This is a genomic window from Microbispora sp. NPDC046933, assembly GCF_040644635.1.
Lineage (GTDB): Bacteria > Actinomycetota > Actinomycetes > Streptosporangiales > Streptosporangiaceae > Microbispora.
Map to the genome: position 1 here is coordinate 76,760 of NZ_JBEYWW010000017.1, position 57,306 is coordinate 134,065.

General features: G+C 74.9%; 49 protein-coding genes and 1 riboswitch (1 of these 50 running past the window's edge). Of the genes, 35 read left to right on the forward strand and 14 right to left on the reverse strand.

What is annotated here, in order from left to right; all coding sequences use genetic code 11:
* Positions 1–207 precede the first annotated feature (207 nt).
* The gene (locus ABZ857_RS23015; RefSeq protein ID WP_357046044.1) at positions 208–1,125 is read left to right on the forward strand and encodes a DMT family transporter; all 918 of its coding nucleotides are present in this window, start codon (positions 208–210) and stop codon (positions 1,123–1,125) included.
* Here the strand turns inward: ABZ857_RS23015 and ABZ857_RS23020 are convergent.
* Positions 1,037–2,224: a hypothetical protein gene (locus ABZ857_RS23020; protein ID WP_357046046.1), complete on the reverse strand. Its 1,188-nt coding sequence runs from the start codon at positions 2,222–2,224 to the stop codon at positions 1,037–1,039. The two genes, ABZ857_RS23015 and ABZ857_RS23020, sit on opposite strands and share 89 nt — an antisense overlap.
* Before the next feature lie 47 nt (positions 2,225–2,271).
* On the opposite strand from ABZ857_RS23020, the gene ABZ857_RS23025 reads away from it, so the two are divergent.
* The 7 genes from ABZ857_RS23025 to hpnH all read left to right on the forward strand — a co-directional run bounded on the left by ABZ857_RS23025 (position 2,272) and on the right by hpnH (position 10,891).
* A complete protein-coding gene (locus ABZ857_RS23025) occupies positions 2,272–3,054 on the forward strand; it encodes a polysaccharide deacetylase family protein (protein ID WP_357046048.1) in 783 nt (260 codons plus the stop codon).
* Positions 3,055–3,226: 172 nt separating this feature from the next.
* Positions 3,227–4,078: a squalene synthase HpnC gene (gene hpnC, locus ABZ857_RS23030; RefSeq protein WP_357046050.1), complete on the forward strand. Its 852-nt coding sequence runs from the start codon at positions 3,227–3,229 to the stop codon at positions 4,076–4,078.
* 145 nt (positions 4,079–4,223) lie between these two features.
* Positions 4,224–5,105, forward strand: coding sequence for a squalene/phytoene synthase family protein (locus ABZ857_RS23035; protein ID WP_357046052.1), 882 nt, complete (start codon positions 4,224–4,226; stop codon positions 5,103–5,105).
* On the forward strand, positions 5,102–6,460 hold the full coding sequence (gene hpnE / locus ABZ857_RS23040; RefSeq protein WP_357046054.1) for a hydroxysqualene dehydroxylase HpnE: 1,359 nt from the start codon (positions 5,102–5,104) through the stop codon (positions 6,458–6,460). Before ABZ857_RS23035 ends, hpnE begins: the two co-directional genes overlap by 4 nt.
* The gene (gene shc, locus ABZ857_RS23045) at positions 6,457–8,364 is read left to right on the forward strand and encodes a squalene--hopene cyclase (RefSeq protein ID WP_357046056.1); all 1,908 of its coding nucleotides are present in this window, start codon (positions 6,457–6,459) and stop codon (positions 8,362–8,364) included. The genes hpnE and shc overlap by 4 nt, the downstream gene beginning before the upstream one ends.
* Positions 8,361–9,887, forward strand: a complete 1,527-nt coding sequence (gene ispH / locus ABZ857_RS23050; RefSeq protein ID WP_357046058.1) for a 4-hydroxy-3-methylbut-2-enyl diphosphate reductase — start codon at positions 8,361–8,363, stop codon at positions 9,885–9,887. Before shc ends, ispH begins: the two co-directional genes overlap by 4 nt.
* Positions 9,887–10,891: an adenosyl-hopene transferase HpnH gene (gene hpnH / locus ABZ857_RS23055; protein WP_357046060.1), complete on the forward strand. Its 1,005-nt coding sequence runs from the start codon at positions 9,887–9,889 to the stop codon at positions 10,889–10,891. The genes ispH and hpnH overlap by 1 nt, the downstream gene beginning before the upstream one ends.
* Positions 10,892–10,962: 71 nt before the next feature.
* On the opposite strand, the gene ABZ857_RS23060 is transcribed toward hpnH, so the two are convergent.
* Positions 10,963–11,724: an SDR family NAD(P)-dependent oxidoreductase gene (locus tag ABZ857_RS23060; protein ID WP_357046063.1), complete on the reverse strand. Its 762-nt coding sequence runs from the start codon at positions 11,722–11,724 to the stop codon at positions 10,963–10,965.
* A gap of 269 nt (positions 11,725–11,993) precedes the next feature.
* Here ABZ857_RS23060 and ABZ857_RS23065 point away from each other — a divergent pair, with 269 nt between their 5' ends.
* Positions 11,994–12,227 carry a hypothetical protein gene (locus tag ABZ857_RS23065; protein WP_357046065.1) on the forward strand — a complete coding sequence of 78 codons (234 nt, stop codon included), beginning with the start codon at positions 11,994–11,996 and terminating at the stop codon, positions 12,225–12,227.
* Positions 12,224–12,673 carry a hypothetical protein gene (locus tag ABZ857_RS23070; protein WP_357046067.1) on the forward strand — a complete coding sequence of 150 codons (450 nt, stop codon included), beginning with the start codon at positions 12,224–12,226 and terminating at the stop codon, positions 12,671–12,673. Before ABZ857_RS23065 ends, ABZ857_RS23070 begins: the two co-directional genes overlap by 4 nt.
* Here the strand turns inward: ABZ857_RS23070 and ABZ857_RS23075 are convergent.
* From ABZ857_RS23075 to ABZ857_RS23090, 4 genes are read right to left on the reverse strand one after another with little or no spacing between them, the layout of a single operon-like run.
* Complete coding sequence (locus ABZ857_RS23075) at positions 12,670–13,266, reverse strand: response regulator transcription factor (protein WP_357046069.1); 597 nt, start codon at positions 13,264–13,266, stop codon at positions 12,670–12,672. The two genes, ABZ857_RS23070 and ABZ857_RS23075, sit on opposite strands and share 4 nt — an antisense overlap.
* Positions 13,266–14,363: a sensor histidine kinase gene (locus tag ABZ857_RS23080; RefSeq protein ID WP_357046071.1), complete on the reverse strand. Its 1,098-nt coding sequence runs from the start codon at positions 14,361–14,363 to the stop codon at positions 13,266–13,268. Before ABZ857_RS23080 ends, ABZ857_RS23075 begins: the two co-directional genes overlap by 1 nt.
* A 4-nt stretch (positions 14,364–14,367) precedes the next feature.
* The gene (locus ABZ857_RS23085; protein ID WP_357046073.1) at positions 14,368–15,057 is read right to left on the reverse strand and encodes an ABC transporter permease; all 690 of its coding nucleotides are present in this window, start codon (positions 15,055–15,057) and stop codon (positions 14,368–14,370) included.
* A complete protein-coding gene (locus ABZ857_RS23090; RefSeq protein ID WP_357046075.1) occupies positions 15,054–15,767 on the reverse strand; it encodes an ABC transporter ATP-binding protein in 714 nt (237 codons plus the stop codon). Before ABZ857_RS23090 ends, ABZ857_RS23085 begins: the two co-directional genes overlap by 4 nt.
* Positions 15,768–15,901: 134 nt before the next feature.
* On the opposite strand from ABZ857_RS23090, the gene ligD reads away from it, so the two are divergent.
* Entirely contained in the window at positions 15,902–16,882 is a 981-nt protein-coding gene (gene ligD, locus ABZ857_RS23095) for a non-homologous end-joining DNA ligase (protein ID WP_357046077.1), read from the forward strand.
* 10 nt (positions 16,883–16,892) lie between these two features.
* Here the strand turns inward: ligD and ABZ857_RS23100 are convergent, their stop codons facing one another.
* Both ABZ857_RS23100 and ABZ857_RS23105 read right to left on the reverse strand, forming a co-directional pair.
* Complete coding sequence (locus ABZ857_RS23100) at positions 16,893–17,885, reverse strand: hypothetical protein (RefSeq protein ID WP_357046079.1); 993 nt, start codon at positions 17,883–17,885, stop codon at positions 16,893–16,895.
* Positions 17,872–18,105: a hypothetical protein gene (locus tag ABZ857_RS23105; RefSeq protein ID WP_357046081.1), complete on the reverse strand. Its 234-nt coding sequence runs from the start codon at positions 18,103–18,105 to the stop codon at positions 17,872–17,874. Before ABZ857_RS23105 ends, ABZ857_RS23100 begins: the two co-directional genes overlap by 14 nt.
* A gap of 181 nt (positions 18,106–18,286) precedes the next feature.
* Between ABZ857_RS23105 and ABZ857_RS23110 the strand changes: the two genes are divergently transcribed.
* The 3 genes from ABZ857_RS23110 (at position 18,287) to ABZ857_RS23120 (ending at position 21,132) form a co-directional block, all read left to right on the forward strand.
* Positions 18,287–19,465, forward strand: a complete 1,179-nt coding sequence (locus ABZ857_RS23110; protein ID WP_357046083.1) for a histidine kinase — start codon at positions 18,287–18,289, stop codon at positions 19,463–19,465.
* A complete protein-coding gene (locus tag ABZ857_RS23115; RefSeq protein ID WP_357046084.1) occupies positions 19,462–20,154 on the forward strand; it encodes a response regulator transcription factor in 693 nt (230 codons plus the stop codon). Before ABZ857_RS23110 ends, ABZ857_RS23115 begins: the two co-directional genes overlap by 4 nt.
* Before the next feature lie 261 nt (positions 20,155–20,415).
* The gene (locus tag ABZ857_RS23120) at positions 20,416–21,132 is read left to right on the forward strand and encodes a TNT domain-containing protein (RefSeq protein ID WP_357046086.1); all 717 of its coding nucleotides are present in this window, start codon (positions 20,416–20,418) and stop codon (positions 21,130–21,132) included.
* A 71-nt stretch (positions 21,133–21,203) separates the two neighbouring features.
* Here the strand turns inward: ABZ857_RS23120 and ABZ857_RS23125 are convergent, their stop codons facing one another.
* On the reverse strand, positions 21,204–22,292 hold the full coding sequence (locus ABZ857_RS23125; protein WP_357046088.1) for an enolase C-terminal domain-like protein: 1,089 nt from the start codon (positions 22,290–22,292) through the stop codon (positions 21,204–21,206).
* 102 nt (positions 22,293–22,394) lie between these two features.
* Here ABZ857_RS23125 and ABZ857_RS23130 point away from each other — a divergent pair, with 102 nt between their 5' ends.
* From ABZ857_RS23130 to ABZ857_RS23140, 3 genes are read left to right on the forward strand one after another with little or no spacing between them, the layout of a single operon-like run.
* Positions 22,395–24,161: a thiamine pyrophosphate-dependent enzyme gene (locus ABZ857_RS23130; protein WP_357046090.1), complete on the forward strand. Its 1,767-nt coding sequence runs from the start codon at positions 22,395–22,397 to the stop codon at positions 24,159–24,161.
* Between the two features lie 4 nt (positions 24,162–24,165).
* Complete coding sequence (locus tag ABZ857_RS23135) at positions 24,166–27,168, forward strand: FAD-binding and (Fe-S)-binding domain-containing protein (RefSeq protein WP_357046092.1); 3,003 nt, start codon at positions 24,166–24,168, stop codon at positions 27,166–27,168.
* Positions 27,165–27,641 (forward strand): MarR family transcriptional regulator, encoded by a 477-nt coding sequence (locus tag ABZ857_RS23140; RefSeq protein WP_357046094.1) that lies wholly within the window; start codon positions 27,165–27,167, stop codon positions 27,639–27,641. The genes ABZ857_RS23135 and ABZ857_RS23140 overlap by 4 nt, the downstream gene beginning before the upstream one ends.
* Here ABZ857_RS23140 and ABZ857_RS23145 read toward each other — a convergent pair.
* Positions 27,638–28,678 (reverse strand): family 2 encapsulin nanocompartment cargo protein polyprenyl transferase, encoded by a 1,041-nt coding sequence (locus tag ABZ857_RS23145; RefSeq protein WP_357046096.1) that lies wholly within the window; start codon positions 28,676–28,678, stop codon positions 27,638–27,640. The two genes, ABZ857_RS23140 and ABZ857_RS23145, sit on opposite strands and share 4 nt — an antisense overlap.
* A gap of 208 nt (positions 28,679–28,886) precedes the next feature.
* On the opposite strand from ABZ857_RS23145, the gene ABZ857_RS23150 reads away from it, so the two are divergent.
* The 3 genes from ABZ857_RS23150 (at position 28,887) to ABZ857_RS23160 (ending at position 31,722) form a co-directional block, all read left to right on the forward strand.
* On the forward strand, positions 28,887–29,471 hold the full coding sequence (locus ABZ857_RS23150) for a winged helix-turn-helix domain-containing protein (protein ID WP_357046098.1): 585 nt from the start codon (positions 28,887–28,889) through the stop codon (positions 29,469–29,471).
* Between the two features lies 1 nt (position 29,472).
* Positions 29,473–30,711, forward strand: a complete 1,239-nt coding sequence (locus ABZ857_RS23155; RefSeq protein ID WP_357046100.1) for an MFS transporter — start codon at positions 29,473–29,475, stop codon at positions 30,709–30,711.
* Positions 30,712–30,786: 75 nt separating this feature from the next.
* Positions 30,787–31,722, forward strand: coding sequence for an aldo/keto reductase (locus ABZ857_RS23160; RefSeq protein ID WP_357046102.1), 936 nt, complete (start codon positions 30,787–30,789; stop codon positions 31,720–31,722).
* Position 31,723: 1 nt separating this feature from the next.
* Here the strand turns inward: ABZ857_RS23160 and ABZ857_RS23165 are convergent, their stop codons facing one another.
* From ABZ857_RS23165 to ABZ857_RS23180, 4 genes are read right to left on the reverse strand one after another with little or no spacing between them, the layout of a single operon-like run.
* The gene (locus tag ABZ857_RS23165) at positions 31,724–32,392 is read right to left on the reverse strand and encodes an ABC transporter ATP-binding protein (protein ID WP_357046104.1); all 669 of its coding nucleotides are present in this window, start codon (positions 32,390–32,392) and stop codon (positions 31,724–31,726) included.
* Entirely contained in the window at positions 32,385–33,338 is a 954-nt protein-coding gene (locus tag ABZ857_RS23170) for an ABC transporter ATP-binding protein (protein WP_357046106.1), read from the reverse strand. The genes ABZ857_RS23165 and ABZ857_RS23170 overlap by 8 nt, the downstream gene beginning before the upstream one ends.
* Complete coding sequence (locus tag ABZ857_RS23175) at positions 33,322–35,814, reverse strand: FtsX-like permease family protein (RefSeq protein ID WP_357046108.1); 2,493 nt, start codon at positions 35,812–35,814, stop codon at positions 33,322–33,324. The genes ABZ857_RS23170 and ABZ857_RS23175 overlap by 17 nt, the downstream gene beginning before the upstream one ends.
* Positions 35,811–38,486 carry an FtsX-like permease family protein gene (locus ABZ857_RS23180; RefSeq protein ID WP_357046235.1) on the reverse strand — a complete coding sequence of 892 codons (2,676 nt, stop codon included), beginning with the start codon at positions 38,484–38,486 and terminating at the stop codon, positions 35,811–35,813. The genes ABZ857_RS23175 and ABZ857_RS23180 overlap by 4 nt, the downstream gene beginning before the upstream one ends.
* A gap of 112 nt (positions 38,487–38,598) precedes the next feature.
* Between ABZ857_RS23180 and ABZ857_RS23185 the strand changes: the two genes are divergently transcribed.
* From ABZ857_RS23185 to ABZ857_RS23255, 15 genes are all read left to right on the forward strand, one after another.
* Positions 38,599–40,065, forward strand: coding sequence for a serine/threonine-protein kinase (locus ABZ857_RS23185; RefSeq protein WP_357046110.1), 1,467 nt, complete (start codon positions 38,599–38,601; stop codon positions 40,063–40,065).
* Positions 40,066–40,127: 62 nt separating this feature from the next.
* Positions 40,128–40,251, forward strand: a riboswitch (cobalamin riboswitch).
* A 113-nt stretch (positions 40,252–40,364) separates the two neighbouring features.
* Positions 40,365–41,870 (forward strand): cobyric acid synthase, encoded by a 1,506-nt coding sequence (locus ABZ857_RS23190; protein WP_357046111.1) that lies wholly within the window; start codon positions 40,365–40,367, stop codon positions 41,868–41,870.
* Complete coding sequence (gene cobN / locus ABZ857_RS23195) at positions 41,867–45,418, forward strand: cobaltochelatase subunit CobN (RefSeq protein WP_357046113.1); 3,552 nt, start codon at positions 41,867–41,869, stop codon at positions 45,416–45,418. The genes ABZ857_RS23190 and cobN overlap by 4 nt, the downstream gene beginning before the upstream one ends.
* Complete coding sequence (locus ABZ857_RS23200) at positions 45,415–47,361, forward strand: putative cobaltochelatase (RefSeq protein ID WP_357046115.1); 1,947 nt, start codon at positions 45,415–45,417, stop codon at positions 47,359–47,361. Before cobN ends, ABZ857_RS23200 begins: the two co-directional genes overlap by 4 nt.
* Positions 47,362–47,976: a cob(I)yrinic acid a,c-diamide adenosyltransferase gene (gene cobO, locus ABZ857_RS23205; protein WP_357046117.1), complete on the forward strand. Its 615-nt coding sequence runs from the start codon at positions 47,362–47,364 to the stop codon at positions 47,974–47,976.
* A gap of 7 nt (positions 47,977–47,983) precedes the next feature.
* The gene (locus ABZ857_RS23210) at positions 47,984–49,300 is read left to right on the forward strand and encodes a cobyrinate a,c-diamide synthase (RefSeq protein WP_357046119.1); all 1,317 of its coding nucleotides are present in this window, start codon (positions 47,984–47,986) and stop codon (positions 49,298–49,300) included.
* Positions 49,297–50,031, forward strand: a complete 735-nt coding sequence (gene cobI, locus ABZ857_RS23215; RefSeq protein WP_357046121.1) for a precorrin-2 C(20)-methyltransferase — start codon at positions 49,297–49,299, stop codon at positions 50,029–50,031. Before ABZ857_RS23210 ends, cobI begins: the two co-directional genes overlap by 4 nt.
* Entirely contained in the window at positions 50,028–50,837 is an 810-nt protein-coding gene (gene cobM, locus ABZ857_RS23220) for a precorrin-4 C(11)-methyltransferase (RefSeq protein ID WP_357046123.1), read from the forward strand. The genes cobI and cobM overlap by 4 nt, the downstream gene beginning before the upstream one ends.
* On the forward strand, positions 50,834–51,991 hold the full coding sequence (locus ABZ857_RS23225) for a cobalt-precorrin-5B (C(1))-methyltransferase (RefSeq protein WP_357046125.1): 1,158 nt from the start codon (positions 50,834–50,836) through the stop codon (positions 51,989–51,991). Before cobM ends, ABZ857_RS23225 begins: the two co-directional genes overlap by 4 nt.
* Entirely contained in the window at positions 51,988–53,160 is a 1,173-nt protein-coding gene (gene cbiE, locus ABZ857_RS23230; protein ID WP_357046127.1) for a precorrin-6y C5,15-methyltransferase (decarboxylating) subunit CbiE, read from the forward strand. The genes ABZ857_RS23225 and cbiE overlap by 4 nt, the downstream gene beginning before the upstream one ends.
* Positions 53,157–54,860 (forward strand): precorrin-3B C(17)-methyltransferase, encoded by a 1,704-nt coding sequence (gene cobJ, locus ABZ857_RS23235; RefSeq protein WP_357046129.1) that lies wholly within the window; start codon positions 53,157–53,159, stop codon positions 54,858–54,860. Before cbiE ends, cobJ begins: the two co-directional genes overlap by 4 nt.
* Before the next feature lie 5 nt (positions 54,861–54,865).
* A complete protein-coding gene (locus ABZ857_RS23240; RefSeq protein ID WP_357046131.1) occupies positions 54,866–55,057 on the forward strand; it encodes a 4Fe-4S binding protein in 192 nt (63 codons plus the stop codon).
* Positions 55,054–56,109, forward strand: coding sequence for a HoxN/HupN/NixA family nickel/cobalt transporter (locus tag ABZ857_RS23245; RefSeq protein WP_357046133.1), 1,056 nt, complete (start codon positions 55,054–55,056; stop codon positions 56,107–56,109). The genes ABZ857_RS23240 and ABZ857_RS23245 overlap by 4 nt, the downstream gene beginning before the upstream one ends.
* The gene (locus tag ABZ857_RS23250) at positions 56,106–56,699 is read left to right on the forward strand and encodes a precorrin-8X methylmutase (protein WP_357046135.1); all 594 of its coding nucleotides are present in this window, start codon (positions 56,106–56,108) and stop codon (positions 56,697–56,699) included. The genes ABZ857_RS23245 and ABZ857_RS23250 overlap by 4 nt, the downstream gene beginning before the upstream one ends.
* Positions 56,696–57,306, forward strand: partial view of a sirohydrochlorin chelatase gene (locus ABZ857_RS23255; RefSeq protein WP_357046136.1) — the 5' portion only. 259 nt of this gene lie beyond the right edge of the window; the window shows 611 of its 870 coding nt (coding positions 1–611); the start codon lies at positions 56,696–56,698; its stop codon lies beyond the right edge, outside the window. Before ABZ857_RS23250 ends, ABZ857_RS23255 begins: the two co-directional genes overlap by 4 nt.

Consider the following 57,306-nt stretch of genomic DNA (forward strand, 5'->3'; position numbering starts at 1 on the left):
CCGACGGCCATACCCTCTAAAATCTCGACATTCTCGATTCTGATTAATAATCGCGTATTTATTCAGCAATTACTGGATAAATACGTTTCGGAGTGTCCAAGGCGACATGCGGCGGGCGTCGCCGGGGAGGGTACCGGTAGGGCCTCGCTGGAGGGCGCTCGATGGAGGGGGTCCCGCGACGAGAGGCCGGAGACGGGGCGCTGGGTCATGATCGCTGTTGTCCTGGCGGTGCTCGCCGCGGCGGCCAACGCCGTCGCGTCCGTACTGCAGCGCCGGGCCGCCCGCAGCGCCCCGGCCGACGAGGCGTTCCGGCCCGGCCTGATGTGGGACCTCGTCCGCCGGCCCGCCTGGCTGGGCGGCATCGCCGCGCTCATCATGGGCTTCCTGCTGCAGGCGGCCGCCCTCACGAGCGGGGGGCTCGCGCTCGTCCAGCCCCTGCTCGTCGCGGAACTGCCGTTCACCATGCTCATGGCGGGCCGGATGTTCCGGATTCGCGTCGACCCCAAGACGTGGCTGGCCGTCGGCGCGCTGACGGCCGGCCTGGCCGGATTCCTCGCGGCGGCGTCACCGGCCCCCGGCCACCGGCTTCCCGGCCTGCTGACCTGGGTGATCTCGGCGGGTGTGACCGCCGGGCTCCTCGCCTGCTGCGTGGCCGCCGCGGTCGCCAGCGGCGGATACGCACGCGCGGTGCTGCTCGGGGTCGCCGCCGGCCTCGGATTCGCCTACACCGCCGTCCTGATGAAGCGCACGGTGGAGGAACTGCCCGGGGGCGCGCGGACGCTCGCCGGCTCCTGGTCGCTGTGGGCCATGGTGGCCGCCGGCCTGTGCAGCCTGTTCCTGCTGCAGAACGCCCTGCACAGCGGTCCGCTCGTCGCCGTGCAGCCCGCGCTGACCGTGACCGACCCCGTGGCGAGCACGGCCTACGGCGTGGCGATGTTCGGCGAGGAGATCCGCACCGGCCCGTGGGTGCTGCCCGAGCTGACGGGCATGGCCCTCATCCTGTACGGCAGTGTGCTGTTGTCGAGGTACGCGCCGCTCAGGGAGCAGGCTCGCATGGCCGGGGCATGGCGCAACCCGAGAGCAGGAGGTCCGGGAGGAGAAGGGACTCGGCCGGCGCCGAGGTGAACAGGGCGGCCGCCCGCGCGGTGAGCGCGGCCCGCCCGGGCAGGCCGGGTTCGAGCCGGTCGAGCGCCCTCAGCAGGTCAGCGCGGCGGCGCGCGTGGACGCTCACCCCGGCGCGCGCCATCGCGAGCACGCCGTCCCTGCCGTGGCCGGCGATGGGCCGGTAGGTGACGACCGGCACTCCCGCGGCGAACGCCTCCCTGCAGGTCAGCCCGCCCGCGTTGTCGACCATCGCGTAGGCGGAGGCGAGCAGGTCCGCGAGGTCGTCCCGCCAGCCGAGGGCGGCCCCCGCTCCGGCCCGGGCGAGCAGGCGTTCCAGGCGGCTGCGCAGCCGCTCGTTGCGCCCGCACAGCACGACGGGCGCGTACCGGCCCGAGCGGGCCAGGAGCCGGGCGGTCGCCGCGACCCGGCCGACCCCCCAGGACCCCGCGCAGACGAGCACGATCCGGTCGCCGTCCCGCAGGCCGATCCGGGCCCGGACGTCCGCCGCCGCACCGGCCCGGGCCCCGGACGCCGGGAATTCGGACGCCGGGAATTCGGACGCCGGGAATTCGGGCGCCGCGAACCCGGGGCGGACGATCGGGGCGCAGCGGAAGGCCGGGCGGCCGACGGCGGCCGTCACGGCGAGGGCCGTGGCCGTGTCCGGGCACAGGTAGCGGTCGTTGCCGGGGTGCAGCCAGAGGCGGTGCACCGCGAAGTCGGTCAGCACGACCGCGCTCGGCGCCGCCAGCCGCCCCCGCGCCCGCAGGTGCCCGGCGGCCTGCGCGGCCACGTGGAAGACCGGCACCACCAGGGAGGGCCGGCCGCGGCGCACCGCCCGGGCCAGCCCCGCCGCGGCCACGACCGTCAGGGGCGAGGTCGAGGGGGCCCGGCGGGAGACGAAGAAGACGCGGTAGACCAGCGCGTACAGCCACGGCGCCCGCAGCATCACCCAGCGATACCACCACCGCAGGAGCGCGCCCAGCCGCAACGGCAGCAGGGCGAGCACGTCCACGATCTCCGTGCGCGCGCCGGCGGCGGCCAGGCGCCGGGCCAGTTCGGCGGCCACGGCGTCGTGGCCCGCTCCCATCGAGGCGCTGACGATCAATGCCTTGTCCCTCATGGCCCTCCTTCCGTGGTAGGGCACGGCATGACGGACACTGGAACGCGATGAGACCTCACGCGCTGGTCGTCGCCGGGCCGGCCCTGCTGGCCGCCCTGGTGCATGCCGGGCCGGGGGCGACCTGGCTGCCCCCGGTCCGCCGCCTGCTGCCGTCCCTCGCGGGCGAGGGCGATCCCGGGCATGTGGCGCTGACCTTCGACGACGGACCCGACCCGCGGTCGACCCCGCTGTTCCTCGACGAACTGGACCGGCTCGGGTGCCGGGCGACCTTCTTCCTCCTCGGCGAGATGCTCGACCGCCACCCCGAGGTCGGGCGGAGCATCGCGCGGGCCGGTCACGAGGTGGCCGTGCACGGCTGGCGGCACGACAACGCCCTGGTCACCCGGCCGGGCAGGGTCGCGGCGGAGATGGGCAGGGCCGCGCGCCTCGTGGCCGCCGTCACCGGCGCTCGCCCCGCCTGGTACCGCCCGCCGTACGGCGTGCTGAGCGCCGAGGCGCTGCTCGCGGCCCGGTGGCACGGCCTGCGGCCGGTGCTGTGGACGGCCTGGGGCGAGGACTGGACGGAACGGGCCACGCCCGGATCGGTGCTGAGCACCCTGGAGCCCGGCCTGCGCGGCGGGGCGACGCTGCTGCTGCACGACTGCGACCACACCTCCGCCCCGGGTTCCTGGCGCTCGGCGCTGGGCGCGCTCGCCGGCGTGGTCGGCCGCTGCCGCGCCGCAGGGCTGCGTGTCGGACCGCTCGGCGCCCACGGCGTGGGTGTACCCGGTGGCGCGCGGGCCCACCGACTCCCGGTCCCGGCAAGCTTTTACCTGCCACCGGAAGCATAAAAAGCGGGAAAAAGGGTGGCTCGCTTTCCGCGTGCTTCTCGACCGCGTTTTTGCCGTTTTTTCCGGACGTCGCCCGGCGGCGTACGCCGCTTTTCCCGGGGGGTTGCCCGCGTAAAAGCGCCCGCCAGATCTGTCGGGTTTTGTGGTGAATTGCGGTGGAGATTCTTCAGGCATGTCCGCAGCGGACGTACGCGACGCCGCGCGCCGGGAGAACTTCCCGGTGGCCTCCCGCCTGCTTCCGCGCGCGTACCGCCGCGACCTGATGGCGGTGTACGGCTTCGCCCGCTACGTGGACGACGTCGGCGACGAGGCCGCCCCCGCCGAGCGGCCCGCCCTGCTGGACGCGGTGGAGGCCGACCTGGGCCGCCTGTACGCCGGGGGGAGCCCGCGGCTGCCCGCTGTACGCGCGCTGACGCCGCTGGTCACCGGGCGGGGCGTGCCGCGGACGCCCTTCCTCCACCTCGTCGAGGCCAACCGGCGCGACCAGGTGGTGCGGCGCTACGACACCTTCGCGCAACTGCTGGCCTACTGCGAGCTGTCCGCCAACCCGGTCGGCCGGATCGTCCTGCACGTCTTCGGCGTGGCCACCCCGGAGCGCGCGCGGCTGTCCGACCGCATCTGCTCGGCCCTGCAGGTGATCGAGCACTGCCAGGACGTGGGCGAGGACCACGCCCGCGGCCGCGTCTACCTCCCCGCGGAGGACCTGCGCAGGTTCGGCTGCCGCGAGGCCGACCTGGACGCCCCGCGCACCTCCCCGCGGCTGCGCCGGGCCGTCGCGCTGCAGGCCCGCCGCGCCGCCACCCTGCTGGACGAGGGCATGCCGCTGCTGGAGACGCTGAGCGGGTTCGCGCGCACCGCGGTCGCCGGATATGTCGCGGGCGGACGGGCTGCTCTCGCGGCGCTGGAGCGCGGCCGGCACGACGTCCTCGGCGGGGCGGTCCGCGCGCGCCGCCGCGCGGTGCTGAACGAGTGGGTGCGCGTGCTGAAGGAGGTGAACGGTGACGGTTCCCGGCGCGATTCCTGATCCCGTTCCCGATCGCCCGCCCGGCCCCGCTCCGCGTCGCGTGGGCGACGACCAGCCCGGTCCCGCGCTGCGCCCCGTCACGCCCACATCCGTGCCGGCGCCCGTGTCCGTACCTGTGCCTGTGCCTGTGCCTGTGCCTGTGCCTGTGCCTGTGCCGATCGCCTACCGGTACTGCGAGCGCGTCGTCCGCACCCGGGCGCGCAACTTCGCCTACGGCATCCGCCTGCTCGCCCCGCCCAAGCGCCGCGCGCTCAGCGCGCTCTACGCCTTCGCCCGGCGGATCGACGACATCGGCGACGCCGCCGGGCCGGTGGACGCGCGCCTGTCGGCGCTGGAGGAGGCCAGGGCGGGGCTGCGGGCGCCGCGGCCGGACCCGGCCGACCCCGTGCTGGTGGCCCTGCGCGACACCGCCGCGCGCTTCCCCGTCCCGCTGGACGCGTTCGAGGAGCTGATCGACGGATGCGCCGCCGACGTCGCGGGCGCGCGCTACCAGTCGTACGAGGACCTGGTCGGCTACTGCCGGGAGGTCGCCGGGTCGATCGGGCGGCTGTCCCTCGGCGTGTTCGGCCTCGCCGAGAGGGCGGGAGGCGGTGACGGAGCCCTGCGGCGGGCGGCGCGGCTCGCGGACTGCCTGGGGGTGGCGCTCCAGCTCACCAACGTACTCAGGGACCTGCGCGAGGACCGGTGCGCGGGCCGGGTGTACCTGCCCGCCGACGACCTGCGCAGGTTCGGCTGCACGCTCGACCTGGACGCGTCGGGGGCGTTCACCGACCCGCCCGAGCGGCTGGCGCGGCTCGTCCGGTACGAGGCCGGGCGGGCGCTCGGCTGGTACGCCGAGGGAATGCGCCTGATCCCGCTGCTCGACCGGCGCAGCGCGGCCTGCACCGCGGCGATGGCGGGCATCTACCGGCGCCTGCTCGCCCGCATCGCCGCCGACCCGGGCCGGGCGCTCGCCGGGCGCGTGTCGCTCACGCCGTGGGCGAAGGCGATGGTCGCGGCGCGGGCGATCGCGGGAGCGGGCCGATGAACGGGATGGGGCAGGTCCCGCCGGTGGCGGTGGTGGGCGGCGGCCTCGCCGGCATCGCCGCGGCCCTCGCGCTCGCGGAGGCCGGGTGGCCGGTGACCCTGTACGAGGCGAGGCCCCGGCTCGGCGGGGCCACCCACTCCTTCGCCAGGGGCGGCCTGACGGCCGACAACGGGCAGCACGTCTTCCTGCGCTGCTGCACGGCGTACCGCGGGCTGCTGGACCGGCTCGGCGGCACCGGGCGGGTGCGCCTGCAGGAGCGCTTCGACGTGCGCGTGCTGACTCCGCGGGACGGCCGGGGACGGCTGCGCCGGGCGGCGCTGCCCGGGCCGTTCCACCTGCTGCCCGCGCTCGCGGGCTACCGCCTGCTGTCCCCCGCCGACCGGCTGCGCGCGGTGCGCGGCGCGCTCGCGCTGCGCGGGCTCGACCCGGCGGAGCCCGCCCTCGACCGGGCCGCGCTCGGCGGCTGGCTGGCCGAGAACGGCCAGCGGGAGACCGTACGGCAGGCGCTGTGGGACCTGTTCGCGGTGGCCGCGCTCAACATCCCGTCCGACGAGGCGGCGCTGGGCCCGGCGGCGATGGTCTTCAGGACGGCCCTGCTCGGCCGCGCCGACGCCGCCGACATCGGCGTGCCGTCCGTCCCGCTCGGCGACCTGCACGGCGGCGCCGCGCTGTCGGCGATCACCCGGCTGGGCGGCGAGGTGCGGCTGGGGGCGAAGGTCGCCAGAGTGCTGCCGTGTCTGCCGGGTCTGAGCGGACCTTCGATCCTCGTGGGCGGCGCGCGGGTCGGCGCGTCGGCCGTCGTCGTCGCCACCCCGCACGGCCAGGCCGCGCGGCTCGTGCCGGCGGAGGCCGCGCCGGACCGGGACGCCTGGGCGGGCCTCGGGGCGAGCCCGATCGTCAACGTGCACGTCGTCTACGACCGGCCCGTCACCCGCCTGCCGTTCGCCGCCGTCGTCGGCTCGCCGGTGCAGTGGATCTTCGACAGGACCGACTCGGGCGGGCTCACCCGGGGCCAGTACCTGACGGTCTCGGTGTCGGCGGCGCGGCACTGGATCGACGTGCCCACGTCCGTGATGCGGGAGGTGTTCCTGCCCGAGCTGGAGCGGCTGCTCCCCGCCGCGCGGGCGGCACGGGTCGTGGACCTGTTCATCACCAGGGAGCGGCGGGCGACCTTCCGGCAGGTCCCGGGGAGCGGGGGGCTGCGCCCAGGCGCGGCCACCCGGTGGCCCGGGCTGTTCCTCGCCGGCGCGTGGACCGACACGGGCTGGCCCGACACGATGGAGGGAGCCGTGCGCAGCGGACTCCAGGCGGCCCGCCTCGTCAGGCGGCATCTCGAACGGGAGCAGGCGCGGTGACCGGCGTCACCACCGGCGTCACCAGTGGGGTCGCCACCGGCGCCGCCCGCGCCGCGACCGCCCTGAAGGCGGCCCGCGACCACCTGCTCGGCCTGCAGTCGCCCGAGGGATGGTGGAAGGGCGAGCTGCAGACCAACGTGACCATGGACGCCGAAGATCTCCTGCTGCGCGAGTTCCTGGGCGTGCGAACCGCGGAGGAGACCGCCGAGGCCGCCCGGTGGATTCGATCCCAGCAGCGCCCGGACGGCACGTGGGCCAACTTCCACGAAGGACCCGCCGACCTGTCCACCACGGTCGAGGCGTACACGGCGCTGCGCCTCGCGGGCGACCCGCCCTCGGCTCCGCACATGCGCGCCGCGGCGGCGTACGTGCGCGGGGCCGGCGGCGTCGAGTCCACCCGGGTGTTCACCCGCATCTGGCTCGCCCTGTTCGGCCGGTGGCGCTGGGAGGACCTGCCCGTCATCCCCCCGGAGATCATGTTCCTGCCGCCGTGGTGCCCGCTGAACGTGTACGACTGGGCCTGCTGGGCGCGGCAGACCATCGTCCCGCTCACGATCGTGACCGCGCACCGGCCGGTCCGGCCGCTGCCGTTCGGCCTGCCGGAGCTGCGGGGTGACATCACCGGTGGAAGGCTCGCGCGGCGGGCCCCGCGCACCGGCTGGGACGCGGCGTTCGCGGCCCTCGACCGCGCCCTGCACCGGTACGAACGGCGCCCGGTCGCCGGGCTCCGCCGCGCCGCGCTGAGGCGGGCCGCCGAGTGGGTCGTGGCCCGGCAGGAGGCCGACGGCTCGTGGGGCGGCATCCAGCCTCCCTGGGTCTACTCGCTGATCGCGTTGCGCCTGAGCGGGTACGGCATCGACCACCCCGTCATGCGCGCCGGCCTGGCCGGGCTGGACAGGTTCACCATCAGGGAGAACGGCACGCGCAGGCTGGAGGCCTGCCAGTCGCCGGTCTGGGACACCGCGCTCGCGATGACCGCCCTCCTGGACGCCGGCCTGCCCGATGACCATCCCGCGCTGGCCCGGGCGGGCGAGTGGCTGCTGCGCGAGGAGATCCGGGGGCCGGGCGACTGGATGGTGCGTCGTCCCCGTCTCGCGCCGGGCGGCTGGGCGTTCGAGTTCGACAACGACGGCTACCCGGACGTCGACGACACGGCCGAGGTGATCCTCGCGCTGCGCCGGTGGGGCCGGCCCGACGCGAGGCCGGCCGTCGAGCGGGGGCTGCGCTGGATGGCCGGGATGGCCTCCCGCGACGGCGGGTTCGCCGCCTTCGACGCCGACAACACCCGCGAGCTGTGCCTGCGGCTGCCGTTCTGCGACTTCGGCGCGGTCATCGACCCGCCGTCGGCCGACGTGACCGCGCACGTGGTCGAAGCGCTCGCCGCCGAGGGCATGGCCCGCTCCCCCGTCGTACGGCGGGCCGTGATGTGGCTGCTGCGGGCGCAGGAGCCCGACGGCTCGTGGTTCGGCAGGTGGGGGGCCAACCACGTGTACGGCACCGGGGCGGTGCTGCCCGCCCTCGCGGCGGCCGGAGTGCGGCCCGGCGCACCCTGTGTGCGACGGGCGGTGGCGTGGCTGGAGGCCCACCAGCACCCCTGCGGCGGCTGGGGCGAGGACATGCGGTCCTACCGCGACCCCGCCTGGATCGGGCGGGGCGAGCCGACCGCCTCGCAGACGGCGTGGGCCCTCATCGGCCTGCTCGCCGCCGGTGAGCGAGGCCCGTCCGTGGAGAGGGCGGCGGCCTGGCTGGCCGACAGCCAGCGCCCGGACGGCACCTGGGACGAGCCCTACTACACCGGGACGGGCTTCCCCGGCGACTTCTTCATCAACTACCACCTCTATCGCCTCGTCTTCCCGGTCAGCGCGCTCGGCCGCTACCTGCAAGCCCGGGAGGGGACGTCATGACCGATCTGATCGTGTGCACCGCGCTGGGGATGGAGGCCCGGGCCGTCGCCCGCGGCCTGCGGCCCCGGTCAGGTCTCGGGGGCGGCCATCCGCGCGTCCGGGTCGTCCGGATCGGGATGGGGCCCGACCGGGCGGCGCGCGCGGCGGCCCTGCTCCCGCCCGCCGCCGCCCTCGCCGTCACCGGCTTCGGCGGGGCGCTCCACGACGGGCTGCGCCCCGGGGACGTGCTCGTCGCCACCGAGGTCCGCTCCGGCGGCCGGGTCTGGCCGTGCCCGTCCGCCCCGCTGCTCGCCGGTGAACTGGCCCGCGCCGGACTGCCCGCCCGCATCGGCCCGCTCGTCACCTCGCCGGGCGTGGTGACGGGCCGCGGCCGCCACGCGCTGGCCCGCGAGGGCGCGTACGCCGTCGACATGGAGAGCGCTCCGCTGGCCGCCGCCGCGGGGACCCGGCCGTTCGCGGCCGTGCGGGTCATCGTGGACACCCCCGACGCCCCCCTGCTGAGCCTCGCCACGATGGGCGGGGCGGTCGCCGCGCGGCGCACGCTCGCCAGGATCGGCCCGGTCCTGGCGCGGTGGGCTGCGGCCGCCGGCCCGCGCCGGGTCCTGCTGGCCTCACCCCGCTCGTTCTGCGCCGGGGTCGAACGGGCCATCGAGATCGTGGAGCGCGCGCTGGACCGGTTCGGCGCGCCGGTGTACGTGCGCAAGCAGATCGTGCACAACATCCACGTCGTACGCGGCCTGGAGCGGCGCGGCGCGGTGTTCGTCGACGACCTGGCCGAGGTGCCGGAGGGCGCGGTCACCGTCTTCTCCGCGCACGGGGTCGCGCCCGCCGTGCGGGAGGAGGCGGGGCGGCGCGGGCTGCGCGTCGTCGACGCGACGTGCCCGCTGGTCGCGAAGGTCCACGCGGAGGCCCGCAGGTTCGCCGCCCGGGGCGACCTCGTCGTGCTGATCGGCCACGCCGGGCACGAGGAGGTCGAGGGCGTGCTCGGGGAGGTGCCCGGCGCGGGCGTGCTGGTCGAGGACGAGGCTGGTGTCGAGGGCCTCCGGCCGGGGCGGAAGGTCGCCTATCTGACCCAGACGACGCTGGCGGCCGACGAGGCCGGGCGGGTCGCGGCGGCGATACGGCGGCGCTTCCCCGACGCCGAGGGCCCGCGCGGCGACGACATCTGCTACGCGACGACCAACCGGCAGCACGCGGTGCGGGCCGTCTCCGCGGAGGCCGACCTGGTCCTGGTCGTCGGCTCCGCGAACTCCTCCAACGCCCTGCGCCTCACCGAGGTCGCCGCCCGCTCCGGTCACGACGGCGCCCCGCTCGCCCGCCTGGTCGACGGCCCCGGCGACATCGCGCTCGACTGGCTGCGCGGAGCGCGCACGGTCGGGCTGACCGCCGGGGCGTCCACCCCCGGCTCCATGGTGGACGCCGTCGTGGCCGCCCTCGGCGGGCTCGGCCCGCTGGAGGTGGAGGAACGGCGGCTGACCGAGGAGAACGTCGAGTTCACGTTACCGAAGGAGGTGCGGCCCTGATGCCGATGCCCGTACGCCAGAGCCTGCGCGTCGGCGCGTACATCCTGGCCCAGCGGCTGCGCCGGCGGGAGAGGTTCCCGCTGCTGGTCGAGCTTGAGCCGTTGTTCGCGTGCAACCTGAAATGCGCGGGCTGCGGGAAGATCCAGCATCCGGCCGGCGTGCTGAAGCAGCGCATGCCGGTCGAGCAGGCGGTGGCCGCCGTCGAGGAGTGCGGCGCCCCGATGGTGTCGATCGCCGGCGGGGAACCGCTCATGCACCCCCAGATCGGGGAGATGGTCGAGGAGCTGGTGGCACGCAGGAAGTACGTCTTCCTGTGCACCAACGCGCTGCTGATCCCGCGCAAGATCGACAAGTTCACGCCCTCGCCGTACTTCGCCTGGGCGGTCCACATCGACGGCCTGCGCGAGCGGCACGACGCGTCGGTGTGCAAGGAGGGCGTGTTCGACGAGGCGGTCGCGGCGGTGCGCGAATGCCGGCGGCGCGGCTTCCGCGTCACCACCAACACCACGTTCTTCGCCGGGGACAGCCCGCGCACCGTGATCGAGGTGCTCGACTTCCTCAACGACGACCTGTGCGTCGACCAGATGATGATCTCGCCGGGGTACGCGTACGAGAAGGCACCCGACCAGGACTGCTTCCTCGGGGTGCGGCAGACGCGGGAGCTGTTCCGCGCCGCGTTCGCGGGCGGCAACCGCAGGCGCTGGCGGTTCAACCACTCGCCGCTGTTCCTCGACTTCCTGGAGGGGAAGACCGACTTTCCCTGCACGGCCTGGGCGATCCCGTCCTACTCGGTGTTCGGCTGGCAGCGGCCCTGCTACCTGATGGCCGACGGGTACGCCAGGACCTACCGGGAGCTGGTCGAGGAGACCGACTGGAGCTCCTACGGCCGGGGGCGGGACCCGCGCTGCGCCAACTGCATGGCGCACTGCGGCTACGAGCCGACGGCGGTCTTCGCCACCCTCGGCTCGCTGCGCGAGTCCCTGCGCGCCCTGCGCGGCACCTGATCGGTTATCGGTCAGCCCGCAGGGACGACGGTCCACTGCTGGTCGAGGCTGCCGCCGTCGCCTGGACCCGGTCAGGGACGGCCGAAGCGGCGGGCCAGGGCGCGGAACGCGCCCGGCGCGGCCCCGTGCAGGCGGGCGGGCAGCCGCAGCCAGGCCGGCACGTACACCTCGGCGCGGTCGCGCTCCACGGCGACCGCGATGGCCCGGGCCACCCGCTCGGGCGGGACGGGCACCGGCCTGCGGCGCGTGTACGGCCTGCCGCGCCGGGCGAAGAACGGCGTGTCGACGACCCCGGGCACCACGGCCGTCACACCGACCCCATTTCCCTTGACGGCGTGCAGCTCGTACCGCAGGCTCTCGGCGAAGGCCAGCAGGCCCGCCTTGGTCGCGGCGTACACCGCCTCCTCCCGCACGCCCACCACCCCGGCGATCGAGGCCACGTAGACCAGGTGGCCCCGGCCACGCTCCAGCATTCCGGGCAGCAGCAGCCGGGTGAGCTGCACGTGCGCCGTCAGGTTCACCGCGATCATGCGTTCGGCTGTGCCGCCGGACATCCGTGCGAGCGGCCCGCTCCAGCCCTCGCCCGCGCACGCCACCAGGATGTCCACCTGCCCGGCGCGTACGGCGAGGTCGGAGGCCCGGTCGACGGTGCCGTCGGACAGGTCCGCGGGCAGGACCTCGCCACCGGTCCGGGCGGCGACGCCGGCGAGCGCCTCCTGGTCGCGGCCGGACAGCACCAGCCGCGCACCGCGCGCCGACAGCTCCAGCGCCGTGGCGGCGCCGATGCCCGACGACGCGCCCGTGACGAGCACCCGTGCCCCCGCCAGCCGCATCCGCCCCACCCCCTCGCCCCAGGGTGTACCCGCGGAGCAGGCGCGTCCGCGGTCCGCCGGCGGCGCGAGTCCTGCGCACCGGCGTCGCGGCCGTACGGCGCCGACCGCGAGATGCGGCTTATCCGCTTATCCGCTTATCCGCTCGCAACCGCGCAGGGCGCCATGTGCCCCTGGGGCGATGAGCGATGTTCGCTCGTGGATTCGCGCGCCGACGGCGTTTTTCGGGAACCGGTGGACCGCCGACGGTATGACTGGGTAGCCTCCCGAGTATGACCAAGAAGATTACGATCTCTTTGCCGGACGAACTCGCCGACGAGGCGCAGGCGTCCGGCAACGCCTCGGCCTACATCGCCGCGGCGCTGCGGGAGCGGCGGCGCATCCTGGGCGACCTGGCCATCATGGCCGATTTATGGGGGCCGGGCTGGCAGGACGGGATCACCGATGACGACAGCGCCCGCGCGGCGCGCCTGATGACGGGCGACGCCAAGGCGGACGCCGCGTGACCGACCCCGTCCCACCGGCCGGTGTCCTGTCCGGCCACGTGCTGGACCTCGACGCCGTCGTCCACCTGATCGAGGGCAAGAGCATGTACGGCCGGGCCGTCGTGCGGCAGTCCTCGGCCCACGGCGTCACCCTCCTCGTCCCCGCGCTCGCCGTCCAGGTGCTGTCGCTGGGCCCCATCCAGCCCCGGCTCGAACGCTTCCTGCGCATGTCGATGGTGGTCACCGGCGCGCTCTCCCCCGACGACGCCGTCGAAGGCGGGCCGTTCGCGCAGGCGATCATGGCGAGCCTGCGCCGCCACCGGCCGTCCACGGCCGACGCGCTCCTGCCCGACGTCCTGGTGGCCGCCCACGCGGCCGTCCACGCCACCCGCCGCAACTGGCGGATCATCACCGCGACCCCCTACCTGTACGAGGGCCTCGACGTCCGCCTGGAGATCCTCCCTTAGATGAGCCCTCGCTCCATGGCCACGACGACGGCCGCGGCCCTGCTGTCGACACCGAGCTTGGCGAAGACGTGCTTGAGATGCGTCTTCACCGTCGTCTCGCTGATCAGCAGGGCCCTGGCGATCTCCTTGTTCGCCGAGCCCCGCGCCACCAGGCGCAGCACCTCCAGCTCGCGCGGGCTCGGCTCCTGGGCCGCGGGCCTGCTCATCAGTGCGGACGCGACCGACGGCGCCAGGACCGCTCCGCCGGCGGCGGCCGTACGGACCGCTCTGTGCAGCTCCTCGCGTGGCGCGTCCTTCAGCAGGTAGCCCGCCACCCCGGCGGCCATGGCCCGCGCCACGTCCGCATCCGTGTCGTAGGTGGTGAGCACGACCACCTTGATCTCCGGGTGGTCCTCCCGGAGCCGCCGGATCGCCCCGACACCGTCCAGGCCGGGCATGCGAAGGTCCATCAGCACCACGTGGGGCCGCGCCCTCCTGGCCATGGCCAGCGCCTCGAACCCGTCGGACGCCTCCGCCACCACCTCGATGTCCGCCACATGGTCGAACATGCCGCGCAGTCCGTCGCGGACCACCGGGTGGTCATCGACGATCATCAACTTGAGGGGATCCGCAGGCACAGCGCCGTCCCCTCTCCCGGAGCGGACTCCACGGTCAGCGTTCCCCCGACGCCGCCGGCCCGCTCCCGCATGGCCGCCAGCCCGTAACCCGCGCCGCGCACGGCAGGATCGAAACCCACCCCGTCGTCGAACACGTCGAGCGTCACCTCATCGTCCATGTAGGTCAGCGTGATCGCGACCCTGCCCGCCCGGGCATGCCTGGCCGCGTTCGACAGTCCTTCCTGCGCCGCCCGCAACAGCGTCGTTCCCACCTCACCGGGCAGCGGCCGGGGCGTCCCCTCCACCGACACGGTCGCCGCCACCTCCGACGTCCGCGACCACCGTGCGGCCACCTCCGCGAGCGCCGCCTCGAGACCCGCGCCGGCGAGAGGGCCCGGGCGCAGCGCGTCGACCGAGCGCCGCGCCTCCCGCAGGTTGTCGCGCGCCAGCTCCTTGGCCAGCGCGATCCTCTTCTGTACGGCGTGCACGTCGGGCATCGCCTGCTCGGCCGCCTCCAGCTGGGTGATGATCCCGCTCAACCCCTGCGCGAGGGTGTCGTGGATCTCCCTGGCGAGCCTGGCCCGCTCCTCCAGCACCCCGATTGTCCGGTTCTGTGCGCTCTGCCGGGACACGTAGTCCACGAACAATCCGATCGCCACGACGAGGCCGGAACTCCCGACGAGCCGCCACAGGGCGTTGGGATCGTCCAGGTAGCCTCTGGCGGCGAACGTGCTGAGGACCGTCGCCACCGCCCCCGCGTAGGACCAGGGGCGCGGCAGCAGCAGATACGGCTGGGGCATCAGCCCGAAGACGACCACGTCGAAGGACCGGTCCCGCGACACGAGCGCGATGTAGAGCGCGCAGACGACCGACAGGTGGAACGCCATCGGATTCAGCCGCCCGAGCAGGCGCGGCCGCCGTGCGACGAAGAAGCCGTGCCAGCCGGCCATGAGCGCGACGATCCCCAGCGTCAGCGGGCCGGGGACCCCGCCCTCGCCCCTGCCCTCCCCGTACGAGAGGATCAGCCCGAGCGCCAGGCAGGCGTAATACAACATGTGGAAGGCGCGCAACCAGCGCGCCTCCCAGACGTTCACGTCCTCACTCCCATCGGAACAGTGCGGCGCCGGCGGCCGTGGCCGCCACGATTATCCCGGCCAGGATCAGCAGGGGAAAGACCGCGACGGTGCCGGACCAGGCGTCCCCCAGGGCCTCCACAGCCGGGGTCAGAGGCAGGAAGTCGCCGATCTGACGCAGCGAGCCGGGCAGGGCCTTCCTGGGCACGGCCGCGCCCGACAGGAAGATCATGGGGAACATGACCAGCATGCCGATCAGGCTCGCGCCTCTGGTGTTGCGCACGACCGCGGCGATCACGAAGCCCAGCGCGCAGACCATCACCGAGCAGAGCAGGAAGGCGGCGGCCAGCATGAGGACGTCGCCCGGGGCCCGCGCACCGAACACCGCGATCGTCACGACCACCAGCAGCACGGAGCCCGCCAGGCCCGCGGCGACCTGTGCCACCAGCTGGGCGCCGAGCAACAGAACCGGAGAGATCGGCGTGGTGGCCAGCCGCTTGAGCACCTTGCGCTCGCGGTATGAGGCCAACAGGCCCGGCAGCGCGCCCATCCCGCCGATCGCGGCGATCATCGCGAGGTAGCCGGGGACCGCGCCGCTGTCGCCGCGTTTGAGCACCAGCAGCATGAGAGGGAAGGCCACCATGAAGAACAGCGAGGCGGGGTCGCGCGACAGTAGTCTGAGCTCGGCGGCGGTCAGAGCCGTGAACGCCTTCATCGGTCCGCTCCCTCCAGGGCGAGGTAGGCCTCTTCCAGCGAGGCGGTTCCGGTCCGGGCGATGAGCTCGCCCGTGGTGCCCGTCGCCTCCACACGGCCGCGGGCGAAGACGGCGACCCTGTCACAGAGCGCCTCTATCTCGTCGAAGTAGTGGCTGACCAGCACCACGGTGGTGCCCGCCGCCTTCAGGTCGCCGATCAGCCGCCAGGTCTCGCGGCGCGCGATCGGGTCCAGGCCCGTGGTCAGCTCGTCCAGCACGACCACCTCGGGGTTGCCGACCAGGGCGAGCGCGAGCATCAGCCGCTGCCTCTGCCCGCCCGACAGGTCGCCGAACGCCTTACTCGCCAGCGGCCGCAGGCCCCAGCGCTCCATCACCCGCCGCCAGTCGGCCGCGTCCCGGTAGAAGGAGCCGAACATGCGCAGCGCCTCGGCCACCTTGATCCGCTCGGGCAGGGAGCTGTCCTGCAGCTGCACGCCGAGGCGGTGGGCCAGGGCTCGCCGCCTGCGCGCGGGATCCACGCCGAGCACGCGGACCGTGCCCGCGTCGGCTCGCCTGAGCCCGATCAGGCACTCGACGGTCGTGGTCTTGCCTGCGCCGTTGTGGCCGATGATCCCGAACGTCTCACCGGCCCGGACCGTGAACGTCACCCCGTCCACGGCGCGGGTGTCCCCGTACGACTTGCGGAGGTCTGTCACCTCGATCGCTTCCATGCCTCAAGGTTCGCGGCGGCGCCGATCACGCGGCATCACCCGACACGTCGCCCGGCGTCCCCCTTTCGGAGGATGGCGGTGCGCGTCGCCGCAGGTCAGGGGTACTGCCGGGCAGGCCGGGGTACCAGCAGGGCATGGCCGCCCTTCCGGCGTACACGCCGATGATGGCCCAGCTCGGGCGGCTGCCCGAGCCCGGGGGCGACTACGCGCACGAGATGAAGTGGGACGGGGTCCGCGCCCTCGGGTACGTCGAGGACGGCGCGCTGCGGCTGATCTCCCGGAACGGCAGGGACATCACCTCGGCCTACCCCGAACTCTCCGGCCTGGCCGGCGCCACCGGCGGGCACGCGGTGGTGCTCGACGGGGAGATCGTCGCCTTCGACCAGCAGGGCAGGCCGTCGTTCGAGGCGCTGCAGCCGCGTATGCACCAGCGCAACCCGCTCAGGATCAGGCGGCTCCTGGTCACCACGCCCGTGACGTACCTGCTGTTCGACGTGCTGCACGTCGACGCCGCCTCCGCGGTCGCGATGCCCTACACGGAGCGGCGGCGCCGCCTGGAGGACCTCGTCCACGCCGGCCGCCACTGGGCCATCCCGCCCTACTACGCCGACGGCGGCGAGCACGCGCTGGCCGACTCCCGGCGGCTGGGGCTGGAGGGCGTCGTGGCCAAGCGGCTCGCCTCCCCGTACCGCCCCGGCCGCCGCTCGCCCGACTGGGTGAAGGTCAAGAACGTCCGTACGCAGGAGGTCGTCGTCGGCGGCTGGCGGGCCGGGGAGGGCCGCCGGGCGAACACCGTCGGCGCGCTGCTCGTGGGCGTCAACGACGACAGCGGGCGCCTCCGGTACGCCGGCAGCGTCGGCACCGGCTTCACGGACGAGGCGCTGCGGCGGCTCGGCGAGCGCCTGGCGCCGCTGCGGCGGGACACGTCCCCGTTCGACGGCATCACCCGCGAGGAGGCCAGGGGCGGCCGGTGGGTGGACCCGGTCCTCGTCGGCGAGGTGCAGTTCGCCGAGTGGACGGGCGAGGGGCGGCTGCGCCACCCCTCCTGGCGGGGCCTGCGCGACGACAAGGACCCCGGCGAGGTCGTCCGTGAGGTCGTCCGCGGGGAAGGATGAACGCGCCGGGTCACGCGGTGCCGCGACGCCGCGACGCCAGGACGCCGAGCAGCACCGCGCCCGCGAGGAACGCGATGTTGTGCGCGTACTTGGCGACCGGTGCCACCTCGCCAAGCGGGACCGCGAAGAACCCGACCGCCGCGCGCGCGGTCAGGGCTCCGGCGGCGAGCGCGGCGGCATGGCGGACGCTCCACTCCGGCGAGCGGGCGAGGCGGGCGGCGGCCGCGGCGCACAGCGCGATCACCGCGAGCCCGGCCGCGACCCCGGCCCAGGTCGACGGCAGGAAGTTGAAGACCAGGCCCGCCACGAGGCCGGCCGCCGCCACGACGATCGGCCGCGGCGGGGCGCCCTCCCCCGGGAGCGCGGGCCGGCGCCGTCCTCGCGCGGCGGAGATCAGCGCGACGAGCACGAGCAGCGCGACGACCGCCAGCGATCCCGTGATCTGCGCGGCCGAGGCGTGGTCGGGCTCGGTCCGCAGGTGCTCGCGCAGGACGAACGCCGCCGCCGCGAGGTACAGCACCGCGGCCGTGACCAGGCCGGGCGTCCGCAGCCAGGGCGTACGCGACAGCCGGGGGCTCAGCCCCTCCGTCAGCGCGATAGGCACGCCGAAACTCCAGATCGCGTGGCCCGCGACGAAGGACAGCGTGGTGTAGGCCGCCAGTCCCAGTGGCGCAACGTACGTCGGACGGACCATCTCCTCCCAGTACGGGATGTCCCGATAGCCCTCGCTGAACATGGACTGGTCGATGACGCCGGCCTGCAGCACGCCGAAGGCCGCCGTGAGGGCGAGGATGCCCGGCCAGGGCATGCCCAGGCGGCGGGCCGCCTCACGGATGAGCAGCGCGGGCGCGCCGTACAGCGGGCTGAAGATCAGCAGGCCGGCGGCGAGCACGAGCGGGTCGCCCGTGCTGTCGTCGTAACCCGTGACGTACTCGGCGCACATCGGCGCCAGCACCAGGAGCCCGGCCGCCATGGCGAGACGCCACGAGTCAGGCGTCTTCATTTCGCCTCCACGCGGCGGCGAAGACGACGGCGCCGACGACCGCGACGAGCAGGTTGGCGTAGAGCTCGTAGCCGGTCAGGAAGGACAGGCGCGGGATCACCTGACGGTTGAAGACGTTGAGTAACGCCCCCCAGAACGGCTGCACGGCCAGGTGGTCGATGGTCCCGCTGATGCCCGCGACGACCAGGAATCCCCCGGCGAGCTGGATGACGTTGCGCATGGCGCCGACGCTAGGGACCGGCGCGCTCGCCGGGGATCGGGCATCGGCATGCTTGCGCTCGGCGAAGGTCGCCGGCGTGCGGCATGCCGTACGACCGAAGTCGGACGGCGCCCGACTTCGGTATGGTCTTCGCCGCTCAGCCGTGGGCGCGACGGCCCTCAGGTCGTACGCTGCGGGGCATATGAACCCCTCCACAGCCCCTCGGCACCGGCGAAGCCGGCGTGACCGGCTCGTGGACACGGCGATTTTCGTACTCGCCGCGGCCTTCGCCTTCTCCATGTCGCTGGACCGCCTCGACAGCGCGCCGCTGCCGCCCGCGTGGCTGTTCCTCCTCGACCAGTTCGCAGGCGCGCTCGGGTGCGCCGCGTTGTGGCTGCGCCGCCGGTGGCCGGTCGGGCTCGCGGTGACGCTCGTCGCGCTGGGGGCCGTCTTCGAAATGGTCGCCGGCCCGATGCTGGCCGCGCTGTTCTCGGTCGCGGTCCATCGCCGCCCGCGCACCTCCGGCACGGTGTTCGGCCTCAGCGTCCTGTCCGCGATCGCCTTCACGTGGCTGCGTCCCGAACCGGACATGCCGCCGCTCGCGACGCTCATGCTGGGCCTGGCTCTGCAGGGCGCCGCGGCCGGCTGGGGGCTGTTCGTCCACCACCGGCGCCGCCTGGTGCTGGCGCAGCGCGACCGTGCGGCCCGGATGGAGATTGAGGCGAGGCTGCGCGCCGAGCAGGCGCAGCACCAGGTCCGCGAGGCCATCGCCCGGGAGATCCACGACGTGCTCGGCCACCGGCTGTCGCTGCTGAGCGTGCACGCGGGAGCGCTGGAGTTCAACCCCGGCGCCGACCCCGCCGACGTCGCCCGGGCGGCACGGGTGATCAGGGAGAGCGCCCACCAGGCCCTGCAGGATCTGCGCGAGGTGATCGGCGTGCTGCGCGCCCCGACCGGCGAGCCGTCCGCGCCCACGCGGCCCGGCCTGTCCACCCTGGCCGACCTGCGAGAGCTCGTCGCGGAGTCGGGCCGGGCCGGCATGCGGGTGGAGCTGTGCGACGACCTCGGCTCGCATGAGACGGTCCCGGAGCGGGTGGGCCGCACCGCCTACCGCGTCGTGCAGGAGGCACTCACCAACGCGCGCAAGCACGCGCCGGGAGCCGGGGTCCGCGTACGGGTGACGGGGGCGCCCGGCGACGGCCTGACGGTCGAGGTGGTCAACGACGCCCCCGCGGCCGTCGGACGGGATGCCGGAAGCGGAGGCGGCCACGGCCTCACCGGCCTGGCCGAGCGCGTCACGCTGGCCGGGGGACGGCTTGAGCACGGATCCGTGGACCGGGGCGGGTGGCGCGTGCGAGCATCGCTACCCTGGCCGGCGTGATCGTGCCTGACTCCGCCATCGGTGTGCTCATCGCCGATGACGACCCCCTGGTCCGGGCCGGCCTGGTGATGATGCTCGGCGGCGCCCCGGACATCCGCGTCCTCGCCCAGGCCGGGGACGGCGCCGAGGTGCTGCCCCTGGCCGGCCGGCACCGCCCCGACGTGGTGCTGATGGACATCCGGATGCCGGTGATGGACGGCCTGGCCGCCACCGAGGCGCTGCGCGCCCGCGACGGCGCGCCGGAGGTGATCGTGCTGACCACCTTCGACGCCGACGAGCACGTGCTGCGCGCCCTGCGCGCGGGGGCCGCCGGGTTCCTGCTGAAGGACACTCCGCCGGTCGAGATCGTGGACGCCATCCGCCGGGTGGCCGCCGGCCAGCCGGTCCTGTCCCCGGCAGTCACCCGGCGGCTCATCGCCCGGGTCGCCGAGTCGGGCCGGGACCGGCGCCGGGCACGGGCCGCCGAGCGCCTGGCGCGGCTCGGCGACCGGGAGCGGGAGGTCGCGGTGGCGGTCGGCCAGGGCAGGCCGAACGCCGAGATCGGCGCCCTGCTGCATCTCAGCGTCCCCACGGTCAAGACGCACGTGTCGAGCATTCTCGCCAAGCTCGGCCTCAACAACCGCGTCCAGATCGCCCTGCTCGTCCACGACGCCGGGCTGCTCGACGACCCGCTCGACACGGACGACTAGAAAACCCGCCCGATTCGCCGCTATTTCGATTAGCGAATATCGCATTATTTCGGCCCTGTTCTCCCTGGTCACGAGGGGTTTTTGAACGCTGCGGCGAACTCCTTGCGATGCGCCTGAACAAAGGCCGGGTACGCACGAATTCGTCGCGTCAGAGCGATCATGGCCATTTCTCGGCACCCTCCGCCGAGCAATTCCCATGGAAATCCATCTGATGCGGATATGTCCAGATCGCATGCTGTGTGCGCAATCTCAGGAGAATTCGTGCGCGTTCATTCCCGCAAGCTGTTCGTGGCCGCCTGCACCCTCGCCACGGCGGCCCTGACCGGTGTCCCGGCCCAGGCCGCGACCGCGCCCGCCGGGCAGGGACCGGCGACCTCCGACCCCCAGGCCCTGGGCGCGAAGACGGGCCAGGTCTGCGGGCCGCCGTTCGTCAACGGCGACCCGAACCTCGGCCCGGCGGTCCTGCCGCGCACCGGCCTGGTCGCCAGGATCCTCGACGGCTACGTACGGTACGGCGGCCTCTCCCCGGAGCGGTTCCTGGAGCGCTACTTCACCCCGACGACCAAGTCCTACCGCTTCCCCCAGGACTCCGGGTTCGCGCACGCCGGCGGGTACACCAACGGGCGCCCGCTCATCAGGACGGCGCAGCTGCCGCTCGGCTACAAGGTGGACCGCTTCGGCGGGGAGGGCGGCGCGTTCCTCGCGCCGTTCGGCACGCCGTACCCCAAGCGGTCGCTACGGCCGAACAACCTCAACAACGTGCCGGGCGACCCGCACCTGTGCAACTACCACGCCTACCGGGTGATCCGGCCGTTCCTCGTGGACGCGGGGCCGGCGGCCTCGGCATTCGAGATGCCGGGGCAGGGCGAGCAGTTCCACACGCTCGCGAAGTACATCCCCGGCGCGCCGGCGAACCCGGACGGCGAGGTGTCGATCGGGTGGCTGGCCGACAACGGCTACCTCGAACGCCTCAACTGAGCCCCCGGCCGAGCCGTCCGGGGTGACCGGGCGGGCACGCGACGCCCGCCCGGTTCCGGACCGAATGGGCCCTACGCGACGCGGTACGGCTCGGCCGCGCCGGCGCGCAGCGTCAGGCCGTGGCCCGGCGCCTCCGGCGGGCGTACGGCGCCGCCGGTGGGGTCGGCCGCGCCGTCGAACAGGTCGCCCTCGATGCGCACGTGGTCGTGGAACCACTCCATGTGGCGCAGGTTCGGGGTCGCGGCGGCGACCGGCGCGTGCAGGTTGGGCGCGCAGTGCGCCGACACCTCCAGCCCGTGCCCGGCGGCGATCGCGGCCGCGCCGGACCAGCCCGTGTAGCCGCCGCACCGGGTCGCGTCGATCTGCAGGCAGTCGACCGCGCCCGCCGCGCACATGCGGGTGAAGTAGACGAGGTCGCCGCCGTACTCCCCGGCCGCGACGTCGGCGTCGGCCCGCTCGCGCACCAGGCGCAGCCCGGCCAGGTCGTCGGAGGACACCGGCTCCTCGAACCACCGCACGTCGTGGTCGCGCATCCGGCGCTCGATCCGCACGGCCTGCTTGGCGCTGTAGCCGCCGTTGGCGTCCACGTACAGCTCGGCGGCGTCCCCGATGACGCGGCGGGCGAGCGCCACGCGGTGCAGGTCGCGGGCGGGCGCGGTGCCCGCGGACTCCCCGATCTTGATCTTGATCCTGGGAATGCCCTGCTCGTGCGTCCAGTGCGCGAGCTGCGAACTCGTGACGTCGTCGTCGTACGTGGTGAACCCGCCCGAGCCGTACACGGGCACGCGTTCCCGGGCCAGGCCGAACAGGCGGGCGAGCGGCACGCCGAGCAGCCGGGCCTTGAGGTCCCAGAGCGCGACGTCGACCGCGGAGATCGCATACCCGGCGACGCCCGTGCGGCCCGCGTTGCGCACCCGGCGGACCATCGCGGTCCACAGGCGCGGCACGTCCATCGGGTCGCCGCCGCGCACCACCGGCGCGAGCAGGTCAGAGACGACCGCCGCGGCGGCGGCCGGGGCATAGGTCCAGCCGAGCCCGGTCGCCTCGCCGGCGTCCGCCCGGACCACCACCATCGTGGTCGCGTCCCAGCTCAGCGTGCCGTCGGCCTCCGGGCGGTCGGTCGGCACGCGGTACGCCGACACGTGGAGGTCTCTGATCACGACGGCCCCCATACCCGACCGTGACACGGCGATTCTGGCAGAAGGAAAAATTTTCCATGTGGTGAGTGTTCGGCTGCCCATTCCAGGGGCAGCGCCGCACATATGACGGAAATCGCCTCCGAAGTACTCATCAGGCGGCTCGCCGAATGGGGTGTCGACACCGTCTTCGGGCTTCCCGGTGACGGCATCAACGGCATCATGGAAGGGCTGCGCCGCCAATCCGACCGTGTCCGGTTCGTGCTGGTGCACCACGAGGAGGCGGCCGCGTTCATGGCGGCCGCGCACGCGAAGGCCACCGGCCGCATCGGGGTGTGCCTGGCCACCTCGGGCCCCGGCGGGATCCACCTGCTCAACGGCCTGTACGACGCCAAGCTCGACCACCAGCCGGTGCTGGCCATCACGGGCATGCAGGAGACCAGCGTGCTGGGCACCGGCTACCAGCAGGAGGTCCACCTCGACCGGCTGTACGAGGACGTGACCGAGTACAACCTCGTGGTGGACAACCCCGCCCAGCTGCCCGGGGTGGTGGACATCGCGATCCGCACGGCGTACGCGCGGCGCGGGGTGGCCCACCTGTGCCTGCCCAACGACGTCCAGGTGGCCCCCGCCGACGCCGACCCCTACCAGCACGTCGCCCCCGCGCGGCCCCCCGCGACCGCCCCCGTCTACCTGTCCCCGCCCGGGGTGCCGCGTCAGGAGGACCTGAGGGCCGCCGCCGAGGTGCTGAACGCGGCCCGGCGGCCCGCGATCCTGGCCGGGGCCGGCGCCCTGCACGCCCGCGAGGAGGTGCTGGCCGTCGCCGAGACGCTGGGCGCCCCCGTGATCAAGACGCTGCCCGGCAAGGCGGTCATCCCCGACGACTCGCCGTACGCGGTGGGCGGGATCGGCCTGCTCGGCACGAAGCCGGGCGAGGAACTGATCGAGGACTGCGACACCCTGCTCATGGTCGGCACCAACTTCCCCTACACCAAGCACCTGCCCGAGCCCGGCAAGGTCCGCGTCGTGCAGATCGACGCCGACCCCGCCCGCGCGGGCGTGCGCCTGCCGACCGAGGTGCCGATGGTCGGGGACGCCAAGGAGGGGCTGGCCGCGCTGCTGCCGCTCCTGCACCGGAACGACGACCGAGCCCATCTGGAGAAGTACCAGAAGGCCATGGCCGAGTGGCGGGAGAACATGGCCGCCCTGGAGAACCCGCAGCGCGCCCCGATCGCCCCGCAGTACCTGATCGGGTGCGTGGACCGGGCCGCCTCCGACGACGCCATCCTCACCTGCGACTCCGGCACGATCGCCAGCTGGGCGGCCCGGCACTGGACGATCCGCGGCGATCGGGAGTTCTACCTGTCGGGCAACCTCGCCACGATGGCCCCCGGCCTGCCGTACGCGATCGCGGCGCAGCTCGCCCACCCCGACCGGCAGGTGATCGCGTTCATCGGCGACGGCGGCTTCGCGATGCTCATGGCCGAGTTCCTCACCGCGGCCCGTCTGGGCCTGCCGATCACGGTGGTGGTGAACAACAACGGCTCGCTCGGCCAGATCCTGTGGGAGCAGATGGTGCTGGGGTACCCCGAGCACGGGGTCAGGTTCGGCGAGCCGTCCTCCGACTTCTCCGCCTGGGCCCGCTCCTGCGGCGGGTACGGCCGCAAGGTCACCGACCCCGCCGAGGTGGACGAGGCCGTGAGGCAGGCCCTCGCCCATCCGGGGCCGGCGCTGGTGGACGTCGACGTCGACCCGAACGAGCCGCCCATGCCGGGCAAGGTCGCCCGCGACCAGGCGGTCAGGTTCGCCGAGGCGTTCCTGAAGGGGCAGCCGCACAAGGCGGCCATCGCGACGACGCTGTTCAAGGACAAGATCTCTCAACTGGGGCGGTGACGCCATGACGGACCAGGTGCTCGTTCCCGCGCCCGTGGCTGCCCGGCCGCGCCGGCCGTACGTGCGGCTGCGCGACCTGGAGCGGGACCTCGCCGCCCGGGTGGACGGCGAAATCAGGTTCGACCCGGGCAGCCGGGGGGCCTACTCCACGGACGGATCGAACTACCGGCAGGTGCCGCTCGGGGTGGTGGTGCCGCGCACGGTGGACGCGGCCGCCGAGGCGATCGCGGTCTGCCGGGAGCACGGCGCGCCCATCACCTCACGGGGCGGCGGGACGAGCCTGGGCGGCCAGACCTGCAACGCCGCCGTCGTCATCGACTGGTCCAAGTACTGCCACCGGCTGGTGTCGGTGGACGCCTCGGCCCGCACCTGCGTGGTCGAGCCCGGCATCGTGCTCGACGTGCTGAACCGGCTGCTGGCCGACACCGGCCTGATGTTCGGGCCGCGCCCGTCCACGCACTCCCAGTGCACGCTTGGCGGCATGATCGGCAACAACTCCTGCGGCTCGACCGCCCAGGCGTACGGCAAGACCGCCGACAACATCGCGCGGCTGGAGATCCTCACCTACGACGGCCAGCGGATGTGGGTGGGGCCGACCGGCGACGAGGAGTTCGACCGGATCGTCGCCGAGGGCGGGCCGAGGGCGCGGATCTACCGCGAGCTGCGCGAGATCGTGGACGAGCACGCCGACGAGATCCGCCGCCGCTTCCCCGACATCCCCCGCCGGGTGTCGGGCTACAACCTCGACCAGCTCCTGCCCGAGGCCGGGTTCGACCTGGCCAGGGCGCTGGTCGGGTCGGAGGGCACGCTGGTCACCGTGCTGCGGGCCGAGCTGCGCCTGGTGCCGGCGCCCAAGGCCGAGTGCCTCGTCCTGCTCGGCTACCACGACATCGACGTGGCCGCCGACGCCGTGCCGCGCATCGCCCGCTACGGCCCGCTCCAGCTGGAGGGGGTGGACGACAAGCTCGTGGACTTCGAGCGGCGCAAGCACATGCATCCCGACGCGCTCAAGCGGCTGCCGGAGGGCGGCGGCTGGCTCATGGTCTCCTTCGGCGCCGACTCCCAGAAGGAGGCGGACGCCAAGGGACGTGACCTGCTGAAGGAGCTGAAGGGCAGCGAGCACGCGCCGCACATCTCCTTCATCGACGACGCGAAGACCGAAAAGGAGCTGTGGGAGGTCCGCGAGTCCGGGCTCGGCGCCACCGCCCGCGTGCCCGGCATGCGCGAGACGTGGGAGGGCTTCGAGGACTCGGCCGTCCCACCGGACAGACTCGGCGGCTACCTGCGTGACCTGCGCCGCCTGTTCGAGGAGTTCGGCTACGGCGACGCCTCCCTGTACGGGCACTTCGGGCAGGGCTGCGTGCACACCCGCATCCCGTTCGACATGGTGACGGCCGACGGGGTGGCGGCCTTCCGCGCCTTCCTCGAACGGGCCGCCGACCTCGTCATCTCCTACGGCGGCTCGCTGTCGGGCGAGCACGGCGACGGGCAGGCCAGGGGCGAGCTGCTGCCCAAGATGTTCGGGCCCGACGTCATGACCGCCTTCGAGCAGGTCAAGGCCGTCTTCGATCCCGGCGACCGGATGAACCCGGGCAAGGTCGTCGCGCCGTACAGGCTGGACGAGAACCTGCGGCTCGGCCCCGGGTGGACGCCCGCCGACCCGCCCGTGCACTTCGGCTACCCCGACGACGAGGGCAGCTTCCAGCGGGCCGTCATGCGGTGCGTGGGGGTCGGCAAGTGCCGCGAGCACGTCGGCGGGGTGATGTGCCCGTCCTACCGGGCCACCGGCGAGGAGGAGCACTCCACCCGCGGGCGCTCCCGGCTGCTGTTCGAGATGCTGAACGGCCACGCCGACTCGGCGGTGAAGGACGGCTGGCGCTCCACCGCCGTGCACGACGCCCTCGACCTGTGCCTGGCCTGCAAGGGGTGCAGGCACGACTGCCCGATGCAGGTCGACATGGCGACGTACAAGGCCGAGTTCCTCGCCCACCACTACGCCCGCAGGATCCGGCCGATGGACCACTACGCGATGGGGTGGCTGCCGGTGTGGGCCCGCCTGGCCGCGCTCGCCCCGGGCGTGGTCAACACGCTGGCGCACGCCCCCGTGCTGTCCGCGCTCGCCAAGCGCCTGGCGGGGCTCGAACCGGCCCGGCCGGTGCCGGACTTCGCGCGGATCCGCTTCAGCGACTGGTTCCGGCGGCGCGGGCCGCACGGCGGGGGCGAGCGCGGGCCCGTGGTGCTGTGGCCGGACACCTTCACCGACAACTTCCACCCGCACATCGGCCGCGCCGCCGTCGAGGTGCTGGAGTCGGCGGGCTACCGCGTGCTGATCCCGCCCCGCACGCTGTGCTGCGGCCTGACGTGGATATCGACCGGCCAGCTCGGCGTGGCGCGGCGCGTGCTGCGCCGCACCGTGCGGACGCTCGCCCCGGCGCTGCGCCGCGGCATCCCGATCGTCGGCCTGGAGCCGAGCTGCACGGCGGTGTTCCGGGCCGACGCACCCGAGATGTTCGCGCACGACCGGGACTTCGCCCGGCTGCGCGAGCAGACCAGGACCCTCGCCGAGCTGCTGAGCGCGACCGACGGGTGGGATCCGCCCCGGATCGACCGGGACGCCGTCGCCCAGCCGCACTGCCACCACCACTCGGTGCTCGGCTTCGAGACCGACCAGGCCCTGCTGTCCCGGGCCGGCGTGCGGGTGGAGGCGGTGGGCGGCTGCTGCGGCCTCGCCGGGAACTTCGGCTTCACCGCCGGCCATCTGGAGGTGTCGATGACCTGCGCGGAGCACGAGATCCTGCCGGCGATCCGCGCCGCCGACGCCCGCACGGTCGTCCTGGCCGACGGCTTCAGTTGCCGTACGCAGATCGAGCAGGCGGGGGTGGGGCGCCAGGCGATCCACCTCGCGGAGTTGCTGGCGGCCGGGGTGCGGGGCACGCCGCTGGGCGACCACCCCGAGTGGCGCGCCTCGCGCAGGCCCGGCCCGGCGCGCGTCCTGGGGGCACGGTGAGCGCAGAGGCTGTGGAGGAGACGGACCCCGCGCTGGAGGAGGACGCGTGGTCGGTCGAGGACGCCTCGCTCGCCCTGGTGGAGATGACCCTCAACGCGGTGACGCGCGGCTCCGGCCTGTCGGTCACCCAGTTGCGGGTGCTGCTCGCGGTCGACCGGCACGGCCCGCTGAACCTCAGCGGGCTCGCCGCAATGCTGGGCATGTCGGTCTCGGCCGCCGGCCGCCTGGTGGCCCGCCTGCACACCGCCGGGCTGCTGACGCGCCTGCTGTCCCCGCACAGCCGCCGTGAGGTCAGCATCGACGTCACCGAGACCGGCAGGAGGTCGCTCGAACGGATCCGCGCGGCCCGCCGCGGGCACATCGCCGCCGCGCTGCGCCATCTGCCGCCGGACAGCCGCCGTACGCTCGCGCGGACGCTGCGCGAGTTCACGGCGGCGGCCGGGACAGGCGGGACAGGCGGGACAGACGGTTAGCGGTCGCGGTCGGCGGCCAGGCGGGCCAGGGCCTCGAGACCCGCCGCCGCCCCGGGCGCCAGTTCCGCCGACCGTAGCGCCTCCAGTGCCTCGGACAGCAGATCGTCCACCCTGGCGAGGCTCCACGCCCGCCCGCCCGCCTCTTCCACCAGCCGCGCCGCCCGTGCGAGGTCGGGCTGCGGGAGCGGGCGGCGGTACAGGCCGGCGAGCGCGCCCCCGGCAGGTTCGGCCGACGTCAGCGCGGCGACGACCGGCAGGGACTTCTTCCGGTTGCGCAGGTCGGAATGGACCGGCTTGCCGGTGACGGCCGGGTCGCCCCAGATGCCCAGCAGGTCGTCGACGATCTGGAACGCCAGCCCCACGCGCTCGCCGAACACCCGCAGGAAGGCGACCTGCTCGGTGGTCGCACCCCCCGGCAGACCAGCACCTTGGAGCGCGCCGAGGGCGCAGGCGCAGCCGAACAACGCGCCTGTCTTTCCCTCCGCCATGCGCACGCACTCCCCCAGGCTCACGTCCGCACGCTCCTCGAAGCCGAGGTCGGCGCTCTGGCCGTCCAGCAGCGACTGGACGCACCGGGCCAGCGTGCGGGCGCTCTCGGCGGGCCCGCCGCCGGCGGCGAGCACGGCGAAGGCCAGCGCCAGCAGGGAGTCGCCGGCCAGGATCGCCTCGGCACGCCCGAAGACGTTCCACACGGTGGGGCGGTGGCGGCGGACCGCGTCGCCGTCCATCACGTCGTCGTGGATCAGCGAGAAGTTGTGCACCAGCTCGACCGCGACGGCGGCAGGCAGCGCCGCGTCCGCGTCTCCCCCGGCGCCCTCCGCCGCCAGCAGCGTGAACGCGGGCCGCAGGGCCTTGCCCCCGCCCGCCCGCACCGGCCGCTCCCGCGCGTCCCACCATCCGAAGTGGTACCCCGCCACCCGGCGCATCGACGGAGGCAGGGTGTCGACCGCGCGGCGCAGCGCGGGCTCCACCAGGTCGCGCGTCCGGGCGAGCACGTCCGCCGCGGTCCGCACTCCCTCTGCCACCGGTTCCGTCACGCTCCCACCACCTCGGGCTGGACCCACAGGCCGGCTGGACTTGTCGGCATACCCCGGCCGCCTCCTCACCACACGCCTTCCCGCTCACCATCGGCGCGCTCACATCCGCCGGTCGCGCGACAGGCGCGGCGCCGGATTCGCAAGTACCCTTGCGAAAAGTGCCCTTGAAGGCGTATCAACGAAAGAAGTCTTTCGTTGAGGAGTGCCCGTGGAACCGACCAGGCCGGAACGGCGTGTGCGCGTGCAAGACCCCAAGAAGCTGCGCGCGCTCGCCCATCCACTACGGCTGCGCCTGCTGCGCTACCTGCTGGCGGCCGGCCCGCGAACGGCGGCGCAGTGCGCCGAGGCGCTCGACGACACCGGCTCCAACTGCAGCTACCACCTGCACCAGCTCGCCCGTCACGGGCTGATCGAGCGCGCGCCCGCGCAGGGCGCCAACCGACGCGACCGGCCGTGGCGCGCCGCCGCCACCGGGCTGGAGTTCCTGCCGGAGCCGGGGGACGAGCAGGGCCGGCAGGTCAACGACGCGCTGACCTCGCTGGAACTGGACGAGGTGTTCCGCTCGCTGCAGCACTACCGGCAGCAGCAGCACAAGCTGCCCGACCAGTGGCAGGAGAGCGCGACCTTCCACAACTACACGCTCTCGCTGACCCCCGCGGAACTGCGGCACCTCACCCTGACGCTGGACGCCGTCATCCGGCCGTACCTGCGCCCGACGCGCGACGGGGCGCCGGATGACGCCCGGCCGGTCAGCCTGAGCCTGCAGGCCTATCCCACACCGGAATTCATCTGACATGCCGGTGCTGCTGCGCCGCCGCGGATTCGTCCTCGTCTGGATCGCCGGGCTCGCCTCGAGCGTGGCGAGCTGGCTGCTGATCACCGGGTTGCCGATCTACGTCTTCGGCGTCACCGGCTCGGCGTTGGTCACCTCCTCCGTGTTCCTCGTCGAGCTGTTGTGCGGCATCACCCTGGGATCGTTCGCCGGGGCGCTCGCCGACCGCTTCGACCGGATCCGGTTGATGAGCGGCGTCGCGCTGCTGCAGGCGGCAGTGGTGGTGCCGCTGGTGGGCGAACCCGGCCACCGCCTGTGGATCATCTGCCTGGTCGCCGGCGCCCAGGCCGTGCTGGCCCAGACGTTCGACTCGGCCCGCAACGCGGCCCTGCCGCAGCTCGTCGAGGCCGCGCACCTGGTGCGCGCCAACAGCATGGTCGCGCTCAACACCAGCGTGGGGCGCCTGATCGGCAGCTCGCTGGGCGGTTTCGCCATCACCCGGGAAGGAACCCGCTACCTGGCGATCGGCGCCGCCGTGGCGTTCGTGACGGCCGCCGCCCTGATCGCAGCCGCCCGCCGGACGGCACACCACGACGCCGCGGAACCGGCCCTGGACGGCGGCGCCACGTCGTTCTTCGCGAACTGGCGATCCGGCCTGGTGACGATGATGCGCAGCCGCAGCGTCCGGGCGACGTTCCAGAGCGTGGCCCTGGGCGGTGTCGCCCAGGGCCTGTTCGTGGTGCTCTTCGTCGTGTTCGTCAGCCGCGCGCTGCACGCCGACGGCACGCTCACCGGCGTGCTGCGCGGTGTCCAGGCGATCGGCGGCGTGGCGGGCGGGCTCATCGTCGGCCTGCTCGGCGCACGCCTGAGCCCCTGGCTGTTGATGAGCCTGGGCGCCGCCTCGTTCGGCCTGCTCAGCCTGACCATCTGGAACGGTCCGGCGCTCTCGCGTCAGGCCGAGCTGTACGTCGTGCTGTTCATCCTGGTCGGCGTGCCCGGCATCGCGTACAACAGCGGCGCGTTCGCGCAGATCCAGCAAAGCGTGCCCGGCAGTGATCTGGGCCGGGCCTTCGGCGCGTTCTACGTGGTCCACAACGCGTCGCAGGGACTGGGCATGGCGGCCGCCGGCCTGCTCGGCGACGTGCTCGATGTGGTGCTCGTCCTCAACGTGCAGGCCGTGCTGTACCTGGCCTCCGGCGCGGTGGCCTACTTCGCGCTGCGCCCGGCCCGCAGACCGCGCTGCGAAAGCCTGCGGCAGTGATCGACGCCGCGCTGGACCTGGGCGTCGCGAGCGCACATCTCGTGGTCATCACGACATCCCCTAACGTGGGGCCCTATGCGGAAATGGGTGCAGGAAATGGGTCTCGGGCTCGCCGCGCTCGGCCGCCCCGCGTACATCACGCTCGGCCGGGACGAGGACCTCGGCGCCGACCGGGACGTGGCGGCGATGCGGGCGCGCACCTGGGAGGTGCTGGACGCCGCCCGGGCGGCGGGCGTGCGTTACTTCGACGCGGCCCGCTCCTACGGCCTGGCGGAGGAGTTCCTCGCGGGCTGGCTGGCCGACCGGGGCGTCCGTCCCGGCGAGGTCGCCGTCGGCTCGAAGTGGGGGTACGAGTACGTCGGCGGCTGGCGGATGGACGCCGACCGCCATGAGGAGAAGGACCTGTCCGCCGGGCGGCTGCGCCGCCAGCTCGGCGAGACCCGGGAGCTGCTCGGCGAGCACCTGTCGCTCTACCAGATCCACTCCGCCACCGTGGAGAGCGGGGTGCTCGACGACGAGGAGGTCCTCGGCGAGCTGCGCGCCCTGCGCGCCGAGGGCGTCGCCGTCGGTCTGTCCACCACCGGCCCCCGCCAGGCCGTGACGATCGACAAGGCGGTCGCGACCGGGCTCTTCGACACGGTCCAGTCGACGTGGAACCTTCTGGAGCGCTCGGCGGGCGAGGCCCTGGCCCGGGCACACGCCGCCGGCCTGGACGTGATCGTCAAGGAGGGCGTGGCCAACGGCAGGCTGACCGCCCGCGGCGCGCCCGCCACCCTGACACTCGCCGCACGCGAACGCGGCGTCACCCCCGACGCCCTGGCGCTCGCCGCGGTGCTCGCCCGCCCGTGGGCGGGGGTCGTGCTGAGCGGCGCGGCCACGACCACGCAGCTCGCCGAGAACCTGGCGGCGCTCTCCGTCACCTGGGACGAGGAGGCCGAGAAGGCGCTGGCCGGGCTGGCCGAGGACGCCGAGACCTACTGGGCCCGCCGCGCCGCCCTCCCCTGGACCTGATTCAGGGGAGGAACTCGCCGTCCTTGAGCTCCAGGACGCGGTCGGCCAGGCCGACGAGGCCCGCGTCGTGCGTGGCCACCAGCGCAGTGACGCCCTCGCCCCGGACGAGCACCCGGAGCAGCTCCATGATCTGGCGGGCGGTCTGGGAGTCGAGCTGACCGGTCGGCTCGTCGGCGAGCAGCAGGCGGGGCCGGTTGGCCAGGGCCCTGGCCATGGCCAACCGCTGCTGCTGGCCGCCCGACAGCTCGTACGGCCGCTGCTCGGCCTGGCCGGACAGCCCGACCAGGGACAGCAGCGCCTTGACCCGCTCCTCCCTGTCCTTGGGGGGCACGCGCGCCAGCCGCATCGGCACGCCGACGTTCTCGGCGGCCGACAGCACCGGAATCAGCCGGAACGACTGGAAGACGAACCCGACGATGTCGCGGCGCAGCCGCAGCAGGCCCTCCTCGGGCAGCTCCGGCACGGACTGCCCGGCCACCCGCACCCGCCCCTCGTCGGGCCGGTCCAGGCCGCCGACCAGGTTGAGCAGCGTCGTCTTGCCCGCGCCGGAACGCCCGCGGATCGCGACCAGCTCGCCGGGGTGAGCCTCGAAGGAGACCCCTCTCAGGGCGCGCACACCCTTGGGATAGGTCTTGCGCAGGCCCTCGACGACGACCAGCGGCTCACTCATCCGTCTCTTCCTCTGTCTCGTTGCCGGCGGCCGAGGGCCAGACCCCGATGTGGTCGCGTTCGAGCTCCAGGCGCACCCGGTGCTCCATGGACAGGGCGTTGATGAACTCCCTCGGCAGCTGCAGGCGCCCGGCCCGGTCCAGCACCGCGTACTCCTCGGCGACCACCCTCCCGTCGGATGAGGTGCGGCGGAACGTCTCGCTGGAGGTGCGGCCGTCGCGGATGCCGATCGTCCGGTCGACCTGCTCCGAGACCAGAGGGTCGTGCGTCACGACGACGGTCGTGACGCCGAGCTCGCGGTTGGCGTGGCGCAGGACGCCGAAGACCGTCTCCGCGGTCTCGCTGTCCAGCTCCCCGGTGGGCTCGTCGGCGAGCACCACCTCGGGCGCGTTGGCCAGGGCCACGGCGACGGCCACCCGCTGCTGCTCGCCGCCGGACATCTCCCCGGGCCGCCGGTCCGCGTGGTCCGCCATCCCGGTCAGCTCCAGCAGCTCGTCCGTACGGGCCGACCTGGCCCGCCGGGCCGTGCCGCCCGCCAGCCGCATGGGAAGCATGACGTTCTCCCGCGCGGTGAGGTACGGCAGCAGGTTGCGGGCGGTCTGCTGCCAGACGAAGCCCACGACCGAGCGCCGGTAGCGGAGGCGGTCGCGCGGGGTCATGGACAGCAGGTCGGTCCCGGCGACCCGGGCCAGCCCGGCCGTCGGCACGTCGAGCCCCGACAGGATGTTGAGCAGCGTCGACTTGCCCGATCCCGAGGCCCCGACGATCGCCACCAGCTCACCCCGGCCGATGAGCAGGTCGAGGCCCTGCAGGGCGACCACCTCGACCGCGGCTGAGCCCTCGGTCTTGTAGATCCGCACGAGGTTGTCGCACAGGATGTGGGCGTCCGCGCCGAACGCGGGACCGCCCCGCGTGGCCCGGGCCTCCAGGTCAGCCAGCGTGTCCACGGCTTCCTCCCAGGTAGGCGCCCGCGAGGGCGACGGCGGCGACCCCGGCGGCCACCGCGCCGGCCAGGGCAGAGGGCAGGGCGGGCAGGACCGCTCCGGCCGCCGAGGCGCCGGCGCGCCCGCCCGCGTACGCCGACAGGTCGATTCCGGGCCCGAGCAGCGCGGGCATGGCGAGACCGGCCGCCAGCCCGGCGACCGCGGTCAGGACGAGCAGCGGGGCCGACTCGAGGACGGTGATCAGCCCGGCCTGCCTGCGGGTGAGGCCGAGCGCGCGCAGCAGCCCGAGGTCCTCCGCGCGCCGGGCCGCCCCTCCGGTCAGGGCGATCGCGACGGCGGCCAGCGCGTAGGCGGCCAGCGCCGCGGCGGCCACGCGCAGCGCGGAGGTCAGCGCCGCCGTCAGCGGCGTCCCGGTGATCTCGGCGAGCGCGCCCGCCATGGTGGTCATGCGCGCTCCGGACGGCAGCAGCGGTCTGACCGCCTCGGCGTCTCCCGCGATCAGCAGCGTGTTGACGTGCTCGGGAGCCGCGGGGAGGACGATGAGGGCGCCGTCGTCCGCCCGCACCCCGGGCATCGCGTCGACCGTCCCCGCCGGGGTGACCGTGGTCTGCGCGGGCCAGCCGATCTCGAAGCTGCTCATGGCGGACAGGTCGGGCGAGACCAGCACGCCGGTCCCCGGCGGAGGCAGGCGCAGCGGGCTGCCCGCGACCAGCCGGCGGTAGGCGTCGAGGTCGACCGCGACGACCCTGGCCGCCCGCCCGCCGAAACCCACCTCGGCGACCGTCGTCCCGACCGCGGCCGGGACGACGCCCCTGACACCCGGCGCGTGGATGATGCGTTCCACCGTCTCCGGGGGGAGCCCCTGCTCCCGCTCCACTCTGATCTCGGCGCCGGTCCGCTCCCACGCCGCCTGCCGCTGGGCCGCCTCCAGCCCCCCGGCGGTGGCCATGCCGTACGCCGCCAGCGCGACCGCCGGCAGCAGGGTGAGCACCGGCAGCGCGGCGCCCGGCACGGCCCGGGCGGCGGCGAACCCGAGGAACGGCACGGCCGCGGATCGCCGGGCGGCGGCGCGGAACGCCAGGTGGATCAGGGCCGGGCCGGCGCGGAGCACCGCCAGCGCGACGGCCAGCGCCAGCAGCACGGGAGCCGGGGCGAGGTAGGCGTCACCGGAGCCGAGGCCGCGGCTGCGCAGCAGATGGACGCTCGCCGCGGCGACCACGAGCACCAGGATCTCCATCGCGATCCGGCGGGCCGCGCTCCCGGTCAGCTGTCCTTGTGCCCGCCATCCCCGGATCCGCCGTCGCGGGGACTGGCGCAGCGCGACGGCGGCGCACGCGATCACGACGGTCACCGCCGCCAGCGCCGCCGGTCCCAGCCGCGCGACCGTCGTCGGCGCGCCCGGCACGAGGCCCGCGACCGCCTGACCGGCCACCGCGGCCGGGACCGCGACGAGCGCGACCGCTCCCCCGCACACGCGCACGGCCTGGGCCAGGGACGCCCCGCGGGCGCGCATCAGCAGCAGGTCGCCGTCCACCCGCCGGACGAGCAGCAGCACGGCCAGGGCCACGGTGCCCAGGCACGTGACGGCCAGCCCGGTCAGGAACACCGCGATCAGCGCGCGGGTGACGGCCAGCCGGTCCAGGTACTCCTTCAGGACGCGGTCGAACCCGGTCGACAGGGCGAGTTCGAGGTCCTGCCTCCCCAGACGGCGGCCGAACTCCGCGGTGGCGTCCGCCACGGCCGCCGCGTTGGCCGCGGTGATCCGCTGCGGCGCCGAGCTGACGAGCCACCGGTAGGACATCGGCAGTTCGGCGCCCGCGAGGCTGTCGCCGTCGGTGAGCGCGGTGACGATCAGGTCGTCCTCGGTGGCGAGCGGCACGCGCTGGCGGATGACGTACGTGAGCTCCGGCTCGACGCCCCAGAACCGGTCGGCGGGACGCGCCGGCTCGAACAGGCCGGTCACCTTCGCGGTCACGCCGGCGAGGCGGAGCGTGTCGCCCGTCTTGATCGACATCTCCGTCGCGGCGACGGCGGGGACGGCCACCTCGAGACGCGTGCCCGAGCCGGGGCCCGGGGGGCCACCCTCGACGTACCGCACCTGCCGGTCCGCCCCGGACACCCACTTCAGCGTGAGATACCGGTGCGCCTGCTCGTTGATCAGCATCGGCGGGGCCGAGACGTCGAAGTGCGGCGCGGGGTCGACGACCTCACCCAGCGCCGGGGGGAGCAGCGCGCGCCAGGCGGTGTCCGCCCGGGCCACCTCGTCCGTCGTCCGCAGCGACGTCAGGTCGAAGCGGCGGTCGAACTGGACCGCCAGCGCGGCGGTGACGGGCGGCGTGGAGCCGATCGCCGCCCTGGCCGCCTCGTCGAGAGACGACTCGACCCTCCCGGGCAGGGCGGAGACGACCAGGGCGGCGCCGAACAGCAGCGCGGCCAGCAGGGCCGCCACACCCCTGTGCGCACCCAGCAGGCGGATCACTGCCCCTCCCCCGAACGCAGCGCGGCGGCCGGCTCGCGGCGGTGCAGCGACCGCGCGAGCCCCGCCACGATCACGGACAGCACCGCGAGGACCGCGACCATCAGCACCGCCACCTGCGGCCATGGAACGTGGAGCAGCACGGGCAGCGCGCCGCTTGTCGCGAACCCGGTGGACACCATCGGCGGCACCACCGCGGCGGAGACGGCCACGGCGAGTGCCGCGCCGCCCGCCAGCGCGAGCCCGATCGCGAACGACTGCTCGGCCGCCAGCAGGCCCAGCGTCTGCCGGAAGCGCACGCCGAGCGCGCCGAGCACGGCGAACTCACCCCTGCGCTCCCGTGCCAGGACCGCCGCGTTGACCAGGAATCCCAGCACGGCGAACGCCAGCGCCGCCGCGAAGCCGAGCAGCAGCGCGCCCTGCAGGCCGGCCGCCGTGGGGTCGTCCCGGAAGCTCCGGGTCAGCGCGGCCGCGTCGACGACGTCCCTGTGCCCTCGCCCGGAGGCCACGGCGGCGGCTCGGGTCGTGTCGTGCCCGTCGGCGGCCAGCCACCACTCCGTCACCGGCCACTGCGCGCCCTTCGCCTGTTCCCGCAGCGCCGCCAGGTCGGCGAGCAGGGCCGGGGTCCCCTCCGGTGTGCCGGGCATCGCCGCGACGACGCCCACCACTCTGATCGGTATCGTCGCCGTGCCGGCCGTGATCCGTACGGCGTCCGCCAGACCCGCGGTCACCACCACCGGCAGCGCCTGTCCGGAGGGACCGGCGAGCCGGCCCGCGAGCTCCGCCGGTGACAGCTCCGAAAGGTCGGGACGCAGCAGCAGGACACGGCCCGCTCGCGCGGCGTCCAGGGCGATCAGGGTGGCGTCCGCGCTGTCCGCCACGACCGTGGCGCGGTACGCCGGTGCGGCCGCCACGACCCCCGGCAGCGTCTCGAATGTGCGCGCGTCGTCCCCGGGAAGGGCCGCGACACGCAGGTCGGCGCCCGCGAGATGCCGCGCCCGGTCTTCCTGCGCGCCCCGCCAGGTGGCGGCGGTGGTGAGGGACAGCACGCCGATCGCGACCGCCATCGTCAGCAGCAGCGCGGGACCGGCATAACGGGCGGGACGCCGGCTCACCTGCCGTGCGGCCAGGGCCGGGCCGAAGCCGGAGCGCCGCCGCGTCGCCCGTTCCGCGAACCCGGCGACGGCGGGCACCAGCCGCACAGCGGCCATCCCGCCGCCGAGCAGGGCCAGCGCCGGGCCCGCCCCGATCAGCGGGTCGAGCCCGAGCTCACCGCCGAACCGGGTGGCCTCGGACGCGTCGTAGTGAACCAGCCGCCAGACGGCGAGCGCCGCCACGACGAGCAGCGCCAGGTCGGCGCCGGCCCGCTGCGCCAGGCCGGGCCGGTCGCCGCGTCCGCGCTCGGCCTGCTCCTCGACGTACGTGCGGCGGGCGGCCAGGAGAGGCGGGAACGCCAGCATCGCGGCGCAGGCGAGCGCGACCGCCGCCGCGACCGCGAACGTGGCCCCGTCCGGCGTCCGCGGAGGCTCGACGCCGGTCGCCTCGATCCAGGGGAACGCCCCCAGCAGCCCGAGGAGGGCGGGCGCGAGGAACGGCGCCACCGGCGCGCAGGGCAGTGCGATCAGCAGCGCCTCCCCCGCCGACAGGGCGGCGAGCCGCGGCGACCCGCCGCCCCGGGAGCGCAGCAGGGCCGTCTCCATCCGGCGGTGCTCGGCCAGCAGCCGCGCCGTCAGTGCCAGCGCGTACGCGCCCAGCACCAGCAACTGGAACACCGGGACCAGCATGGTGGAGCGGGCGACCAGGGCGTCGCGGTCGAGCCGCAGCAGCGTGGCGGACAGCGTCTCGGTGACCGTGCACCGGGGGCAGCCGGCCCGCACGGCGCGGGAGACCCCGCCGACCGACGCGGAGAACGGCCGCAGCCGGTCGGGCGGAAGCCTGCGCAGGTCGGGTTCGGCGAGCCAGCGGGCCGAGACGCCGGTCGCGAACCTGTCGAGGAACGTGCCGGACGGCACGACCAGGGGTCCGTATGAGGTGAAGTCACCCGTTTTCGTGCCGGAGCGCAGCAGTTCCTCCCCCGCCCAGCGCGGGTCGCCGGGGTCGCGCAGCCGGAAGACGCCGGTGACGCGCACGCGGGCCTTCCTGCCGTCCAGGCGTCCCACGACGGTGAACTCGTCGCCGGTGGACACGCCCATAGCCCCCGACGCCGGCTCGGACAGCGCCACTTCCACCGTCGCCGTTCCCGCCCCAGTCCTTTCCGGGGGCCAGCGCCCGCTCACCAGGTCCGCCCGGCCGTCCAGTCCCTCGTACATGGCGAACCGGGTCAGGACGGGCCGGCCGCCGCGATCCTGTCCCTCCAGCGCGTAGGAGTCGGACTCGACGCGCACGATGACCCGTACCGGCACATCCCCGTGGGCGTGGGCGATCCCCGTGCGGACGGCCCGGTCGACGCCGGCATAGTCCCCTGCCGTGACCGAGGAGGTGACGACGGTGGCGGTGGCGGTGAGCGGCGCCGTCTCCAGGGCCCGCCGCACCCCCGCCTGGGTCGCCGACCCCGCGTGCAGCAGGAGAGCCGAGATCGTCGTGGTGGCGAGCAGGATGGAGCCGAACGCGGCGGCCAGCAGCAGGGGCTCGGCCAGCGCGCGCCGGACCACCAGCGGCAGCCGCGCTCGCACCATCCTCACGACCCGGCCCTCACCACGTTCATCCCGGCATCATGACAAGCATGATCCAGAAGCACCAGCGTTCCGTTCATCTAAGGTGAGAGGAAAACGGGCCGAGGAGGGCTGCATGCCTGCGGTGAGGCCGTTGCTCACGGGAGATCCGGCCGGGATCGGCGGCTATCGGCTGGAGGGCCGCCTCGGCGCGGGCGGCCAGGGGGTGGTCTACCTCGGCCGTTCGGCCGACGGCACACCTGTGGCGGTCAAGCTGCTGCATGAGGGCTGGTCGGGGGACGCGGACGCCCGCCGCCGCTTCGCGCGGGAGATCGCCGCCGCGCGGCGGGTCGCGCCGTTCTGCGTGGCTCAGGTCCTCGACTTCGACCTGGACGGCCCGCGGCCGTACGTCGTGAGCGAGTACGTGGAGGGCCCCTCGCTGCAGCAGGCGGGACGGCGGTCCGGGCCCGCCCTGCACCGGCTGGCCGTGGCGACCGCGACCGCGCTCGCCGCCGTACACCAGGCGGGGATCGTCCACCGCGACTTCAAGCCCGCCAACGTGCTGCTGGGGCCTGACGGTCCGAGGGTCGTCGACTTCGGGGTCGCCCGCCATCTGGGCGCGACCACGGCGAGCAGCGGCATCGCCGGCACACCCGCCTACATGGCGCCCGAGCAGATCGCCGGCGAGCCGCCCGCACCCGCCTGGGACGTGTTCGCGTGGGGCTGCGTGATGGTGTTCGCCGCCACCGGCAGGCCGCCGTTCGGCGACGATACGCTGCCCGCCGTCCTGAACCGCGTGCTCACCAAGGAGCCCGACCTCGGCGACCTGGAGGAGCCGTTGCGCTCCATCGTGGCGCTGGCCCTGCGCAAGGACCCCGCGGAGCGCCCGGACATCGTCCACATCACGATGCGGCTGCTCGGCGCGGTTCCGGAGGGGACCGCCGGCGACATCCCGGGCGCGCTCACCGCCGCGCGGCGTTCCCCGTCCGCGGGACCGGATACCGTCCCCTCGCCGCGCGGCTCGGGCCGCCGCCGGGGCCTGCTCGCGGGGGCGGCGGTCACACTCGCGGTCGCGGCGACGGCGGGGGTGCTGCTGTCCACGCTGCCGTCCGAAGGCGTCGCCGACGATGACGCGAGGCGCACGACGGCCGTCGTCACGCCGGCCCCCTCGCCTACGCCCACGACCACGACGCCCACGACCACGACGCCTACTCCGATGCCCACTCCGACGCCCGCCGCGACGTCAGCAGGGCGCGAGCCCCTGCGCTTCGGCGCACGCTTCGCGGGCGTGTGGCGCGGCAGGGTGACCTTCGAGCCCGGCGGGCACGACACGCTCGTCCTGACCGTGCCCAAGGGAGGCGACACCGTCACCGAGCAGTTCGTCGACTACCGCTGCGTGGGCAGGTCCAGGCTCGAGGTGGTCAGCGGGACGACGGTGCGGCTGAAGCGGGTGTCCATGCGGGGCAACTGCGTGCGCAACGGCACGATCTACCTGACGGTCCACGACAACGGGGCGATGACGTTCGACTACAACGGGCACGGCGAGAACGCGGTGACGAAGAACGTGCCGTTCTACATGATCGCCACACTCAAACACACATAGCACCACACTTGCGGGACATACGGCACGAAGGTGTATGTTGACCACCGCAAGCGACGGACGCGGAGGAAGCCGGTGTGAATCCGGCGCGGTCCCGCCACTGTCACCGGGGAGCGACCCTCACCCACGCCACTGCCCAGCACGGGCGGGAAGGCCGGGGGAAGCGCCGATCCGGGAGCCAGGATACTCCGGCCGTCGGACCTTCTACCGGGGGCGCGGATACCCCCAGGGGGGACATGCCATGGCCCGGACAGGCCTGCGCGCACGCGCCTCACTGCCGGTTTCGCGCTCCACCGCCTGACGTGGCGACCAGTGGCGGCCTGCTCGTCGCGGGCACCACCTCCGATGCCGGGAAGAGCGTCCTGGTGGCCGGCCTGTGCCGGTGGCTGGCCCGCCGCGGCGTACGGGTCGCGCCGTTCAAGGCGCAGAACATGGCGCTCAACTCGATGGTCACCGCCGATGGCGGCGAGATCGGACGGGCCCAGGCGATGCAGGCGGCGGCCGCCCGGGTCGAGCCCGAGGCCGCGATGAACCCGGTGCTGATCAAGCCCGCCGGGGAGCGGCACTCGCACGTCGTCGTGCTCGGCCGCGCGCACGCCGACGTGGACGCCCTGTCCTACCGCGACCACAAGATGCGCCTGCTCGACGTCGCCCTCGACGCGCTCGACGGCCTGCGCCGCCGCTACGACGTGGTGATCTGCGAGGGCGCGGGCAGCCCCGCCGAGGTCAACCTCCGCGACCGCGACATCGCCAACATGGGCCTGGCCCGCGCGGCCGGCCTGCCGGCGCTCGTCGTCGGCGACATCGACAGGGGCGGCGTGCTCGCGCACTTCGCCGGCACCCTCGCCGTGCTCGACCGGCACGACCAGCGGCACATCGCCGGATTCGTGGTCAACAAGTTCCGCGGCGACCTCGCGCTGCTGCGGCCCGGGCTCGACTGGCTGGCGGAGGCGACCGGACGCCCGTGCCTCGGCGTGCTGCCGTGGCGGTCCGGGCTCTGGCTCGACGTGGAGGACTCCCTCGACCTCGACAGCCGTCCCGGCCTGCTCACCCCGCCGGTGGGGCGTGAGGTGCTGCGCGTGGCGCTGGTGCGGCTGCCCCGCATGTCCAACGTCACCGACGCCGACGCGCTGGCCGCCGAGCCGGGGGTGAGCGTGCGCCTGGCCACCACCCCCGCCGAGCTCGCCGACGCCGACCTCGTCGTGCTGCCCGGCACCCGCGCCACCGTCGGCGACCTCGCCTGGCTGCGCGAGCGCGGTCTGGACGCGGCGCTGCGCCGCCGCGCCGCCCAGGGCCTGCCGGTGCTCGGGATCTGCGGCGGCTTCCAGATGCTCGGCACGGTCGTCGACGACGACGTGGAGAGCAGGGCGGGCCGGGTGCCCGGCCTGGGGCTGCTGCCGGCCCGCACGGCGTACGCGCCGGACAAGGTGCTCGCGCTCGCGGAGGGCGAGTGGCGCGGCCAGGAGGTCACGGGCTACCAGATCCACCACGGCCGGGTCACGGCAGAGGGCGGCGAGCCGTTCCTCGACGGCTGCCGGGTGGGGCCGGTGTGGGGCACGACCTGGCACGGCCTGTTCGAGCGCGACGGGTTCCGCAGAGCCTTCCTCGCCGAGGTCGCCGCCGTCACCGGCCGCGACTGGCTGCCGGGGACCGGCACGTTCGCCGCGCACCGGGAGGCCCGCCTCGACGCGCTGGGCGACCTGGTCGAGGAGCACCTGGACACCGAGGCCGTGTGGCGGCTGATCGAACGCGGCGTGCCCACCGGCCTGCCCACTGCCGAGATCGCGTTGCGGGAGGCCCGCTCATGACGATGCTGCTGCTGTCCACCGCCGACACCGAGTTGCTCGCCGCGACCCGCAGCGGGGCGGGCTGGCGGGTCGCCAACCCCGCGCGTACGGCCCCCGAGGACGTGCCCGCCCTGGTGGACGGCGTGGACGCCGTCGTCGTCCGGCTGCTCGGCGGCAGGCGCTCGTGGCCCGAGGGACTCGACGCCGTGCTGGCCGCCGGGCGGCCCACCGTCGTGCTCGGCGGCGAGCAGGCCCCGGACGCCGCGCTGATGGCCCTGTCCACCGTGCCGTCCGGGGTCGCGGCGCAGGCACTCGCCTATCTGGCCGAGGGCGGCCCGGACAACCTGGCGGAGCTGCGCCGCTTCCTGTCCGACACGCTCCTGCTGACCGGCGAGGGGTTCGCACCGCCCCGGCGTACTCCGGAGTACGGCGTGCGGCCCGGCCGGGCCCGCCGGGAGGGCCGCCCGCTGGTCGGGGTGGTCTACTACCGGGCGCACGAGCTGTCGGGCAACACGGCGTTCGTCGACACGCTGTGCGACGCGGTCGAGGCGGCGGGCGCGGACGTGCTGCCGGTCTTCTGCGGATCGCTGCGCGGGGCCGGGGACGAACTCCTGGACCTGCTGCGGCCGGTGGACGCTCTCGTCGTCACCGTGCTGGCCGCGGGCGGTGCGGTCGCCGCCGCCGCGAGCGCCGGGGGCGACGAGGACGCCTGGGACGCCGGGGCGCTCGCCGCCCTCGACGTGCCGGTGCTGCAGGCGCTGTGCCTGACCACGCCCCGGTCGGTGTGGGCGGACTCGGACGCCGGCCTGTCGCCGCTGGACGCCGCGATGCAGGTGGCGGTGCCCGAGTTCGACGGCAGGCTCGTCACGGTGCCGTTCTCGTTCAAGGAGGACGGGCCCGACGGCGTGCCGGTCTACGTCGCCGACCCCGAGCGGTGCGGCCGGGTGGCCGCGCTCGCGGTCGCGCACGCCCGGCTGCGCCACGTGCCGAACGCGGACAAGCGCCTGGCGATCGTGCTGTCGTCCTATCCCACACGGCACTCCCGGGTCGGCAACGCGGTCGGGCTCGACACCCCGGCCTCCGCCGTCGTGCTGCTGCGCGCCCTGCGCGCGGCCGGGTACGACGTGGGCGACGCGCCGGACGACGGCGACGCGCTGATCCACGCTCTGATCGCGGCGGGCGGCCACGACGTGGAGTGGCTCACCGAGGAGCAACTGGAGGCGGCCCCGGCCCGTGTGCCGCTGCGCGCCTACCAGGAGTGGTTCGCGGCGCTGCCCGGCGACCTGCGCGAGGCGGTGACCGCGCACTGGGGGCCGCCGCCCGGCTCCCTCTACGTGGACGGGAGCGACATCGTGCTGGCCGCGCTGCGGTTCGGCAACGTCATGCTCGCCATCCAGCCGCCCCGGGGGTTCGGCGAGAACCCGGTCGCCATCTACCACGACCCCGACCTGCCGCCGAGCCACCACTACCTCGCGGCGTACTGGTGGCTTGCCCGCGAGTTCGGCGCGCACGCGGTCGTCCACCTCGGCAAGCACGGCACGCTGGAGTGGCTGCCCGGCAAGGGGCTCGGGCTGTCGGCGTCCTGCGCGCCCGACGCCGCGCTCGGCGCGCTGCCGCTGGTCTACCCGTTCATCGTCAACGACCCCGGCGAGGGCACCCAGGCCAAGCGGCGGGCGCACGCGACCGTCGTCGACCACCTGATTCCGCCGATGGCCCGGGCCGACTCCTACGGCGACCTCGCCCGGCTGGAGCAGCTGCTGGACGAGCACGCCACCGTCGCCGCACTCGACCCGGCCAAGCTGCCGGCCGTACGGGCGCGGATCTGGACGCTCATCCAGGCCGCCCAGCTCCACCACGACCTGCACGTGGACGAGCGCCCCGGCGACGCGGAGTTCGACGACTTCCTGCTGCACGTCGACGGCTACCTGTGCGAGATCAAGGACGCCCAGATCCGCGACGGCCTGCACGTGCTGGGCCAGGTCCACACCGGGGAGGCCCGGGTGAACCTCGTGCTCGCCGTGCTGCGCGCCCGTCAGGTGTGGGCGGGCGCCGCCGGGGCCCTGCCCGGCCTGCGCGAGGCCCTGGGGCTCCACGACGACGGCACAGGCCTCCCCGGTGCGGCCGAGGTGGACGCGTTCGAGGCCGAGGCGCGGCGTCTTGTCCAGGCCATGGAGGATCACGGCTGGGACCCGGCGGCGGCCGACTCTGTCACGGACCTGCCGGAGGTCGCCCGGGTGCTGCGCTTCGCCGCGACCGAGGTCGTGCCCCGGCTCGACCGCACCACCGACGAGGTGGCGCACGTGCTGCACGCCCTGGACGGCGGATACGTGCCCGCCGGGCCGTCCGGGTCGCCCACGCGCGGGCTGGTCAACGTGCTGCCCACCGGGCGCAACTTCTACTCCGTGGACCCCAAGGCGATCCCGTCGCGGCTGGCCTGGGAGACCGGCGCGGCGCTCGCGGCCTCCCTGGTCGAGCGCTACCGCGCCGACACCGGCGAGTGGCCGCGCACGGTCGGGCTCACGGTCTGGGGCACCAGCGCGATGCGCACCCAGGGCGACGACATCGCCGAGATCATGGCGCTGCTCGGCGTGCGCCCTGAGTGGGACGACGCCTCCCGCCGGGTGACCGGCTTCGAGGTCATGACGGCCGAGGAGCTGGGCCGCCCCCGGGTGGACGTGGTCGTGCGCATCAGCGGCTTCTTCCGCGACGCGTTCCCGCACGTCGTGGCGCTGCTCGACGAGGCCGTCCGTACGGTCGCGGGGCTGGACGAGCCGGCCGAGGTCAACCCGCTGCGCGCGCACGTGCACGCCGACCTCGCCCGGCACGGCGACGAGCGTCGCGCCACCAGCCGCGTCTTCGGCTCCAAACCCGGCGCGTACGGCGCGGGCCTGCTGCCGCTCATCGACGCCCGCAACTGGCGGGACGACGCCGACCTCGCCGAGGTGTACGCGGTGTGGGGCGGCTACGCGTACGGCAAGGGCCTGGACGGCCGGGAGGCCCGCCCGGACATGGAGGCGGCGTTCCGGCGCATCGACGTGGCGGCCAAGAACCAGGACAACCGCGAGCACGACATCGCCGACTCCGACGACTACTTCCAGTACCACGGCGGGATGGTGGCGATGGTCCGCCACCTCACCGGCAGGTCCCCGGCGGCGTACGTGGGCGACTCGCACGTCCCCGACGCGGTGCGCACGCGGACACTGGGCGAGGAGACGCGGCGGGTCTTCCGGTCGCGGGTGGTCAACCCGCGCTGGATCGCGGCGATGCGGCGCCACGGCTACAAGGGCGCGTTCGAGATGGCGGCCACGGTGGACTATCTGTTCGGGTTCGACGCCACGGCCGGGGTGGTGGACGACTGGATGTACGAGTCGCTCGCCGCCTCCTACGTCTTCGACCCCGAGGTGCGGGAGTTCATGCGCGCGGCCAACCCCTGGGCGCTGCGCGGCATCGCGGAACGGCTGCTGGAGGCGGCCGACCGGGGCCTGTGGGCCGAGCCGTCGCCGGAGACCCTCGACGGCCTGCGGGGGACGTACCTGGAGATGGAAGGCGACCTGGAGGCGGGCGAATGACCATCAGGTATCCGTTCAGCGCGGTCGTCGGGCACGACGACCTCAAGCTGGCGCTGCTGCTCAACGCGGTGTCGCCCGCTGTCGGCGGCGTGCTCGTGCGGGGCGAGAAGGGCACGGCGAAGTCGACCGTGGTGCGGTCGCTCGCGGCCCTGCTGCCGCGGGTGCCGGTGGTGGCGGGCTGCCGGTTCTCCTGCGACCCCGCCGCGCCCGACCCGTCGTGTCCGGACGGTCCACACGAGAGCGGGCTTTCCCCGCAGACCCGCCCGGCCCGGCTGGTCGAACTCCCGGTGGGCGCGTCGGAGGACCGCGTGGCCGGGTCGCTCGATCTGGAGCGGGCGCTGACCGAGGGCGTCAAGGCGTTCGAGCCGGGCCTGCTGGCGGCGGCCCACCGGGGCGTGCTGTACGTCGACGAGGTCAACCTGCTCCACGACCACCTGGTGGACCTGCTGCTCGACGCGGCGGCGATGGGCGTGGCCCACGTGGAGCGCGAGGGCGTGTCGGTCCGCCACGCCGCCCGCTTCCTGCTGGTCGGCACGATGAACCCCGAGGAGGGCGAGCTCCGCCCGCAGTTGCTCGACCGTTTCGGCCTGGCCGTCGAGGTGCGCGCCTCCCGCGACCCGGCCGAGCGGGCGGAGGTGGTGCGCCGCCGCCTCGCCTTCGACGCCGATCCGGCCGGCTTCACCGCCGCGTACGCCGGCGGCGAGCGCGACCTGGCCCGGCGGATCGCGGCGGCGCGCGAGCGGCTGCCCGGGGTGGCGCTCCCCGACGCCGCGCTGCGGGGGATCACGGCGGTGTGCGCGGCCTTCGACGTCGAGGGGATGCGAGCCGACCTCGTGATGGCGCGTACGGCGGTCGCCCTGGCCGCCTGGGAGGGCAGGGACGAGGTCACCTCCGGCGACGTCCGTACGGCCGCCCGCCTGGCGCTCCCCCACCGGCGCCGCCGCGACCCGTTCGACGACCCCCTTGACGACCGGGGCCACGGCCTCGACGAGGAACGGCTGGAACAAGCACTGTCGGAAGCGGACGACGGCCCCCACGACGATGGCCCCGACGACGGCCCGGGCGGTGGGGGCGGTTCCGGCGGGGGCGACCCCACGGACGCGCCGCCCGGCGAGGGCGGCGGGACCGGAGGCCAGGCGCCTGCGTCTCCGACGGCCCCCTACCGGACCCGGCTCCTCGCACCGGAGGCGGTCGGCCGGGGCGGGCCCGCCGGACGGCGCGGGCGCACGACGGGCGAGTCCGGGCGCACCGTCGGCGCCCGCCCACCGGCCGGGCGGCTGCGCCGGCTCAACCTCCCGGCGACGCTGGCCGCCGCCGCGCCCCACCAGCGTGGGCGCGGCCGCTCCGGCTCCGGCCTGGTGCTGCGCCGCGAGGACCTGCGCGAGGCCGTACGCGAGGGCCGCGAGTCGAACCTCGTGCTGTTCTGCGTGGACGCCAGCGGCTCGATGGCCGCGCGGGCGCGGATGCGCGCGGTGAAGGGCGCCGTGCTGTCCCTGCTGCTGGACGCCTACCAGCGCCGCGACAAGGTCGGGCTGGTGACCTTCCGGGGCGAGGAGGCGACGGTCGCGCTGCCGCCGACCTCCAGCGTCGAGCTGGCCTCCGACCGGCTGGCCCGCCTGGCCACCGGCGGGCGCACCCCGCTGGCCGCCGGGCTGCGCCGGGCTGAGCGGGTGCTGGCCGCCGAGCGGCTGCGCGACCCCCGCCGCCGCCCGCTGCTCGTGGTCGTCACCGACGGGCGGCACACCGCCGGTCCCGACCCTGTTGTCACGGCCCGGCGGCTCGCGGGGGTCGCGAGCGTCGTCGTCGACTGCGAGCACGGCCCCGTACGGCTCGGCCTGGCCGGGCGGCTGGCCGCCGCGCTCGGCGGGACACCGATCCGCCTCGAGGAGCTGGCGGCCGATCACCTGGCCGCGGTCGTGCGTGACGTCAGGAGGGTGGCGTAGATGCCGCAGGGCAGGCCGGCGAGCGTGCCGGACGACGGGCTGACCACGCGTGAGCGGCGCAACCGCCCGCTGGTCATCGTGCACACCGGGGAGATGAAGGGGAAGTCGACGGCCGCCTTCGGCCTGGCGCTGCGCGCCTGGAACCAGGGCTGGCCCGTCGGGGTGTTCCAGTTCGTCAAGAGCGCCAAGTGGCGGGTCGGCGAGGAGGCCGCGCTGCGCGCCCTCGGGCGGCTCCACGAGCAGACCGGCGAGGGCGGCCCGGTGACCTGGCACAAGATGGGCGAGGGCTGGTCGTGGATCCAGCGGCCCGGCACCGAGGCCGACCACGCCGCCGACGCCCGCGAGGGCTGGGCGCAGGTCAGGCGCGACCTCGCCGCCCAGACCTACGGCCTGTACGTCCTGGACGAGTTCACCTACCCCATGAAGTGGGGCTGGGTCGACGTGGACGACGTGGTCGAGACCCTGCGCGCGCGGCCCGGCCGCCAGCACGTGGTGATCACCGGCAGGGACGCCGATCCCCGCCTGGTCGAGGCCGCCGATCTCGTGGTCGAGATGACCAAGGTCAAGCACCCGATGGACGCGGGGCAGAAGGGCCAGAGGGGCATCGAATGGTGACGCTCGAATGGTGACGATCCCTCGCCTGGTCGTCGCGGCCCCCGCCTCGGGCGCGGGTAAGACCACCGTGGCGACCGGGCTGATGGCGGCGCTGACCGCGCGCGGCCTGGCCGTCTCGCCGCACAAGGCGGGACCCGACTACATCGACCCCGGCTATCACGCGCTCGCCACCGGGCGTCCCGGCCGCAACCTCGACGCGTTCCTCGTCGGCGAGGACCTGATCGCCCCGCTGTTCGCGCATGGCGCGCGCGGCGCGGACATCGCGATCGTCGAAGGCGTGATGGGGCTGTTCGATGGGCGTGGCCCCACGTCCGAGGCGTCCACCGCGCACGTCGCCCGCCTGCTGGACGCCCCGGTGCTGCTCGTGGTGGACGCCTCGTCCCAGGCGGCCTCCGTCGCGGCCCTCGTGCACGGCTTCGCCACCTTCGACCGGTCCGTACGGATCGCCGGGGTGGTGCTCAACCGGGTGGGCTCGGCCCGCCACGAGGAGATCCTCCGCGAGGCGCTGCGGCCCCTGGGCGTTCCGGTGGCCGGGGCGCTGCCGCGTGACGCGGCCGTCCACGTGCCGTCGCGGCACCTCGGGCTGGTGCCCGCCGCCGAACGCGACGCGGAGGCGCGGCGGGCCGTCGCCGCCCTCGGGGCCCTGGTCGGACGGCACTGCGACCTCGACCTGATCCTGCGCCTCGCGTCGTCCGCGCCCTGTCTCCCGGCCGCGCCCTGGTCGGCCGCCGATGCGGTGGGAATCCCGGTTTCCGGGCGGCCCGTGGTCGCGGTGGCCGCCGGTGCGGCGTTCACGTTCTCCTACGCCGAGACGGTCGAACTGCTGGCCGCGGCCGGGGCCGAGGTGGCCCATGTCGACCCGCTGCGCGACGAGGCGCTGCCCCCGGGCACCCGGGGCCTGGTGATCGGCGGCGGTTTTCCCGAGGTCCACGCCGCCGACCTGGCCGCCAACGCGCCGCTGCGGGAACAGGTCGCTCAACTCGCCGCCCGCGGCCTGCCGATCACGGCCGAGTGCGCCGGGCTGCTCTACCTGGCCGCCTCGCTCGACGGCGCGCCGATGTGCGGCGTGCTGCCGGTGGAGGCGCGGATGACCGGGAAGCTGACGCTCGGCTACCGCGAGGCCGTACGGCCCGACGGCACCGTCGTACGCGCTCACGAGTTCCACCGCACGGCCTGCTCCCCGCCTGCGGGCGAGTCCCCGGCGTACGTGCTGCCGAGGCGGGAGGGGTTCGCGTACGGCGGGGTGCACGCCTCCTACCTCCACCCCCACTGGGCGGGCACGCCGCGCCTGGCCCGCGACCTCGTAGCGGCGGCTGCCGCATGAGGCCGGTCCTGACCGGGGTGGGCGTCGGACCCGGCGACCCCGACCTGGTGACGGTGAAGGCCGTGCGTGTGCTGCGCGAGGCCGACGTCGTGGTGGTGCCGGTGGCCGACACCGGCGAGGAGGGCCGCGCCGAGCGCATCGTCCGGGCACACACCGGCCGCGAGGTGACCCGCCTGGTGTTCGCGCTCAGCGATCCGCCGGGCAGCGGTCCGCGCCGCGACGATGCGTGGGACGCGGCGGGCGCGGCCGTCGCCGCCTCCTACGCCCGCGGCGCGCGGACGGTCGCGTTCGCGACGATCGGCGACCCCAACGTCTACAGCACCTTCACCTACCTGGCCGAGACCGTGCGCGGGCTCGTGCCGGAGGTGGAGGTCCGCACGGTGCCGGGTGTCACCGCCATGCAGGCGCTCGCCGCGAGCAGCGGGACCGTCCTGGTCGAGGGCCGCGAGTCGCTCGCGCTGATGCCGCTGACGGCGGGGCTGGACGCCCTGCGTGGAGCGCTCGACGCCCACGACACCGTCGTCGCCTACAAGGGAGGACGCATGCTGCCGCGGGTGCTGGCCGCCGTCCGCGAGTCCGGCCGGCTGGCCGGCGCGGTGTACGGGGCGTCGCTCGGGCTGCCGGAGGAGGACGTGCGGCCCGCCGCCGGGCTCGACCCGGCCGAGGCCGGGCCGTACCTGTCCGCCCTGCTGGTGACCCGGGAGCGTACGGGCCGGGGAGGCAGGCTGTGAGCGGCCCTGTCACCGGCAGGGTGGCCTTCGTGGGGGCGGGCCCCGGCGCGCCCGACCTGCTCACGCTCCGCGGAGCGGCGGCCATCGCGGCGGCCGACGTCGTGGTCTGGGCCTCCAGCCTGGTCCATCCCGGCGTGCTCGACCACGCCCGCGACGGCGCCCGGGTGGTCGACTCGGCCGCGGTGCCTCTGGAGGAGGTCGTCGCCCTGTACGAGGAGGCGGCCCGCGACGGGCTGCGCGTGGCCCGCGTGCACTCCGGCGACCCGGCCCTGTGGGGAGCCGTCCAGGAACAGCTCGACCGGTGCGCGGCGCTCGGCCTGGAGACCGAGGTCGTTCCGGGGGTCTCCAGCTTCACCGCCGTCGCCGCCGCCGTACGGCGGGAGCTGACCGTGCCCGAGGTCGCGCAGTCGGTCGTGCTCACCCGGCTGGAGGGCGGCAAGACGCCCATGCCCGAGGGCGAGACCGTGCGGGAGTTCGCCGCGCACGGCACGACGATGGCGCTGTTCCTGTCGGCGGCCCGTGCGGGCCGGTTGCAGGAGGAACTGCTGGCGGGCGGCTATCCGCCCGAGACGCCCTGCGTGGTCGGCTACCGGGTCACCTGGGAGGACGAGCTGGTGCTGCGCTGCCGCCTTGACGAGCTCGCGGCCACCGTGCGCGCCCACCGGCTGTGGAAGCACACGCTGGTGCTGGTCGGGCCCGCGCTGGAGGCCCACGGAACGCGCTCGCACCTCTACCATCCGGGCCATTTCCACGGCCACCGGCGCTCCGACCCGGCGGCCCGGCGCGAGCTGCGGGGGTCGAGGTGAGCGACACGCCCGAGCCGCGCCGGCCAGAACTCCGCGAGCCGGACCTGCCGCGCACGATGCGGGTGCGCAAGCGGGCGCTGCGCACCGGATGGACGACGGGCACCTGCGGGGCCGCCGCCGCCAAGGCCGCCAGCATCGCGCTCGCGCACGGCGACACCCCGGCGACGGTGGACACGCCGCTGCCGGGCGGCGGCCGGGTCACGCTGCCGGTCGACTCCTACGACGTGGGGGACGTCAAGGCCACGGCCGTCGTCGTCAAGGACGCGGGGGACGACCCCGACGTGACCCACGGCGCGCACCTGACCGCGACGGTGTCCTGGCGGCCCGAGGCCGGCATCGAACTGGACGGCGGCGTCGGCGTGGGCGTGGTCACCCGTCCGGGCCTCGGCCTGGAGGTCGGCGGCCCGGCCATCAACCCGGTCCCCCGGGCGCAGATCACCCAGGCCGTCGGCGAGGTCGTCGACCTGGGACGGCGTGGCGTCCGCGTGGTCATCAGCGTGCCCGAGGGCGAGCGGATCGCCCGCAAGACCACCAACGCCAGGCTCGGCATCCTCGGCGGCATCTCCATCCTCGGCACCACCGGGGTCGTGCGGCCGTTCTCCACCGAGGCGTGGCGCTCCTCGGTCGTGCAGGCGATCGACGTGATGGCGGCGCAGGGCGAGCGCACGCTGGTGCTGTCCACGGGCGGGCGCACCGACCGGGCCGCCATGCGGCTGCGGCCCGACCTGCCCGACGTCTGCTTCGTCGAGGTCGGCGACTTCACCGGGGCCGCGCTGCGCCGGGCCGCCGACGCGGGCCTGACCGACGTGCTGTTCGTCGGCATGGCCGGCAAGCTGACCAAGCTCGCGGCCGGCGTGCTCATGACCCACTACACCCGCTCGAAGATCGACAAGGACCTGCTGGCCCGGGTGACCCGCGAGGCCGGCGGCGACGAGGCCCTGACCGGGCGGGTCGCCGAGGCGAACACCGCCCGCCACGCCTACGAGCTGTGGGAGGCGGCCGGGCTGCTCGAACCCGCCGGGCGCGTGCTGTGCGCGCGAGTCAAGGACGTGCTGGAGCGGTTCTGCGACGGCGCGCTCACCGCGTCGGTGGTCATGGTCGATCCGGACGGCCACGCTCCGGTCGCCTCCAGCGAGGAGGCAGGCCGGTGGTGACGGTCATCGGAGTCGACGGCCGGCCCCTCGCCCCCTGGGCCGCCGCGCGGCTCGCCGAGGCGACGCTGGTCGTGGGCGCCGCCCGCCATCTCGACGCGCTCCCCGTCCCCCAGCGGGCACACCGCGTGGTGCTGGGAGACGTGACGGCGGGCGTACGGGCCCTGAAGTCCCACGACGGCACCGCCGCCGTGCTCGCCTCGGGCGACCCCGGGTTCTTCGGCGTCGTCCGCCTGCTGCGCGAGCACGGCCTGGACGTCGAGGTCGCGCCGGCCGTCTCCTCGGTCGCGGCGGCCTTCGGCCTGGCCGGGCTGAACTGGGACGACGCCGTCGTGGTGAGCGCACACGGGCGCGACCCGCGCCGGGCCGTCAACGCCTGCCGGGCGCTGGCGAAGGTCGCCGTGCTCACCGCTCCAGGCGCGGGACCCGCCGAGATCGGCGCGGCGCTGCGCGGCTGGCCACGCCGTCTCCTCGTCGCCGAACGCCTCGGCAGCACCGACGGGCGGGTGACCGAGTGCACCCCAGAGGAGGCCGCCGGACGGGAGTGGGGCGACCCCAACGTGGTGCTGTCCCTCACCCGGGCTCCCTCCCCGCGCGGCTGGGCCGCGCCGCCGCGCCTGACTCCCGCGCGGTGGGGCCTGCCGGAGGAAGGCTTCGAGCACCGAGACGGCATGATCAGCAAGGCGGAGGTGCGGGCGCTCGCCCTCGCGCACCTCGGTCCCGGCGTGGGCGACCTGGTCTGGGACCTCGGCTGCGGCAGCGGCTCCGTGGCGGTCGAGGCGGCCCGGTTCGGCGCCGCCGTCGTGGCCGTCGACCGCGACCCCGGCCAGTGCGACCGTACGCGCCGCAACGCCGCGGCGTACGGCGTCGAGGTGCGGGTGGTGCACGGCGAGGCCCCCGAGTGCCTGGCCGCGCTTGCCGCCCCGGACGCCGTGTTCGTGGGCGGGGGCGGCGCCGGCGTGGTGAGCCACGTGGCCCGTCTCGGCGCGCGGACCGTGGTCGCCGCGCTCGCCGCCGTCGACCGGGTGCCCGGCGTGCGCGACGCGCTGCGCGCCGCGGCCTACGACGTGGGCGGCGTGTCGCTGGCGGCGAGCAGGTTCGCCGGCCTGCCCGGCGGCGCCACGCGGCTCGCGGCGGCCAATCCGGTCTTTCTCGTGTGGGGGCATCGATGACGGTTACCGGACTGATCACCGCGACCAAGGCCGGCCGGGCCGCAGCGGGCCGGCTGGAGCAGGCGTGGCCGGAGACCAGGTGGTATCCGGTGGCCGACCTGGCGCGGGCCTGGCGTGAGTGCGACCGCATCGTGTGCTTCCTCGCTGTCGGCGCGGCCGTACGGCTGCTCGCGCCGCTGCTGCGCGGCAAGCACGACGACCCCGGGGTGGTCTGCGTGGACGAGGCCGGCCGCTTCGCGGTGGCCCTGACCGGCGGCCACGAGGGGGGCGCCAACCGGCTCGCCCACGAGGTGGCCGGCGCGCTCGGCGCGACACCGGTCGTCACCACCGCGACCGACGCCACCGGGACGGGCGCACTCGACACGCTCGGCCTGCCGGTCGAGGGCGACGTCGCGGCCGTGACCCGGGCCATGCTCGACGGCGACGAGGTGACGCTCACCGCGGACGCCACCTGGCCGCTGCCGCCGCTGCCCGTCACCGCCTCGGACACGCCACGTCCGCCCTGCGTGGTCGTCACCGACCGGATGGCGGATCTGCCGCGCCCGGCCGTCCTCGTCCGGCCGCCGAGCCTCGTCGTCGGCGTCGGCGCGAGCCGGGGCGTCGCCTCCGACGAGGTCCTCGCGCTGATCCACGACGTGCTGGCGGAGGCCGGGCTGTCACCCCGCTCGGTCGCACGCCTCGCCACCGCCGACGTGAAGGCGGACGAGGCCGGGATCGTGGCGGCCGCCCGCGCGCTCGGCGTGCCGCTCGTCACCCACCCCGCGGAACGGCTCGCCCGCATCGAGGTGCCGCACCCGAGCGAGGTCGTCCGCCAGGCGGTCGGCACCCCCAGCGTGGCCGAGGCCGCCGCGCTGGCGGACGGCGGGGACCTGCTCGTGCCCAAACGCAGATCGGCGATGGCGACCGCGGCCGTCGCCCGGCTGCGGCCACGCGGCAGGCTGGCGATCGTCGGCCTCGGCCCCGGCGCCCGCGACCTGATGACCCCCCGCGCCGTCGCCGAGGTGCGCCGCTGCGGCTACCTGGTCGGGCTCGACCAGTACGTCGACCAGATCCGCGACCTGCTGCGCCCGGGCACCCGCGTGATCGAGTCGGGCCTCGGCGCGGAGGAGGAACGCGCCCGCACCGCCGTACGGCTGGCCCGCGAGGGCCACGCGGTCGCGCTCGTCGGCAGCGGCGACGCGGGCGTCTACGCGATGGCCGCGCCGGCCCTGCAGTTCGCCGGCACGGAGTTTGCCGGCACGGAGTTTGCCGACGGGACCTTCGACGTCGTCGGCGTGCCGGGGGTGACGGCCATGCTCGCCGCCGGTGCGCTGCTCGGCGCGCCGCTCGGCCACGACCACTGCGCGATCAGCCTGTCCGACCTGCACACGCCGTGGGAGGTGATCGAGCGGCGGGTGCGGGCCGCGGCCGACGCCGATCTCGTGGTGGCCTTCTACAACCCCCGCTCGCGCGGCCGGGACTGGCAGCTTCCCCGGGCGCTGGAGATCCTCGGCGAGCGGCGTGGGCCCGAAACGCCGGTAGGCGTGGTGACCGACGCGAGCCGGCCCGGGGAGAGCGTCGCGCTGACCACGCTCGGCGGGCTGGAGGTGTCCACCGTGACCATGCGCAGCCTGGTCATCGTGGGCGCCACCTCCAGCAGGGTCGTGGCGGGCCGCTTCGTGACGCCGAGGGGGTACGCGTGGCAGCCCGCACCCATTTGACCGCTTTGACCGCTTTGACCGCCTACGTGGTGACCGGGGCGTGCGCGGGCTGCGGCGCCTGCCTGCTCACCTGTCCGGAGCACGCCATCCGGCCCGGCCAGGACGGCGCCCTCGTCGTGCTCGATTCACGGTGCACGCGCTGCGGCGAGTGCGCCGAGGTGTGCCCCGTCGACGCCGTACTGGAGGTGCGGGAGTGAGTGCCGGCGCGTACGGAGCCTGGACGGCCCGTGAACGGGCCAGGATCGGCGGCATCGTCGCCGTGGTGGCCGCCCTGCACATCGCGGGGTGGGCGCTGTACCTGTACTACGCGAACGGCCTGGCCGGGGCGGGGGCGTTCGCGGGCGCCGGGTCGCTCGCCTACAGCCTCGGCATCCGGCACGCGTTCGACGCCGACCACATCGCCGCGATCGACGACACCACCCGGCTGATGATGCAGCGGGGCCGCCGCCCGGTCGGCGTCGGCTTCTTCTTCGCGCTGGGCCACTCGACGGTCGTCCTGGTGCTCGCGATGGTCGTCGCGGCCGCTGCCGGAGCGGCGGCGGCCTCCGGGGAGGGCGTCGAGGAGTTCCGGCACGTCGGCGGTGTGGTGTCGCAGGTGGTCGCCATGTCGTTCCTGCTGCTCGTCGCCGTGCTCAACGCCCTCGTCCTGGCCGGAGTGATCGGCCTGTGGCGACGGATGACCCGGGGCGACCTCGACCGGGACGAACTGGAGGTGCTGCTGCTCAACCGGGGACTGCTCAACCGCGTGCTCGGCCGCCGGGCGCGCGGGCTGATCCGGTCGTCGTGGCACATGTACCCGGTCGGCATCCTGTTCGGGCTCGGCCTGGAGACCGCCAGCGAGGTCACGCTGCTCGCGCTGTCGGCCGGGACGGCGGCGCAGGGCGGGCTGCCCGCCCTCGCCGTGCTGACGCTGCCCCTGCTGTTCGCGGCCGGGATGACCGCCTGCGACACCGCCGACAGCCTGCTGATGTCGCGCGCCTACTCCTGGGCGCACCGCAGCCCCGCCCGGCGTCTGTACTACAACGCGGCGACGACCGGGATGACCGTCGTCGTGGCCGCCTTCATCGCGAGCGTCTACCTCGCCGGACTCCTTGGCGGGCTCCTCGGCGGGCCGCTCGCGGCGTACGGGTCGCTCGCCGAGCATTTCGAGGTGCTCGGCTACGTCATCGTCGGCGCGTTCGCCGCCGTCTGGGCGGGCGCCGCCATCGTGTGGCGGCTGTCCGGGCTCGGCAGGAGGTATGCGGAGTGAGAAGGACGGTCCATCCCATCGAGGTGCGGTCGTACGAGATCCTGCGCTCCCGGGTCGACACCAGCGGGCTGCCGCCGCTGACCCGGGCCGTGACCGAGCGGGTGATCCACGCGAGCGCCGACCTCGACTACCTGACCGACCTGGTGGTCTCGGCAGAGGAGGACCTGCGGCGGGCCGCCGAGGCCCTGCGCGCCGGGACCCCCGTGGTCACCGACGTCGAGATGGTCGCCGCGGGCATCACCGCCGTCACGCCCGTCTGCCACGTCCGCCGGGCCGCCGCGCGCGACGGCCTGACCCGCAGCGCCGCCGCCGTCCGCCTGGCGTACGACGAGGTGGGGCCGGGGGCGGTGTGGGCCGTCGGCAACGCCCCGACCGCGCTGGAGGAGATCCTGCGCCTCGGCGTCCGCCCCGCGCTCGTCGTCGGCCTGCCGGTCGGGTTCGTCGGCGCGGCCGAGAGCAAGGCGGCGCTGCGCGCGTCGGGACTGCCCGCGGTCAGCAACCGCGGTGAGAAGGGCGGCTCGGCGGTCGCCGCCGCCGCCGTCAACGCGCTGCTCTACTGCGCTCTGGAAAACACGGAGGGTTCACTATGACCGGCTCGCCGGCGCTGCTCCTTGTCGGCCACGGCACGCGGGACGCGGCCGGCGTCCGCGACTTCCACCTTCTGGTCGAGGAGGTGGCCGCCCGCGCCCCCGTCCCGGTGGCCGGCGGGTTCATCGAACTGTCCCGCCCGCCCCTGCGCGAGGCGGTCGCGGCCCTGACCGGGGCCGGGCACACCAGACTCGGCGTTGTCCCGCTCGTGCTGGTCGCGGCCGGGCACGCCAAGGGCGACGTGCCCGCGGCGCTGCGCCGGGAGGCACTGCGGCACCCCGGCCTCGGCTACGCGTACGGCAGGCCGCTCGGTCCGCACCCCACCCTGCTCCAGCTGCTGGACGAGCGGCTGGACGCCGTGCTCGACCCGTCCGAGCGCGCGGAGACGACCGTCGTACTCGTCGGCCGCGGCTCCTCCGACCCCGACGCGAACGCCGAGCACGTCAAGGTGGCCCGGCTGCTGTGGGAGGGGCGTGACCTGGCCGGGGTCGAGCCCGCGTTCATCAGCCTGGCCGATCCCGGCGTGCCGGCCGCGCTGCACCGGGCCCGGCTGCTCGGCGCCCGCCGGATCGTCGTCCTGCCGTACTTCCTGTTCAGCGGCGTGCTACC

Excerpts from the sequence above, each read along its gene's own strand:
- ABZ857_RS23015 (WP_357046044.1), top strand. The coding sequence starts at position 208 with ATGATCGCTGTTGTCCTGGCGGTGCTCGCCGCGGCGGCCAACGCCGTC.
- ABZ857_RS23020 (WP_357046046.1), bottom strand. The coding sequence starts at position 2,224 with ATGAGGGACAAGGCATTGATCGTCAGCGCCTCGATGGGAGCGGGCCAC.
- ABZ857_RS23025 (WP_357046048.1), top strand. The coding sequence starts at position 2,272 with ATGAGACCTCACGCGCTGGTCGTCGCCGGGCCGGCCCTGCTGGCCGCC.
- hpnC (WP_357046050.1), top strand. The coding sequence starts at position 3,227 with ATGTCCGCAGCGGACGTACGCGACGCCGCGCGCCGGGAGAACTTCCCG.
- hpnE (WP_357046054.1), top strand. The coding sequence starts at position 5,102 with ATGAACGGGATGGGGCAGGTCCCGCCGGTGGCGGTGGTGGGCGGCGGC.
- ispH (WP_357046058.1), top strand. The coding sequence starts at position 8,361 with ATGACCGATCTGATCGTGTGCACCGCGCTGGGGATGGAGGCCCGGGCC.
- hpnH (WP_357046060.1), top strand. The coding sequence starts at position 9,887 with ATGCCGATGCCCGTACGCCAGAGCCTGCGCGTCGGCGCGTACATCCTG.
- ABZ857_RS23060 (WP_357046063.1), bottom strand. The coding sequence starts at position 11,724 with ATGCGGCTGGCGGGGGCACGGGTGCTCGTCACGGGCGCGTCGTCGGGC.
- ABZ857_RS23065 (WP_357046065.1), top strand. The coding sequence starts at position 11,994 with ATGACCAAGAAGATTACGATCTCTTTGCCGGACGAACTCGCCGACGAG.
- ABZ857_RS23075 (WP_357046069.1), bottom strand. The coding sequence starts at position 13,266 with ATGATCGTCGATGACCACCCGGTGGTCCGCGACGGACTGCGCGGCATG.
- ABZ857_RS23085 (WP_357046073.1), bottom strand. The coding sequence starts at position 15,057 with ATGAAGGCGTTCACGGCTCTGACCGCCGCCGAGCTCAGACTACTGTCG.
- ABZ857_RS23090 (WP_357046075.1), bottom strand. The coding sequence starts at position 15,767 with ATGGAAGCGATCGAGGTGACAGACCTCCGCAAGTCGTACGGGGACACC.
- ligD (WP_357046077.1), top strand. The coding sequence starts at position 15,902 with ATGGCCGCCCTTCCGGCGTACACGCCGATGATGGCCCAGCTCGGGCGG.
- ABZ857_RS23100 (WP_357046079.1), bottom strand. The coding sequence starts at position 17,885 with ATGAAGACGCCTGACTCGTGGCGTCTCGCCATGGCGGCCGGGCTCCTG.
- ABZ857_RS23105 (WP_357046081.1), bottom strand. The coding sequence starts at position 18,105 with ATGCGCAACGTCATCCAGCTCGCCGGGGGATTCCTGGTCGTCGCGGGC.
- ABZ857_RS23110 (WP_357046083.1), top strand. The coding sequence starts at position 18,287 with ATGAACCCCTCCACAGCCCCTCGGCACCGGCGAAGCCGGCGTGACCGG.
- ABZ857_RS23130 (WP_357046090.1), top strand. The coding sequence starts at position 22,395 with ATGACGGAAATCGCCTCCGAAGTACTCATCAGGCGGCTCGCCGAATGG.
- ABZ857_RS23135 (WP_357046092.1), top strand. The coding sequence starts at position 24,166 with ATGACGGACCAGGTGCTCGTTCCCGCGCCCGTGGCTGCCCGGCCGCGC.
- ABZ857_RS23155 (WP_357046100.1), top strand. The coding sequence starts at position 29,473 with ATGCCGGTGCTGCTGCGCCGCCGCGGATTCGTCCTCGTCTGGATCGCC.
- ABZ857_RS23160 (WP_357046102.1), top strand. The coding sequence starts at position 30,787 with ATGCGGAAATGGGTGCAGGAAATGGGTCTCGGGCTCGCCGCGCTCGGC.
- ABZ857_RS23165 (WP_357046104.1), bottom strand. The coding sequence starts at position 32,392 with ATGAGTGAGCCGCTGGTCGTCGTCGAGGGCCTGCGCAAGACCTATCCC.
- ABZ857_RS23180 (WP_357046235.1), bottom strand. The coding sequence starts at position 38,486 with ATGGTGCGAGCGCGGCTGCCGCTGGTGGTCCGGCGCGCGCTGGCCGAG.
- ABZ857_RS23185 (WP_357046110.1), top strand. The coding sequence starts at position 38,599 with ATGCCTGCGGTGAGGCCGTTGCTCACGGGAGATCCGGCCGGGATCGGC.
- cobN (WP_357046113.1), top strand. The coding sequence starts at position 41,867 with ATGACGATGCTGCTGCTGTCCACCGCCGACACCGAGTTGCTCGCCGCG.
- ABZ857_RS23200 (WP_357046115.1), top strand. The coding sequence starts at position 45,415 with ATGACCATCAGGTATCCGTTCAGCGCGGTCGTCGGGCACGACGACCTC.
- cobO (WP_357046117.1), top strand. The coding sequence starts at position 47,362 with ATGCCGCAGGGCAGGCCGGCGAGCGTGCCGGACGACGGGCTGACCACG.
- ABZ857_RS23210 (WP_357046119.1), top strand. The coding sequence starts at position 47,984 with ATGGTGACGATCCCTCGCCTGGTCGTCGCGGCCCCCGCCTCGGGCGCG.
- cobI (WP_357046121.1), top strand. The coding sequence starts at position 49,297 with ATGAGGCCGGTCCTGACCGGGGTGGGCGTCGGACCCGGCGACCCCGAC.
- cobJ (WP_357046129.1), top strand. The coding sequence starts at position 53,157 with ATGACGGTTACCGGACTGATCACCGCGACCAAGGCCGGCCGGGCCGCA.